Annotated in this window: 37 protein-coding genes, 3 tRNA genes and 1 CRISPR repeat array (1 of these 41 running past the window's edge); of the genes, 8 read left to right on the top strand and 32 right to left on the bottom strand. The window is 47.0% G+C overall.

Features of this window, described 5'->3' with window-relative positions:
* Positions 1-131: 131 nt before the first annotated feature.
* Positions 132-207 (bottom strand) — tRNA-Thr (locus H6A28_RS10010).
* A 614-nt stretch (positions 208-821) separates the two neighbouring features.
* Between H6A28_RS10010 and carA the strand changes: the two genes are divergently transcribed.
* From carA to H6A28_RS10025, 3 genes are all read left to right on the top strand, one after another.
* Entirely contained in the window at positions 822-1,898 is a 1,077-nt protein-coding gene (gene carA, locus H6A28_RS10015) for a glutamine-hydrolyzing carbamoyl-phosphate synthase small subunit (RefSeq protein ID WP_204477350.1), read from the top strand.
* A gap of 22 nt (positions 1,899-1,920) precedes the next feature.
* The gene (gene carB / locus H6A28_RS10020; protein ID WP_204480079.1) at positions 1,921-5,148 is read left to right on the top strand and encodes a carbamoyl-phosphate synthase (glutamine-hydrolyzing) large subunit; all 3,228 of its coding nucleotides are present in this window, start codon (positions 1,921-1,923) and stop codon (positions 5,146-5,148) included.
* 236 nt (positions 5,149-5,384) lie between these two features.
* Positions 5,385-5,600, top strand: a complete 216-nt coding sequence (locus tag H6A28_RS10025; protein WP_204480081.1) for a hypothetical protein — start codon at positions 5,385-5,387, stop codon at positions 5,598-5,600.
* A gap of 228 nt (positions 5,601-5,828) precedes the next feature.
* Positions 5,829-9,194: a CRISPR direct-repeat array (repeat unit 29 nt; unit sequence ATTTCAATTCCATAAGGTACGATTAAAAG).
* A 213-nt stretch (positions 9,195-9,407) separates the two neighbouring features.
* Here the strand turns inward: H6A28_RS10025 and cas2 are convergent.
* The 15 genes from cas2 to H6A28_RS10100 form a co-directional block, all read right to left on the bottom strand.
* Positions 9,408-9,671 (bottom strand): CRISPR-associated endonuclease Cas2, encoded by a 264-nt coding sequence (gene cas2, locus H6A28_RS10030; RefSeq protein WP_204480088.1) that lies wholly within the window; start codon positions 9,669-9,671, stop codon positions 9,408-9,410.
* Between the two features lies 1 nt (position 9,672).
* On the bottom strand, positions 9,673-10,689 hold the full coding sequence (cas1b, locus tag H6A28_RS10035) for a type I-B CRISPR-associated endonuclease Cas1b (protein ID WP_204480095.1): 1,017 nt from the start codon (positions 10,687-10,689) through the stop codon (positions 9,673-9,675).
* Positions 10,686-11,198, bottom strand: coding sequence for a CRISPR-associated protein Cas4 (gene cas4, locus H6A28_RS10040; protein WP_204480097.1), 513 nt, complete (start codon positions 11,196-11,198; stop codon positions 10,686-10,688). Before cas4 ends, cas1b begins: the two co-directional genes overlap by 4 nt.
* A gap of 9 nt (positions 11,199-11,207) precedes the next feature.
* Positions 11,208-13,481, bottom strand: coding sequence for a CRISPR-associated helicase Cas3' (gene cas3, locus H6A28_RS10045; protein WP_204480098.1), 2,274 nt, complete (start codon positions 13,479-13,481; stop codon positions 11,208-11,210).
* Positions 13,478-14,152 carry a CRISPR-associated protein Cas5 gene (cas5, locus tag H6A28_RS10050; protein WP_204480100.1) on the bottom strand — a complete coding sequence of 225 codons (675 nt, stop codon included), beginning with the start codon at positions 14,150-14,152 and terminating at the stop codon, positions 13,478-13,480. The genes cas3 and cas5 overlap by 4 nt, the downstream gene beginning before the upstream one ends.
* Positions 14,152-15,174 (bottom strand): type I-B CRISPR-associated protein Cas7/Cst2/DevR, encoded by a 1,023-nt coding sequence (gene cas7i / locus H6A28_RS10055; RefSeq protein ID WP_204480102.1) that lies wholly within the window; start codon positions 15,172-15,174, stop codon positions 14,152-14,154. The genes cas5 and cas7i overlap by 1 nt, the downstream gene beginning before the upstream one ends.
* A 21-nt stretch (positions 15,175-15,195) precedes the next feature.
* Positions 15,196-17,163, bottom strand: coding sequence for a hypothetical protein (locus H6A28_RS10060; RefSeq protein WP_204480104.1), 1,968 nt, complete (start codon positions 17,161-17,163; stop codon positions 15,196-15,198).
* A gap of 60 nt (positions 17,164-17,223) precedes the next feature.
* Positions 17,224-18,006: a CRISPR-associated endoribonuclease Cas6 gene (gene cas6, locus H6A28_RS10065; protein ID WP_204480106.1), complete on the bottom strand. Its 783-nt coding sequence runs from the start codon at positions 18,004-18,006 to the stop codon at positions 17,224-17,226.
* A 10-nt stretch (positions 18,007-18,016) separates the two neighbouring features.
* Positions 18,017-19,060, bottom strand: a complete 1,044-nt coding sequence (locus H6A28_RS10070) for an XRE family transcriptional regulator (protein ID WP_204480108.1) — start codon at positions 19,058-19,060, stop codon at positions 18,017-18,019.
* A gap of 359 nt (positions 19,061-19,419) precedes the next feature.
* Positions 19,420-20,598 carry a BT_3987 domain-containing protein gene (locus H6A28_RS10075; protein WP_204480109.1) on the bottom strand — a complete coding sequence of 393 codons (1,179 nt, stop codon included), beginning with the start codon at positions 20,596-20,598 and terminating at the stop codon, positions 19,420-19,422.
* A gap of 10 nt (positions 20,599-20,608) precedes the next feature.
* Complete coding sequence (locus H6A28_RS10080) at positions 20,609-21,712, bottom strand: endo-beta-N-acetylglucosaminidase family protein (RefSeq protein WP_204480111.1); 1,104 nt, start codon at positions 21,710-21,712, stop codon at positions 20,609-20,611.
* Positions 21,713-21,748: 36 nt separating this feature from the next.
* Positions 21,749-23,359 carry a SusD/RagB family nutrient-binding outer membrane lipoprotein gene (locus H6A28_RS10085; protein ID WP_204480113.1) on the bottom strand — a complete coding sequence of 537 codons (1,611 nt, stop codon included), beginning with the start codon at positions 23,357-23,359 and terminating at the stop codon, positions 21,749-21,751.
* 24 nt (positions 23,360-23,383) lie between these two features.
* The gene (locus H6A28_RS10090; protein WP_204480119.1) at positions 23,384-26,470 is read right to left on the bottom strand and encodes a SusC/RagA family TonB-linked outer membrane protein; all 3,087 of its coding nucleotides are present in this window, start codon (positions 26,468-26,470) and stop codon (positions 23,384-23,386) included.
* A 510-nt stretch (positions 26,471-26,980) separates the two neighbouring features.
* Positions 26,981-27,054 (bottom strand) — tRNA-Arg (locus H6A28_RS10095).
* Positions 27,055-27,081: 27 nt separating this feature from the next.
* Positions 27,082-27,155 (bottom strand) — tRNA-Arg (locus tag H6A28_RS10100).
* 61 nt (positions 27,156-27,216) lie between these two features.
* On the opposite strand from H6A28_RS10100, the gene H6A28_RS10105 reads away from it, so the two are divergent.
* Together H6A28_RS10105 and H6A28_RS10110 are read left to right on the top strand one after the other, a co-directional pair.
* Positions 27,217-30,477: a UvrD-helicase domain-containing protein gene (locus H6A28_RS10105; RefSeq protein WP_345944564.1), complete on the top strand. Its 3,261-nt coding sequence runs from the start codon at positions 27,217-27,219 to the stop codon at positions 30,475-30,477.
* A gap of 40 nt (positions 30,478-30,517) precedes the next feature.
* The gene (locus H6A28_RS10110) at positions 30,518-33,391 is read left to right on the top strand and encodes a PD-(D/E)XK nuclease family protein (protein ID WP_204480123.1); all 2,874 of its coding nucleotides are present in this window, start codon (positions 30,518-30,520) and stop codon (positions 33,389-33,391) included.
* A gap of 217 nt (positions 33,392-33,608) precedes the next feature.
* On the opposite strand, the gene H6A28_RS10115 is transcribed toward H6A28_RS10110, so the two are convergent.
* The 8 genes from H6A28_RS10115 to kdsB all read right to left on the bottom strand — a co-directional run bounded on the left by H6A28_RS10115 (position 33,609) and on the right by kdsB (position 42,036).
* Positions 33,609-34,760, bottom strand: a complete 1,152-nt coding sequence (locus tag H6A28_RS10115; protein WP_204475406.1) for a DUF6057 family protein — start codon at positions 34,758-34,760, stop codon at positions 33,609-33,611.
* A gap of 6 nt (positions 34,761-34,766) precedes the next feature.
* Positions 34,767-36,779, bottom strand: a complete 2,013-nt coding sequence (locus H6A28_RS10120) for an alpha amylase C-terminal domain-containing protein (RefSeq protein ID WP_204480125.1) — start codon at positions 36,777-36,779, stop codon at positions 34,767-34,769.
* Between the two features lie 18 nt (positions 36,780-36,797).
* Entirely contained in the window at positions 36,798-37,241 is a 444-nt protein-coding gene (locus H6A28_RS10125; protein ID WP_204475404.1) for a YhcH/YjgK/YiaL family protein, read from the bottom strand.
* Positions 37,242-37,272: 31 nt separating this feature from the next.
* Positions 37,273-37,938 carry a DUF2461 domain-containing protein gene (locus H6A28_RS10130; RefSeq protein WP_204475403.1) on the bottom strand — a complete coding sequence of 222 codons (666 nt, stop codon included), beginning with the start codon at positions 37,936-37,938 and terminating at the stop codon, positions 37,273-37,275.
* A gap of 74 nt (positions 37,939-38,012) precedes the next feature.
* A complete protein-coding gene (locus tag H6A28_RS10135) occupies positions 38,013-38,798 on the bottom strand; it encodes an inositol monophosphatase family protein (RefSeq protein WP_204475402.1) in 786 nt (261 codons plus the stop codon).
* Complete coding sequence (locus tag H6A28_RS10140; protein WP_204480127.1) at positions 38,795-39,916, bottom strand: phosphatidylinositol-4-phosphate 5-kinase; 1,122 nt, start codon at positions 39,914-39,916, stop codon at positions 38,795-38,797. The genes H6A28_RS10135 and H6A28_RS10140 overlap by 4 nt, the downstream gene beginning before the upstream one ends.
* Before the next feature lie 69 nt (positions 39,917-39,985).
* On the bottom strand, positions 39,986-41,278 hold the full coding sequence (locus tag H6A28_RS10145; protein WP_204475400.1) for a M16 family metallopeptidase: 1,293 nt from the start codon (positions 41,276-41,278) through the stop codon (positions 39,986-39,988).
* A complete protein-coding gene (gene kdsB, locus H6A28_RS10150) occupies positions 41,275-42,036 on the bottom strand; it encodes a 3-deoxy-manno-octulosonate cytidylyltransferase (RefSeq protein ID WP_204475399.1) in 762 nt (253 codons plus the stop codon). The genes H6A28_RS10145 and kdsB overlap by 4 nt, the downstream gene beginning before the upstream one ends.
* Before the next feature lie 415 nt (positions 42,037-42,451).
* Here kdsB and H6A28_RS10155 point away from each other — a divergent pair, with 415 nt between their 5' ends.
* Entirely contained in the window at positions 42,452-42,913 is a 462-nt protein-coding gene (locus H6A28_RS10155; RefSeq protein WP_204480129.1) for a hypothetical protein, read from the top strand.
* Positions 42,914-42,925: 12 nt separating this feature from the next.
* Positions 42,926-43,849 carry a DNA/RNA non-specific endonuclease gene (locus H6A28_RS10160; RefSeq protein WP_204480131.1) on the top strand — a complete coding sequence of 308 codons (924 nt, stop codon included), beginning with the start codon at positions 42,926-42,928 and terminating at the stop codon, positions 43,847-43,849.
* Between the two features lie 27 nt (positions 43,850-43,876).
* On the opposite strand, the gene H6A28_RS10165 is transcribed toward H6A28_RS10160, so the two are convergent.
* The 4 genes from H6A28_RS10165 to H6A28_RS10180 are packed head-to-tail and all read right to left on the bottom strand — an operon-like array spanning position 43,877 to position 50,086.
* Positions 43,877-44,377, bottom strand: a complete 501-nt coding sequence (locus H6A28_RS10165; protein ID WP_204475396.1) for a hypothetical protein — start codon at positions 44,375-44,377, stop codon at positions 43,877-43,879.
* A 15-nt stretch (positions 44,378-44,392) separates the two neighbouring features.
* Positions 44,393-45,772 (bottom strand): TolC family protein, encoded by a 1,380-nt coding sequence (locus H6A28_RS10170; RefSeq protein ID WP_204480133.1) that lies wholly within the window; start codon positions 45,770-45,772, stop codon positions 44,393-44,395.
* A gap of 42 nt (positions 45,773-45,814) precedes the next feature.
* On the bottom strand, positions 45,815-48,958 hold the full coding sequence (locus tag H6A28_RS10175) for an efflux RND transporter permease subunit (RefSeq protein ID WP_204480135.1): 3,144 nt from the start codon (positions 48,956-48,958) through the stop codon (positions 45,815-45,817).
* Positions 48,959-48,967: 9 nt separating this feature from the next.
* The gene (locus tag H6A28_RS10180) at positions 48,968-50,086 is read right to left on the bottom strand and encodes an efflux RND transporter periplasmic adaptor subunit (protein ID WP_204480136.1); all 1,119 of its coding nucleotides are present in this window, start codon (positions 50,084-50,086) and stop codon (positions 48,968-48,970) included.
* A 223-nt stretch (positions 50,087-50,309) separates the two neighbouring features.
* On the opposite strand from H6A28_RS10180, the gene H6A28_RS10185 reads away from it, so the two are divergent.
* Positions 50,310-51,206, top strand: coding sequence for a helix-turn-helix domain-containing protein (locus H6A28_RS10185; protein ID WP_204480138.1), 897 nt, complete (start codon positions 50,310-50,312; stop codon positions 51,204-51,206).
* A gap of 18 nt (positions 51,207-51,224) precedes the next feature.
* Here the strand turns inward: H6A28_RS10185 and H6A28_RS10190 are convergent, their stop codons facing one another.
* The 4 genes in view from H6A28_RS10190 to H6A28_RS10205 are tightly spaced (at most 47 nt apart) and all read right to left on the bottom strand, a layout consistent with a single transcriptional unit that may run on beyond the window.
* Complete coding sequence (locus tag H6A28_RS10190; protein WP_148328041.1) at positions 51,225-51,899, bottom strand: ABC transporter ATP-binding protein; 675 nt, start codon at positions 51,897-51,899, stop codon at positions 51,225-51,227.
* Between the two features lie 47 nt (positions 51,900-51,946).
* Positions 51,947-54,319 carry an ABC transporter permease gene (locus tag H6A28_RS10195; RefSeq protein ID WP_204480140.1) on the bottom strand — a complete coding sequence of 791 codons (2,373 nt, stop codon included), beginning with the start codon at positions 54,317-54,319 and terminating at the stop codon, positions 51,947-51,949.
* A gap of 22 nt (positions 54,320-54,341) precedes the next feature.
* Entirely contained in the window at positions 54,342-55,889 is a 1,548-nt protein-coding gene (locus H6A28_RS10200; protein WP_204480142.1) for a TlpA disulfide reductase family protein, read from the bottom strand.
* A gap of 36 nt (positions 55,890-55,925) precedes the next feature.
* A protein-coding gene (locus H6A28_RS10205) for an ABC transporter permease (RefSeq protein WP_204475389.1) crosses the window boundary here: on the bottom strand, positions 55,926-57,671 show its 3' portion. The gene runs 663 nt beyond the window's last position; only the last 1,746 of its 2,409 coding nucleotides appear in the window; its start codon lies off the right edge, out of view — the gene reads right to left on this strand; its stop codon occupies positions 55,926-55,928.

The raw sequence follows: 57,671 nt of genomic DNA on the forward strand, positions 1-57,671 counted from the left end.
CCCTAAGATACGAAAAATTAGGGAGACGGGCAAGTCCTGACTGAGCGAAGTTTGGGCTTGCCCGATTTTTTTTGCAGACACAAAAAAGGCCATCTCAAATTATATTTCAATTTGAGACAGCCTCTTTCAATTGGAGCCGAAAGCGGGACTCGAACCCGCGACTTACTCATTACGAATGAGTTACTCTACCAACTGAGTTATTTCGGCAACGCGTTTCGTTGAAAACGGTTGCAAAATTACAGTTTTCCTGAAACCTGCCAAACAAAAACGTGTTTTTTTTCAAGTGAACTGCATTTTTTCTATCCACATACCCCCTCCTCATACCCTATAGAGAAGATTTGACACCTCAATGCTGCGTCGTATATCCCCCCCCCTCACGGTTCCACACTTTTACCCGCAAAAAGAACAACGGCAGAATGAATTGCTTCCCTATCCTATAAATAAGGAAAGCAGAAAATGACAAAAAAATAAATAAAGAAAAGAAAAAGAAAGATTTTTGGAAAAACTTTCGGCAATCCCCCTTTTCATTTGAACAGAAATGTGTATATTTGCACTCCGAATTATGACGTGACAAAAGAGTTTGATGGATTACTGGTTAAGACATAGAAAGAATAATACACACATATTCGGAATTCCGGCGGGCTGGATGAGTGCCGGAAGCCATTCTCTTTTTCCCTCATGTCATTTGTTTCCTGAATATTTGAGTTTCCCTTTATATTTTACACCCGGAATTGCTTTTCGGCAAATTCGGGCGTTTTTTCGTATATGCGGAGATAAAAGAATAGACACAAGATATAAAAGATTATTTGAATAATAAGGTGATGAGAAATGTAACATTAATCCTCGACGACGGGAGCCGCTTTCACGGCAAGTCGTTCGGCTATGAGAAACCGGTAGCCGGTGAAGTGGTATTCAACACTGCAATGACCGGATACCCCGAGAGCTTGACCGACCCTTCGTATGCCGGTCAGTTAATGACACTGACCTACCCGCTGGTTGGTAACTACGGCGTGCCTCCGTTCACGTTCGAAGCAAACGGACTGCCCACTTTCATGGAAAGCGAAAAAATCCATGCCGAAGCGATTATCGTGAGCGACTATAGCGAAAAGTATTCACACTGGAATGCGGTAGAAAGCCTGGCCGACTGGTTGAAGCGTGAACAGATTCCGGGCATCACAGGTATCGACACACGTGAACTGACCAAGGTGCTGCGTGAACATGGTGTGATGATGGGAAAAATCGTGTTCGATGACGAACCTAACAACATCCCTGAAGCTACCTATGCCGGCGTAAATTATGTAGATAAGGTTTCCTGCAAAGAAATCATCCGTTACAACGAAGGCGAAGGCAAGAAGAAGGTTGTACTCGTAGACTGCGGTGTGAAATCCAACATCATCCGTTGCCTGCTCAAGCGCGACGTGGAAGTGATTCGCGTGCCTTGGGACTACGACTTCAACTCCCTGCAATTCGACGGTCTGTTCATTTCCAACGGCCCGGGCGACCCTGACACTTGCGACGCTGCCGTACAGAATATCCGCAAGGCCATGCAGAACGAAAAACTTCCTATCTTCGGAATCTGTATGGGTAACCAACTGCTTTCAAAGGCAGGCGGCGCTAAAATCTACAAGCTAAAGTACGGTCACCGCAGCCACAACCAGCCGGTACGTCTGGTAGGTACAGACAAATGCTTCATCACCTCACAGAATCACGGTTATGCAGTGGACAACAACACCCTGGGAGCTGACTGGGAACCGCTCTTCATCAACATGAACGACGGCTCCAACGAAGGAATCCGCCACAAGAAGAACCCTTGGTTCTCTGCACAGTTCCACCCCGAAGCTGCCAGCGGTCCGACAGATACCGAATTCCTGTTCGACGAGTTTGTAAAGTTGCTGTAATCCATTAAAAACGAAGAAAACAATGAAAGATAACATAAAGAAAGTATTGCTGTTAGGTTCAGGAGCCCTGAAAATCGGTGAAGCAGGCGAATTCGACTACTCCGGCTCACAGGCCCTGAAAGCCTTGAAGGAAGAAGGTATCGAAACCATCCTGATCAACCCGAACATCGCCACTGTGCAGACCTCAGAAGGTGTGGCCGACAAAATCTACTTCTTGCCCGTCACTCCTTATTTCGTAGAGAAAGTCATCGCCAAGGAACGTCCCGACGGTGTATTGCTGTCATTCGGCGGACAGACAGCCCTGAACTGCGGTGTGGCTCTCTACAAGGCAGGTGTATTCGAAAAATACAATGCCCGCGTACTCGGTACTCCGGTACAGGCCATCATGGATACAGAAGACCGTGAGCTGTTCGTAGAGAAACTGGATGAAATCAATGTAAAGACCATCAAGAGTGAAGCGGTAGAAAACATCGAAGATGCCCGCCGTGCTGCCAAAGACTTGGGTTATCCGGTCATCATCCGTGCAGCATACGCACTGGGAGGTCTGGGTTCCGGCTTCTGCGACAACGAAGAAGAACTGAACGTACTGGCCGAAAAAGCTTTCTCTTTCTCTCCGCAGGTATTGGTAGAAAAGAGCTTGAAAGGCTGGAAGGAAGTAGAATACGAAGTAGTGCGCGACCGCTTCGACAACTGTATCACGGTCTGCAACATGGAAAACTTCGACCCGCTGGGTATCCACACCGGGGAAAGTATCGTTATCGCACCTTCACAAACACTGACCAACAGCGAATACCATAAACTTCGTGAACTGGCCATCCGCATCATCCGCCACATTGGCATCGTGGGTGAATGTAACGTACAGTACGCTTTCGACCCGGAATCAGAAGATTACCGTGTCATCGAAGTAAATGCCCGTCTGAGCCGTTCTTCTGCTTTGGCCTCTAAAGCAACCGGTTATCCGTTGGCTTTCGTCGCTGCCAAACTGGGTCTGGGTTACGGATTGTTCGACCTGAAGAACTCTGTCACAAAGACCACTTCAGCCTTCTTCGAACCGGCATTGGACTACGTGGTATGTAAGATTCCTCGCTGGGATTTGGGTAAGTTCCACGGCGTAGACCGCGAACTGGGTTCCAGCATGAAGTCAGTAGGTGAAGTCATGGCCATCGGACGTACTTTTGAAGAAGCCATCCAGAAAGGTCTGCGTATGATTGGTCAGGGCATGCACGGTTTCGTGGAAAACAAAGAACTCCAGATTGCCGATGTAGACAAGGCCCTGCGCGAACCGACCGACAAGCGTATCTTCGTCATTTCAAAGGCCATGCGCGCCGGCTACACCGTAGACCAGATTCACGACCTTACCAAGATTGACAAATGGTTCCTCGACAAGCTGATGAACATCATGCAGACTTCCAAAGAACTGCACGAATGGGGCAACAACCACAAACTGCTGTCACAGCTTCCGAACGAACTCCTTTATAAAGCCAAACGTCAGGGATTCTCCGACTTCCAGGTGGCACGCGCCATCGGTTACGAAGGCGATATGGAAGATGCCATCCTCGACATCCGCAAGCACCGTAAGAGCGTAGGTATCGTTCCGGTAGTAAAACAAATCGATACACTGGCCGCTGAATATCCGGCACAGACCAACTACCTGTATCTGACCTATAGCGGTGTGTCTAATGATGTACACTACTTGGGCGACCACAAGAGTATCGTCGTACTCGGTTCAGGTGCTTACCGTATCGGTTCATCCGTAGAATTCGACTGGTGCGGCGTACAGGCACTGAACACCATCCGCAAGGAAGGCTACCGTTCCGTGATGATTAACTACAACCCGGAAACCGTATCTACCGACTACGATATGTGCGACCGTCTGTACTTCGACGAACTGACCTTCGAGCGTGTGATGGATATCCTCGACCTGGAGAACCCGCATGGTGTGATTGTATCTACCGGCGGACAGATTCCGAATAACTTGGCTCTCCGTCTGGATGCACAGCACATCCACATTTTAGGAACTTCTGCCAAGAGCATCGACAACGCAGAAGACCGCGACAAGTTCTCGGCTATGCTCGACCGCATCGGTGTAGACCAGCCGGAATGGAGCGCTCTGACTTCCATGGAAGATATCAACGCCTTCATTCAGAAAGTCGGCTTCCCGGTTCTGGTTCGTCCGTCATACGTACTTTCCGGAGCTGCCATGAACGTATGCTCCAACCAGGAAGAACTGGAACGCTTCCTGCAGCTGGCTGCCAACGTATCCAAGAAACATCCGGTAGTAGTCAGCCAGTTCATCGAACACGCCAAGGAAGTAGAAATGGATGCCGTGGCACAGAACGGCGAAATCGTAGCCTACGCCATCAGTGAACACATCGAGTTTGCCGGAGTTCACTCAGGTGATGCCACTATCCAGTTCCCTCCGCAGAAACTGTACGTAGAAACCGTACGCCGCATCAAGCGCATCAGCCGTCAGATTGCAAAAGAACTGAACATCTCCGGTCCGTTCAACATCCAGTTCCTTGCCCGCGAAAACGACATCAAGGTAATTGAATGTAACCTGCGTGCCAGCCGTTCGTTCCCGTTTGTCAGCAAGGTATTGAAGATCAACTTTATCGAACTGGCTACGAAAGTCATGTTAGGTCTGCCGGTAGAAAAACCGGAAAAGAACCTCTTCGAGCTCGACTATGTAGGTATCAAGGCCAGCCAGTTCTCTTTCAACCGTTTGCAGAAAGCCGACCCGGTACTGGGTGTCGACATGGCTTCTACCGGTGAAGTAGGCTGTATCGGTGAAGACACTTCTTGCGCCGTACTGAAATCCATGCTTTCCGTAGGCTACCGCATTCCGGAAAAGAACATCCTGATGTCTACCGGTACGCCGAAACAGAAAGTGGAAATGCTGAAAGCTGCCCATGAATTGAAGGACAAAGGCTACAACATCTTCGCTACAGGTGGCACGTCCAAGTTCCTCACTGAAAACGGTATTGAGAATACCCGTGTATTCTGGCCAAGCGAAGAAGGCAAACCGCAGGCACTGGAAATGTTACACAAGAAGGAAATCGACATGGTAGTCAACATTCCGCGTGATTTGAGTGCTGGCGAACTGGACAACGGTTACAAGATCCGCCGTGCTGCCATCGACTTGAACATTCCGTTGATTACGAATGCCCGTCTGGCAAGCGCCTTCATCCATGCCTTCTGCACGATGAGCATCGACGACATCGCAATCAAGAGCTGGGACGAATATAAATAATCCGTACAGCCGAAGATATAGATAAAATTATCCCCTCCCGAACTCTCCGTTATGAATGAGTTTGGGAGGGGATTTTTCATCTATCAGCCGACGCAAATTAACTTGCTATGAAAAAATATATGATTACATTTGCGCAGAAATATTCTTTATGCCGGAACACCCTGAATAACCTTTGAGTTTACGGCTTCACAAGAATCTAGGTAATATCGTAATCTAATTCAGTAAACTTAAACAATATGAAGAATAATATAATTGGATTTGTGACCTACCTTTTGGCGACCATTTTATTTTCCCCGTCGGTAGGTATCATCTTACTCGCAATGAAAGAAAATTCAGACAGATGCCATTATTATGGAGGAAAATGGAATATAACCGATATAGTCCTCGGACTGGTGGCAATCATTATTGGAGTGGCGATAAGATACTTTTTTGATTTTAAAATCAGTTTATAGGCATAACCGAGTACACATCAAAACTGGATACGCCTTTTCTAAAAGTCAACAACGATACCAACAATCTCCAAACCGGTAATTGATTTGAATAGATAATTTATTTTGCGGATGAATTAATCAATTCTTGATTGTACAGATTTCCATGTAATAAGCCTTCTAATTTACGATATGGTCATAGCCCCTCTAACGATAATAAATCATTACAGAATATTCCACATGGAGGGCTTTATTTCAATTCCATAAGGTACAATTAAAAGGTCAGGATGCGGACGGTCAGTCGGTAGTTACTCTGTTTCAATTCCATAAGGTACGATTAAAAGAACGGAACCGGAACCTTCTCTTACTGGCTTATCAAGTTTCAATTCCATAAGGTACGATTAAAAGATGATAATCCGTTTTTTTGCGCGTCGGCAGATTTGTTTCAATTCCATAAAGTACGATTGAAAGGACTGGCCAGCCTGTTGGCCTTGAAGCCGAACGAGGTTTCAAGGCCATAAGGTACGATTAAAAGGGCCGTGACGCTACCCACCTCCCTAAACGCTGCTAGTTTCAATTCCATAAGGTACGATTAAAAGCTTCCACGCTCTTAGATTTTTGTTCAACAGCATCAATTTCAATTCCATAAGGTACGATTAAAAGTAGAATTGCAGATGCTACTTGTAACTCTGATTGTTAATTTCAATTCCATAAGGTACGATTAAAAGTTTCGTCAATTTCAGATATCTTCCGTTACATTCATTATTTCAATTCCATAAGGTACGATTAAAAGAAAAAAAGTAATTAGCCTAAAGGTGAAATATCCTTTATTTCAATTCCATAAGGTACGATTAAAAGCACCTAAGAGTTCTCTTCTAGGTCATATTTTCTTATTTCAATTCCATAAGGTACGATTAAAAGATGGCCGTAAACTACAAGATTGAGGGTGAAGCACATTTCAATTCCATAAGGTACGATTAAAAGCAGGTTCACAACGAAGGTTTTACCGGAAGCGTAGATTTCAATTCCATAAGGTACGATTAAAAGTTCGATGCGCATCCGGCCAACTCCGCGGAAATCTCATTTCAATTCCATAAGGTACGATTAAAAGGATGTACCAGTTACTGGTTGGCACAACGAATCCTTAATTTCAATTCCATAAGGTACGATTAAAAGAAAGAGAAAAACAGGTTGCAGACTTATTAGCTCGATTTCAATTCCATAAGGTACGATTAAAAGATGTCTTGCAGTCTGTACGGCATAAATATAAGCTGATTTCAATTCCATAAGGTACGATTAAAAGTTAATGTCCCTGAGTATGCCTATAAAAATGCAAACTAATTTCAATTCCATAAGGTACGATTAAAAGGCTCAGCTTGTCGAAAGAATCTTTCTCTTGCAGAAATTTCAATTCCATAAGGTACGATTAAAAGTTGGATGTGCTACGAATGATGAGTAATAGGATTCATTTCAATTCCATAAGGTACGATTAAAAGCCTCAAAGTAATTATCGCAGTCGCTTCCGCTATTGCATTTCAATTCCATAAGGTACGATTAAAAGGAGTGTAGAAGATGTAAAGGGAGCGTTTAAGTCTTTATTTCAATTCCATAAGGTACGATTAAAAGTGAAAATGAAAATCCCCGGCATCCGGTTTTGGGTGTATTTCAATTCCATAAGGTACGATTAAAAGTAAAGAATTCTATAGATTCTTTAGGTGTTTATTCTATATTTCAATTCCATAAGGTACGATTAAAAGGAGGCATTGAGAAAGGCTTTCTTATTTTCAAATCCATTTCAATTCCATAAGGTACGATTAAAAGCATGTGGAACGGATGAAGAAGATTTATCCGGATGCACATTTCAATTCCATAAGGTACGATTAAAAGTCTTGAACGCATCTATGCCGGACTGATTAAGTTCGATTTCAATTCCATAAGGTACGATTAAAAGCTTACCGCTTCCATTGCATCATCCAGCGTGACGTAATTTCAATTCCATAAGGTACGATTAAAAGCGCTGGAAGAAATGCGGAGTAAAAATGATGTGAATATTTCAATTCCATAAGGTACGATTAAAAGATATGATTAAAGAAATAGTAGGAATTGATTCTGGATTTCAATTCCATAAGGTACGATTAAAAGAATAAAGAATTAGTAGTTCCTAAAATTAGTTGTTCTATTTCAATTCCATAAGGTACGATTAAAAGGCCGAGGCGTCAGCCGAGACTGAGGCGTCAGCCGATTTCAATTCCATAAGGTACGATTAAAAGCCACCGCCGCCCCCACCCAGTGCACTCCGGAGGGCATTTCAATTCCATAAGGTACGATTAAAAGGCCATTGGCAGCCTGAACGAGGTCTTTCAGCTTTATTTCAATTCCATAAGGTACGATTAAAAGTGAGGGTCGCTGAAAAGGAATTAAGCTTAAACCCCATTTCAATTCCATAAGGTACGATTAAAAGAATCGCTCGAACTCAAGGAAGTGAAAGACAAGCCTATTTCAATTCCATAAGGTACGATTAAAAGTTCAATAAAATCAGACGGAGTAGACCTGATTAATAATTTCAATTCCATAAGGTACGATTAAAAGTAAGTCAGGCTCCCAGCGCGTGGAGTATGTCAAGATTTCAATTCCATAAGGTACGATTAAAAGACATAGAAATCTTGCATTACACCCTCATTACGTGATTTCAATTCCATAAGGTACGATTAAAAGTAAGTCAGGCTCCCAGCGCGTGGAGTATGTCAAGATTTCAATTCCATAAGGTACGATTAAAAGATCAAAGGAGATTTGACTGTTATTGGTAATATGAAAGATTTCAATTCCATAAGGTACGATTAAAAGCCCCCGCGGCCTTGCCGCGACATCGGTCCCATTGTTATTTCAATTCCATAAGGTACGATTAAAAGTCTTTCAATGATAGATTCAGTTCTTCGATTATTGTTTATTTCAATTCCATAAGGTACGATTAAAAGATTGTTTATGATAATACACAGCAAGAGAATGTGCAAAATTTCAATTCCATAAGGTACGATTAAAAGAGGGTTGAGGTATTCACGTACAAGACCGTTTGTTTATTTCAATTCCATAAGGTACGATTAAAAGGTTTTGACAATCTATTGGAAGAAATGCGTAAATTGATTTCAATTCCATAAGGTACGATTAAAAGTACACAGGACTTAAAGTTAATATAAGGGATTGCACAATTTCAATTCCATAAGGTACGATTAAAAGCACTTGTTATTCAACCTATAAAATGGTTGTTTACATTTCAATTCCATAAGGTACGATTAAAAGGAAACTCCATGCCTGATACATATCGCGCAGATGCAATTTCAATTCCATAAGGTACGATTAAAAGCGAATGCTGCCTTAACATCATCAACACTCCATCCGATTTCAATTCCATAAGGTACGATTAAAAGTAATGATTCTAATACGCCTACCCTGAATCTTGACAATTTCAATTCCATAAGGTACGATTAAAAGTTGATACAATCTAGCTTTTTCTGTATAATTTCTTTGATTTCAATTCCATAAGGTACGATTAAAAGTCTGCCTGTTTCTGAATCAGGTGTATAGTCTCCAGATTTCAATTCCATAAGGTACGATTAAAAGCCTTCATTTTCATTTCTATTATACATTGAAAATGAAATCATTACTAAATGCAAATATACACAAAATTACAAGAAAAAATGTCGATGCCTAATTCTAAAAATGCCCTTAGGCATCGACATTTCTATAAATACCTGTGTTTCAACAAGTCAAAGAACTATTAGATTACAAAGATTGCTCAAGGACAAGAATAGATGTCACATCGACAATCTCGATTCAGAGAAAGACATCTATATTAGATCGTTCTTTCCCCACAATCCGCTTATCCATTGTATATTGAGAAGAACCACTAAATATGATTATACTATCTTCCTCTTTTTTCATAAATGTATCACATAACATCAACAATTCCTTTAAACGAGCCTCTGATATTTCACCTTCAAAAACAGAATTTTGAATCCAGTTCAGATACCTTCGGCACAATTTCAACATTTTTCCTACCCTTCGTTCTCCAAAATCATATACTAAAATAACATACATATCACCAATACATCTTAAAAGGTTTATATTCTTCCATACCCAATAAATGTTTGGCTAATTTATAGCATTCCAATTTCACAAGATGCTTGTAACTGACAGAACGCTTTAAAGAACGATGTTGAATGGTTTCCTGCAACCGATCCTCCAAAGCCTTTACAAATATCTTCTTTCCTGTAGAATTAAGCAAACATTTATTCAACTTCCAATCAAAATGTTTTTCCTGAATCTCCTTCCGATTTAAGACCTTAAAAATCACCCTATCCACAATAATGGGCTTAAAAATCTCTGCAATATCCAATGCCAAAGAGTAACGACGTTCACCCGGTGTATGCAAATAACTGATAGTGGGGTTTAACTGAGTTTGATGAATGGCACGCAAGCAAAGCGTATAGCACACCATATTACCAAAGGAAATCAGTGCATTTACTTCATTCAGTGGAGGGCGTTTGGTACGAGCACCCATCTCAAAATCATTCAAGATCAAATTAAATGCCGTATAATAATATTGTCTTATCTGACCTTCTACTCCCATCAGTTCTTCCGTGCTACTGGTTTGAGGTATCTGAGAAGAAAGTTTTTTCATTAGGGCTATTAGTTCTTCCATATCCTTCCCTCTCCGATTATAATACTGAAGATTTTTAATCATATTATAAGCCGCTCCTTCAATGAACTTCTGAGCAATACACATTCTTTTCTTAAGGTTCTGATAATGGGCTGTCTGTGCCAACAGCATCCTACCGGAAAGCAAACTATCTCTCGGCATAAAAGACCCTGTATAGTTCTCATAATAATCGAAAAAGTGAACAGCAATGTCTTTCTGGCCAAGGAAATTAAACAACGCACTATTCGCACGCAAGGAGCCAAACACATAAAACTCACTGATATCTTCCACTGGCAAATAACGAGGCTGCGAAAGAACCGGAGCCTCTCCTTCATCTTCCGTGCAAGGAGTAAACTTTAATGTGTTATCTTTTCTCTCTAAAATACCCGGATTAAACAAATAAAAGGTTTTCTTCATTCTTCCACCTCCTTACAATAACAAAATTCATAATAACTGCAATTACGACACAATGACTTTTGCACCAAAGGCGGACATTGTGCATCTGAAATAATATTCTTGATATCCGCCTTCATCTCTTCTATTTTTTCTCGGTCGGAATCTGTTAGATTAACCGGTTGAGTTTTTCTTAAAACAGGATATTCAAGCAAGCCAGTCACTCCTTCAATCCCATTCTTCTCAAACACATACAAGTAATACTTTACCTGCCATTCATGGGCCTTTTCTATCTTATTCGATTTTTTGATTTCATGAATCACCTTATTCTTGGTGTCATAATAATCAACCTTTATTCCATCCAGCTCTATTTCTTCATATTTCTCAGAACGCTGAGGATAAGAATCCTCATGAATCAGCTTACCCTCAAACACAAGGTCGGAGGTATGTTCAAAATTAATGCCATTTGCAAACAGCCAAAGCTTACGTTTGCATACCTGATAATAATTAAAGTGTGTACCAGTAATTTGCATGTTTATTCATTATATTATCTCATAACAATCAGGCTCCCTTTCTATACAACCTTGTTTCTCATCATAGAATAATTCCTCTGCAACCCATACATCTATATCCTTTGAACGATTTTTTCTATTCAAATGATAAGGATATACAGAAACCAACAGCTCATTTGCTTCGATATAACGTTTCTGTTCCACCAGACTACAATATTCTTCTTTCAAATTATAGCACAGCACATCTACTTTCTGATTATTCTGATCCAATATTTCATCAGCCCAGTCTTCACATATCCCGGCAATCCACTTCTTTTCAAAACTAGAAACAGAGTTCAATCCCTGTTCGAAATTCTTTCTTTGCTGTTCGGAATATCCATCTTTGTACACATCGTTACAAGCCCTAATCAAATCATCCTCTGACAAGTCTTTATCATCCAATTTTGACATTGCAGCCCAAGTATCTCGCAATAACTGCTCATCATAAAAAGGAGTTTTACCTATTATCTCCTCAAAGAGATGTACATCGGCCATTTTCTTATGACCAGAAACATCAACGAGTTTCCCAGCACGGTTTACACGGCCTAAACGTTGAATCAGGGAATCTATAGGAGCATTTTCGATATAAGCAGTATCGTAGTCTATATCCAGACTTACTTCCACTGCTTGTGTGGCTACCAGTAGTTGAGGGCGCTTGCTTCTATCCGCATGCGTCACAAAATATTCTATTTTTCTCCTTGATTTTTGGTTGAATCCGCCATGCAGCATCATCTTCTTTGATTCATCAAAATTTATCTCCTGATAAATTTGCTGACAGGTTTTTACATTATTGACCACAACTAACACAGACAAGCCACTTTCCAAATCAGCCTCAATCTGCCCAACATACTGACCTATATTTTCTTGTGCATGACAAATCAAATGATGGCGTTTCCTACCCATCACACAAGCATCTGATGAAAAGGCTGGATCCGGACGAACGATCCGGGAATAATCTCCTTCATAAATCTGCTCTACAATTTCCTTCAACAAGAAATTTGGGATAGTAGCAGACATAAACAGAAACTTAGCCCCAAAAAGATTCTTGAAAATCTTAACCGTTTCCAGCATTTTCCCTGTCAAAAAAGCATTATACGCATGAAATTCATCAATGATAAACAAGGCATTTTGACATTCCAACATGGAAAACTCCCATCCTTTTCCATGACAAGGTACCCGTAATAACTGGTGTAAAGTCATAATTTTTACCGGATAATAGACCTCACGCGACAGGGAATTCAAACTCCGGGCTTTTTGCTCAAGTTCTATATAATCGGGAATTATATTCGAAGATTCCTCACACAATTCGTTATAGATAAAATTCAAAGATTTAGAATGTTGTATCATTACTTTTGAACGATTATATACATCGCACAGACGTTTCATCATCGCATTTATGGAGGCTGTATAAGGCAACAGATAAAACAAACGATTGCCTTCCAACTGATTAGCATATACCCAGCTTAAAGCAGCTTCCGTTTTGCCAGATCCTGTAGGTGCATGCAGAACTGCATCCCCTTTCCATTGTTGTAACTTCTCTTGGAAATGGCGAAATGGGAATTTAGTGGATTTATCGTGTGGTTGAAAATCATCCAAAGATATCAACTGGTAATCGGGAACTTCTGCCCGACCTCCAGAAGCCAAATGATCTGCTGCTTGCAAGAAAGCTCTCAACAGAGAGAAATGCTGCCGGTCATCCAGACAAGGCACTGCCTTTACTTGCTTACTTTTTCTGAACATATAACAGAAAGTCGACGGAATTTTTTCTAATACCTCTTGTCTGTAAACAAATTCTTCTGCAAATAAAGAGAGCCATGACTGTAAGGTTTCCAAGCACATGGTTCCTTCAGAGAATGGTAAATAAGCTCCCTCATCCACTGAAATACTGATGTCATTCAGATCTTGCATATCCAAAGACCTTTCGCAAGAGTCTGACTCTACGCTTTTATGATGCGTTCCAACAGCGAACAGCACTGCATCGTTTACCTCCAAAAAAGTTTTTGCAAACCAAACAGAGACTAATTCGTGACGGATGCTGGCATACTTATCGCCATTCAGCCTTTTCTGAAAGGTCGGATGCACCTTTCCCAAGTCATGCAGAATCGCAGCTGGCACGAAATTTTGTGTTAAAAAAACTCTTTCAGCATCCGATAAAGACAGTGACTGAAACAACTTCAGTCCTGTCTCTATTACCATGCAAGTATGCTCATACAAAGTGGTTCCATCACTTTTAGCTCTTACTTTCCTTATATCTTCTATATTCATATCGCAAACGTATGCATATAAAAATCTGTAGACTGCGCATCCAAGGTTCGATACAAATTAGCGCATTTCACATGTACTCCCTCACCATGCACAGCTACAAACATCATCGGATTTACAGGGATTCTTCCGCTCCCAATTTTCTCTCCTTCGGCATAAGACTCTGCAATCTGCACAAGCTGTCCGGGTATAATCTGATTCGCATCAAAAGGAATCATACAACCTTTCAAAATTCCTTCTGATATAGGTACCACCTCTTTGACACATACTTTTTTTATTTGGAGCAAGTCTTGTGAACGTCCTAATGCCGGTGTCCCTACAGGAGACTCAAAATACTCCTTCCAATCTATACGGTCAATCCAGATGGTTAAATCAGGATTCGTATGAAATTCACGTGTATATGCATCACTCCCTTTATCGTGATTCTTTATTTTCTTCCCATCAAACTGCAACCTCCTTCGGGTTTCTATATCCAAAGAAACCGTATCATAAAGATATCGGAAACCGACCTTCACTTCATTACAAGACACAAAACGCCCCAGACAGCAACCTAGTATTCCTAAAATAGTAGAATAAGGAGGTACTGGCATACATAAGGCATTCCCGGAAAGAACAAACGGAAGACGAGGAGTAGCAGTCCAGCCTGAAAACTGTATTTCCAGTACTTTATCCATTATTTCAAATATTTATCTACAAACATTTCGACTATTTTAACAGGGCTATCCACTATAAATGTATCCCCGCTCAACGCTTTCACTTCTGCTTCATTCTCCAAATATCCTGTTCGGATTCCAATACAAACGGGAGTCTGAAGTTTGTCTTTATAATCTCCAGCTAATTCCTTCAACAAGTCCACATTTAGCTTCGGACGTTCGCCGTCTCCTATATATAAGTTGTTGAAGCAGGGATTTGCAGACGACATTCCTGCAAATACAATCACTTTAGGAGAAACATCGGCTCCAAATGCTGCCATCTTTGCGCCTCCACGGAGATGTACCAACCCTTTCAGCAAACCTGCAGCACGTTCGTTTCTCAGTTTTTCCGCATTCTGAAGCGTGTAGACTTGTACATTTTTCTGTGAATGATCCTCCACAAGAACTTCTTTATACTTTTCTACCAGATCTTTTGACAACTCCACACGAGATGGCGTATTCACAAAACAACCCAAGCGGTAACATTCCAAATTAAAGAATCCTTCCAAATGGGTAGCATAGAAACGAGTTGAATAAGGTAAAGGAGTCCCATCTTTCGGAAAAACAAAAGCATTATCCACCGTCAAAGCACGCATTTTGGGGATTCCTTTCAAAATGGAAGTTTTGAAGGGAGACATACGCTGAATACTCTCCTCACCTTTAGAACCACTTTTCATATATCCAAACAAGTCATCCTCCGGATAAATAACAGGGTCCAATTCTGTGGCAATTTTTGAGGTAGCACCCTTCGTATTCGTATCAATGGCATGCAGTTCACTGGGTTGCCAACCATTTTCTTCATTCGCTGTATTTCTAAGCCAACGACGCCATGCTTGTGCCGACACATAAGGAACTTCTTCCTTGCGTCCATTCACAGTTTCCTTAAAAGTCTTTGGAATTACTGTATTCTGATCTTCTCCAGTTGCCAATCCGGCACCATTCAAAAAAGTAGCGGTTGCATCACACAACACATTTCCTGTAATGTTTTTAATTTGTTCTGACATAACTTTCTATTTTTAAGGTTACTAATTATTTACAATATCATTTGAAGAAATTTCATTCAGTTTGAGTCTGAAAGCAAACAAGAATGTCTTGAACGCATAATTACCCCAAGGATCATAAATCAAATCATATTCATTCCATTCTTTACCACTTTCATTCAGACGTTGCAAGATAGAATAAAACCATATCATCTGTAATCGTAAATCGTTACGAGGTATCGAACGTTTAATCTTGTTACATAGCGTTACATATTTTGATCTGTCCACCGCATCCTGGAATCGATATGCTACATATTGACAAGTAAATTCATTCATACAGTCTAACCATTTCTTTATATCTGCATCCAACGGCTGAACAGGGAATTCTATGTTGTCTTCCTCTAAAGCTAAATCTTCCCTATTTCCATAATACAATCTCAACAAAGCACAGATTCCGTATATGTTTTTCTTGCCATTTGTGGTATAAAATAATGGGTACAGACGGTAAAATCCGTCCTTCCAGGCGTTCTCTATCAATAGTTTATCAAATACAGAAGGATCTACATCATTAGTTTGCTCCCCATATCGAAATTCCGGGATACGAACTTTTTCCCGCAGATAATCAGAAGAACTTTCCATCAGATGAATCATCTTCGCACAAAACCGGAATGCCATCGTGTTCTTGACATTCAGTGGAGGACAATCAGAAATGAATACCCCCTTTTGATAGTAAAAATGCACCAATTTATAAATCTGAAAACAACGATATGAAATGGGCAAGGACTCAGGATCATCCAAGATAGCTATCTGACAACTCATTGACCAGTCTCCTTTTCCTGTTGCCCGCCATAGTATTCTGTTCAGCAATGACGTATAATCATTTTTTGCATCATAAGCATCAGTTTTACTCAACACAGCGTCATCTTTTGCATCTTTATATTTCATTATCAGACCAGATATATACTGGGCCATTGCAGTCTTTTTCTCTTGATGAATAGCATTCCAATAAGACTCGAAAAACTCCACACTAACCCCTTCATATTTTTTAGCCGGATAAAGGCCTGACCATTCTCTGTTATCAGACAAACATTCCAAAAAACTTGAACTTAACGCAGGAGTATTCAATATATGTGTCAGTTCTCCCTTATGACGTTTACGCAATAAAGCCAAACGTCTAAGTAATTCATTAGGTACCCTGTCTATAGAACAACTGGCACCCGCACCTGAATTCGAAAAGCTCCACAAGTTCACATCTGCATATTCACAGTCGGCCTTGCACCTTTCCATGACTTCCAGTGCTTCCAAAATATAGTTTCCTTTTGTAGCCCCCTTCATGTTTTCAATCGGGTCATTCGTAGTAACTACTTCTTTTACTTTTTCAATCAAATTTTCCACTTTCTCTTTTACGAATTCTTCACAAAACTCTAAAGCAGTAGAATCAACAAGCAGAATACCTTTTTTATATATGTAAGCACAGAAAGGCAGGAACTGTAACAATACCACGCAAATAGGATGTACGTTATACGTCTCTCTCGCCATAGGAAGTGACTGTGCATCAGAGCCTAATCCACCCAATAAAGGAAACCAGCACCTGTTTAAAGTCAAATCCTTTTTCTTCGCTTCTTTCTCCGGCACTCCTAAACTAACCAACGTTTCCAGCATAAAATCAGAGAAAGTTTTAGTATAATGTAATCCTGTCAAGTTACATTGTTTGTCGCCTTCTGCTTCAAAACCGTCCACAATCTTGCGCAACAATGTTTCGTATATCTTCTGACCGAGTTTCTTGTCATTATACAATGGCCCATTTCTCGTAAAAAGCATCGTATAACTTTTGAAACGCAAATTCAAACTCATCAGAGAATAAGGGAGTTCATCGCACACCCTCCTCATCATGGTACGCAAAACATCTGTAGTAATGTCCCGCACATCATCCAATCCAGCCAATGCTTTTATCGTCATCAAAGCATTATTGACCATTGGATTTCCGGTATAATGACTAATTATATTCATCATAGACCTAATAAAATTCTTAATATCAATATCAATTTATCACATAACAGATAGATTGGGGAGTTATTTTTCCACCTCTAAAAATCCAAATCCCATTGAGGAAAGACTCCCAGCACCAGCTTCATACATCAACTTCATCAATTCTAAGGGAGCAGAAATCCTGATTCTACACATAAAGCCTCGCACGCAGGTTTCTTGAGAAGTGTCAGCCTTTATCTTTACTAAAACAGACTTTGGCTGATTCAAAACCTCTAAACAACAATCTTCCGCATAAAAAGGACATTCAGTTTCAAAAAACAAAGAGTACTTTTCTATAAGGCCTTTAAATAATATATACGGAGCAGACACATCTGTAGGAGACAAATAGTCAACTTTTCTTCCACCCTGACGAAGCTTCAAACACATTGGCGACAAAGTCCGAAACGTCATCTCTTCCGCAAATTCGGGAGGAGGCATTACCTCTACATTACGCACGATAAATTGTACAACCGATTTCCGGTCACCAATCTCAAACACCTGATCCATGAACACCCCTTGGATAAAACTTTGAGTGCTTTTCTCCGGCAAAAAACTAATCTGCCACTCTACCGTATCCGACAAAATAAGCATCCGTCCTTCTTCACGCAATATTTTATATCTTTCTACATCAAAGCGAGAAAAAGAAAAAAATTTGAATGTCTTTCCACTCTCCATACGATAACCATTCTCATGGAGCCAAGTAGCATAATCTTTATCTGCACGTGCCAAGATTCTATATATTGCAGCCGACTGTTCATATTGATAATTAATAGGTAATCGGTTACCAAATGCTCTTTTATTGACTTCTAATTGTAATTTAAACCGCATATGTCCTTATTTATAATAAATGTATCTCTTTTATTATATTTTCCATTGAATCACTACACAATGCCTGCAACTCGCCCTCAGTCATAATCGACTCGGATAAGGCACGACGCACCATTCTATGATAGCGCTCCGCTTTATCTGTTAAAAGGTATCCCCCCCATCCTTCTTCCAATTTATTTTTCTTGATGCATTCATCAAAAATATGATTATAATAGACCTCTGTTATCACATGCAAATCTTTTGCCCGATGTACAAGGGCGGCTACAGACATACCATAAGCATTCTTCAACTCCACAAGTTCTTCAAGTGAAAGGGTTGAACGTTTTTTTCCAAAAGCTTCGTAAGCCATCTCCATTGGAAATAGTAGTGCCGAGGCAAAACGATGACAATATTTCTCTTTTGTACGTACATCCAGATTTTCCAGAAAACGAAACAAGACATGACCTAATTCATGCAAAGCAGTAAAACGTTTTCGTTCCACTGTCACATTGCGTTGATTCAATACGACAAAAGGAATCTTCCGATTTGCCCATCCACTAAGCCCGTCTACACTTTCATCTAAATCCAATTCTATCACTTTTACACCGGCACTTTCCATCATACGACAAACCGACGGAATGGCATCTCTCCCTAAATTCCATTTTTTCCGTAGAACTCCGGCTGCGGTTTCCATATCATCAATAGAAGTATATCGCGTAGAAGAGAAAGGAGGCTGAAAGGAAGTAAGCATACCCATTTTATCTTCCAAACATAAATATTGCTGCAAATAACGATTGACCTCGGTTTTAATAGCCATCTCTTCTTTTGCAGACAACAACTCTCCACGACGAAAATTCCATCCATCAATCTTTACTGGTAAATGTGATTGGAAGTTGAAAGATGACACACGATAAACTTTCAATAATGCATCTAACACTTGAGATGAAGGACGCATCTTTCCTGTTTCATATTTAGACAATGCCTGTTTGGAAACCAAGCGATTCAGTTTCTGACAAACCTCATCCAATGTCAAGCCACGCATTCTACGCATGTTTTTCAAGTCCTCAGGTTTCATTTCAATTATCAGTTCTTAGTATATAGCCCTATCGGTTTACAAATATATAAAATTTTGAAAATCTTATCAACCAAAATCATTTTTATTGACTAAATTCGGTCACAATTTCCCCCTTCAAAAAAACGCAAGTACATTCCAACCCAAACACAAGTGCGTTTGAAGTAAAACACAAGTGCGTTTCAACCAAAACGCAAGGACGTTTGAGTCCAAACGCAAGTGCGTTTTGAAGTGGTCGACAAAGGTCTTCAAAAATCTACATAAGTCTACATAAGTCTACATAGTTCTACATTCCGCAAGCCGCACAAAAAAGGCTGCCACACCCGAAGGTAATGACAGCCTTTCGCAATCAAAATCTAAAACTAATCAACAAGAGGGAATACAAAACCCTTGCCATCGTTATCGTCAAACTCGGCTCCGGAAGGAAGAGACAAATGCTTGGCATTGTTGCTCCAGTCCCAAAGCTTGGTTTCATCGTCTGTAATTTCACCCGTGTCCTTGTCGCGCTTCTTGCCGTTCAACGGATAATACAACACCAGATTTTCGTCAGCTCCGTCTACCATCTTCCACATGAACTGCTTCAGCTGCTGCGGGGTACGGGCCGTTTTCCAGAAACGTATCTCACGCACCAGCTCATTGGCACCGCCAATCCAGAAACCCACCAGCCCGTAAGGACCCGTACGGATTTCACGGTCGGCCACCAGCTCGCCGTTCACATACACATAGTTCTTCTTCCCGTCGTACACAAACGAAAGCATGTACCACGTATCGGGCTGAGCTGAGAACACATCGGCAGGCACGTCAATCTGGGAGTTACCGGTCTTTATCTGCAACTGGTTCGGACGGATGGTCACGTCGCCGAAACGGGGATAAATCTCATCGAGAGCTCCCGATCCGGATACCAGCTTGGTTCCACAGATGGAACGGTTGTTCTGATAGTAGGAGCTGCGGTTCACCATCACTTCCATAGTCCACTGGTCTACTTTGAAGTCATCCGGGAACATCTTGCTGTCTTCACTGCCGGAACCGTTTATGCGCAGACATTTGGTGTTGATGCGCTGCTCCAGTACAATCAGTGATTCGGATTCTCCGGAAATGACCGGCACCGTACCCCCGTTCAGCTTCACGGGCAACGCATAGCTTCCCTGCAAGGAGAACTTCACGTTTTTCAGCTTTACGGGCAGAAACTGGGAGGTCTGTTTGGAGTCGAACACGACTTCCCGGCTCACTTCGTACATCTCTGAAGGGAGCATCAGGTAGTTGGTGCCGTGCTTCTTGTTATACGCCTCCAGCTGCGACGCGTTGCCCGCCTCCACCGTCACCGTTCTGGATTCTTGTTCCTGCTGCACCAAGCCTACAGTGATGGATTTTACTTCTACTTCCTTTCCTTCTTCCACGAAAACCTGCGACGATTCTCCACCTTTTATATAGGCTCCCTGTGATGCCTGATACTCGCTGGCCGCGTCTTTATATAATTCATTCTGGCAGGAGCTGACCAGCAGACTGCCGGCCAGAACTCCCAAATACACTATTTTCTTCATAATTCAATTTTTATTCAAACTTACCCGGATAAACTACATTTCCCAAATTCAAGGCTTCTTTCAGCCACTTATAAGGAGGATCATTGGCAAAATCATATTCCATGTGATAGGTACCGATTCCTCCGATACGCTTACCGCTGGGGAGGTCGAGGGTGGCATAATCGAAAATCTGACGGCCTTCCGGATAGGCATTGATTTCTTCACGTACACTCGTATAGTCTGGCACTCCTCCAGTCCGCCAGCCTTGCTCGAATTCCACGGTAATGATGGTCTTACGCTCCCAGTCTTCCAGGTGCGGCTGGGTAATTTTACGAATCACGCTTCGTGTAGACCGCTCCCAATAAGCTTGGTAGATGTAATGATCAATATACTTGGAAGCTTCCGCAGAAAGTTTCTCCGGCTGTCCGTCCATCACCAACAGTCGTCCTGCCGGACGCAGACGGTCGGAAAGAGCCTTAATGAATACAAACATCTGGGTATTTCCGCTATTTTCCGAAATCTGGTCGGAATTGGCCATCGTACCGGAGTGACCGTAGTTAGGTTCATAATCAATGTCGAAACCGTCCAAGTTGTATTTCTCGATGGTGTCGCAAATGGCATTGGCGTAGGCCTTCACTCCTTCCACGAAATCACCTTTGCCTTTTTCACCCACCCAATAGTTGGTAGGATCTTGCCCCGGAGGAGTCATCTGGTCGCCCAGGCTTTGCACAATCCAACACAGAAGGGCTTTTCCGCCTTTCACTTCCTGGAAGAACTTCAGGTCTTTCTTCTGTTCTTCTGAAAGATTGCCACGGGTTCCCCACAGGGATACGAAATCCACACTGTCGGGCAGCATCTTCAGGTAGTTCTGTGCATTGCTTCCTCTTCCGGTCCAGTTGCCGAACCATCCGAAACCTTTCACGTGAGGGGTCTTGCGGTATTCCCGGAGTTTGGCAAAATATTCCCGCATGGTAGGGGTCAGGTCGGCTTCCGATTCCGCTTCCAGCAACGGGATGTATTTCTCCAGTCCCTGCTGGTTTTCGAATACTTCTCTTTCGGGTATGTTCCAGTCGGAGCAACCCACGAAGCCTGCCACTACCAGCAAGGCCCCGATATATTTCATGATGTTTTTCATCTCTTGGTGCATTTAAACATTTTAGCAGATTAATCTTTATTTCGGTTGTTTAGGTCGATTGTCGCGTACCCACCACAATTTGGTCGCTCCCTGGTCGTCTCCACCTAACAGAGTAGGCACATCCGACATGTTGGGGTTCGTACCATATTCCGCCGGAGCAAAACGGAAACGTTCAGGAGTCAGAGCATCTTCCGACGCACCGATACTTGCATAGGCTTTGTCATAAGCCGGCTTGAGCAGATAAGGATAACCCGTGCGACGGTATTCGGTCCAGGCTTCTACGGCATTGGGATAAAGTGCCAAATATTTCTGCGTGATGATTTTCTGCAATTTCATCTCCTCCGTATCCGCGTCGTTCCATTTTGGAGAAACATTTCCCGTAGAGAGCACACAAGCGTACTGATAATTATAAGGTAAAGTATAGGCTTTGACGTCCGACGGCAGCTGAGTGCCTTGCAAGTAAGAAGCGACTCCGCTCACCCCGTTTTCTTCGAACGACTTGGTCACGCCTTCTTCGTACAAAGCTTTCGGATCGCCTGCCGTAAGTTGATATAGCGCCGCTTCTGCTTTCAGGAAAGAGACTTCCGACGCACGCAACCAGAACAAAGGAGAGGCTGCACTGACCTTAGGCTTGGAAGCTCCATCCTTGGCACGGTCATTCAGCGGATTGTTGTTCGTGGGAGGAAGGGCCACAAAACGGCTACCCGAAACCGTGGTGAAATAGCTGGCCAGACGCGGGTCCTTATACCCTTGCATATAGGCCCAGATGGTAGCTCCCATACGGCATTCTCCGTAATCTTCCACTGTAGGCAGCATGGAGTTCATCAGCGGCAGTTTATCTGTACTTTGGATTTTGGCTTCCTGCGCCATGTTCTCAATCACACCGCCATGCGACGGATCGAGCGCATACGTCACATATTCCTTGGCCAGCTCCATGTCCTTGAAATGGACACGTACCGCCATACGCAGCATCAATGAGTTGACCAGACGGGTCCAGTTCTGCGGATTACCGTCATAAATCACGTCATAAGAGGAAAGAACCTTTGTAGCCGTACCGCCCAGCACCTGCGAAGCTTCTTTCAGGTCGGCCAGCATGGCCTTGTATACTTTGTCCTGAGCGTCCAGCTTGGGGGCAATGTCTCCGTTGCCGGCATTGGTGTACACAATGGGGCCGAACACGTCGGTGGCACGGAGCCAGCCCATCACCTTGACGATGTTTGCCACGGCCTGTACTTCCTTGTCGGCCGGATCTTCAGACTCCTTCGTGTGCTTGTAAATGTCGTTCCACGCACGGAACAGCTTTGAATAGAAATTCTGGTAGGCGTAACTCATACGGCCGTCCGTAAAGTTCCAGGTGGCCTCCGTGTTGAAGTTCCAGTTGTTATTCATGCCCCAGTAGCCGATATAGTTTCCGGCCGACATGATATCTGTGTTGGCCAGGTCGTTACCCGGTCCGGTCGATTCCGTGGGAGAACCGATGGGAATCACCAGCTTCTGCATATCCAGAAAGGGAGCTCCATACAGCAGTCCACCCTGTTTCATTTCTTCTTCTGTCACCCCGTAGATATTCGTATTGATCTTCTCATAGTTGCAAGAAGCCAGTGCCAATACAGATAATGCGGGTATCAAATATTTTCTTATCTTCATATTGTTTCGGTTTTTCATAAGTTGTTAGAATCCAAATTTAAGGCTCACTCCATAAGTCCGCTGACTGGGCAGCATGAAATAGTCATATCCCTGTCCGAACGTACCGGTAGAGGCTGTCAGTTCCGGGTCGAATGGAGCCTTGTTGTAAATCATCCAAAGGTTCGTACCATAGACGGAAAGGCTGACATTGTGGAACGAAGTGCCCTTGAACCAGGAGTTGGGGAACGTATAGCCCAGACTGGCTTCCTGAAGGCGGACATTCGTAGCCGAATAGACATTGTAGGCATCCAGGTTGACCACAGATTCGTAATAGTCTTTCGGACGTACGGGCACGTTGCCCACCATCACCTTTCCGGCATCACGGGCGTCTGCCGAAGCCTGCGACACACCGAACTGGTCGAGCACGGCCTGTGTTTTTGAAATGACGATACCACCCAGACGGGCTGTCACCAGGAAGTTCAGGTTGAAGCCCTTGTAAGAGAAGCCGTTTCTCCAGCCCAGGTTCCACTTGGCGTTGACGCTTCCTAACTTATAAGGTTCGGTCGATTCCGTAGTAATGGTCTGTCCTTCATTGTACACGATATAGCCGTCCTGGTCGCGCTTCAGACGTTCTTCAGCATAGATGGTACCGATTTCTCCTCCTTCGCGCAGACGGAAACGTCCCACCTTGATGTCGCTCAGGTCAAGGGTTTCTCCAGTTACCGGATTCTTCACGTCTGATGCCAGTTCGATAATCTTGTTGCGGTTGGCCGTGGCCGTCAGCGAGGTGCTGTAAGAGAAGTTACCGAATGTCTGGTCGTAACCCAAAGTCAGCTCGATACCGCGGTTTTCCACGTTACCGGCCTGTACAAACATGTAGTCATAACCCGAAGTTTCCGACAGTTTGGCCTGCAACAGCTGGTCGTAGGTGTTCGACTTATACAAGGTCACTCCCAACGAAACAGTGTTGTTCAACCACTTGGAGTCGATACCGATTTCATACGAACGGGTTCTTTCGGGTTTCAGTTCCGGAAGCGGATAGTATTTGAACGGTTTGATGACTCCTCCTTCAATGGAGTGTGTAATCGTGCCGGGAGTCAGCCCAGTATACGGAATCGGTGAACCTACCTCGGTATAAGAAGCGCGTACCTTCAGGAAGCCCAGTACCGGAGAGATAGACTGGCGCAGGTTGTCCGACAACAAATCCGTCACAATGGCCGACAGACCTACTGACGGATAGAAAATCCACGGCGACTTGCTGTTGACCAGCTGCGAAGGCTTGTCGGCACGTCCGGTCAGGGTAAGGTACACCGCCGATTTCCAGGAGATTTCGGCCGAACCGAACACACCGATGTTCATCTTCCGGCTGTCTCCTCCCGTCTGTGAAGGCACTCCGGTAGAAGGGTCGATGTTGTCGTAGGCAAACTTGTTGGGGATGAGCAGCAGCTGTCCGCCGTAGCCTCTTCCCTTCGTATCGTATTCCTCATAAGAAGCACCCACGTTGACATTGGCAAAGAAATCGTTGGCAAAAGGTTTGGACAAGTTGGCCATCACGTCGGCATACTTCTGACGGAAGGTCTCACTGGAATAGATATAACGTCCCAAAGGCTTGGCAAACGTACCATGAGTAGAAGCGTAACGCTTGTCTTCTCTTTCGGAATAGGTGTTGTCCAGACGGCCGCGGGCAGTCACGTTCAGGTAATCTGTGATATCGTACTTCAACGAAGCATAAAGCATGTAGCGGTCTTTCACCTCCGGACGGATGTTGCGGTAGGCCACCCAGTAGGGATTCTGCACTGCCATACCGAAATCGCCCGGTGCCCACGACTGCACGTTGTAGCCCAGTTCGGCATCGTAGCGCTCAAAATATTTCTCCTTGCTGAAATCCTCTCCGCGCGGATACAGATACGCCCCCAGAATCGGGTTGAAATACGTACCGTAAGACAGCATGTTGTTGGCGTATTCACGTACATAGCTGGCAGACACGTCCATGGTCAGCTTGTCGTTGAAGAACTTAGTGGTGTTCCGCACCATGGCATTGTAACGATGGTATTTGTTGTTCGGCACAATACCCTTCGCATTGACCGCCGAGCCCGACACATAGGTCTGGTTCTTGTCATTGCCCACCGACAGGTTGAACGAGTTGGTAAAAGTCGTTCCGGTATTGAAAAAGTCGGCCGGATTGTAAGAAGAAGGCGTTGCCAGTTTATCACCCCACGAAGCGGCCTCCCCGCTCACATTGCCATACGTGTTCTGGAATCTCGGCAGCACAAAGGCTTTTGAAAACTCTGCCGAAGAAGACACATTGACATTCACTTTGCCGGCGGCTCCTTTCTTGGTGGTAATCAGAATGACTCCATTGGCCGCACTGGCTCCGTAAAGGGCAGCAGCCGAAGGACCGGTCAGCACCGACAGGCTTTCAATGTCTTCGGGATTGAAGTTGGCAATACCTTCACCCGAGGTACGTCCCGAGCCGAAACCTGTTCCGTCGCCCGAGCGGTCGGCCTGGTTACCCATCGGCACACCGTCTATCACATACAACACGTTGTTGTCTCCACTGATGGACTTGTTACCACGCATCACCACGCGCGTACCTCCACCTACACCCGAAGCGCTGCGCTGGATATTCACACCGGCCACCTTTCCGTTCAGGCTGTTTACGAAGTTGGCGTCCTTCACCTTTGTCAGTACATCGTTCTTCACTTCCTGCACGTTATAGCTCAAGGCTTTCTGGGAGCGCTTGATACCCAAAGCAGTCACCACGACCTCGTCCAGCAGTTCCGAGTCTTCCTTCATGACCAGCACACCCAGTGCCTCTTTCGACGAGACCGTCAGACTTTTATAACCTACATAGGAAATTTCCAACAGGGAACCCTCAGCGACCGACAACGTGAAGTTTCCGTCCATGTCGGTAATCGTACCGTTGCTGGTTGCTTTTTCCAGCACACTCACCCCTACCAGAGGTTCTCCATTCGCGTCTACGACGGTTCCACTGACTGTGATTTTGTTGGTTTGCGCCGATACTTGCACGGAAGGCTCACCGGCCCCTCTCGGCAAACTGGCATACGCTGCGTTTCCTCCCTGACTTATCAGTAACAGAAATAGCAGTTGAGTAGCTCTTTCTATTTTCATAGATGATTTAAGATTTAGTTGGACATTAAATAGTTATCACATTTTAAGGCTCACGACAACGGTCAAGGTGCAATCGTCCTTTGCGGGACAATGCAGACATTGGCCAGCCATCAAGAACCGGTTAAAATTCTAGTTTGTTTTTGTGGCAAAACGGGTGTAGAAAACCTGTACAGGTACTTACCTTTACTGCATCCTACAGCTCAGGCAGGCATCTGTCCTATTTGCCCGTTGCTTCTTTCCAGTAAAAGAAAGAGGCATTCTCTATCCTCTAAATAATTGACATAAAGGCTCACATCAGGTAGCCTGCGAAATGATTTTTCTCTATAGTTTAGCTTAAGCTTGCGTTGTTTGTGTCTGTATAAATAAAATTTTCAGTTTTATCGGGCTGCAAAGATATGCGTTTTTTATAAACTACAAATCTTTAGATAAGATTTTTTTCTTTTGACACGAGAGTTTTCAAAGAAAAAGAGGAAACCAACTGGCCAATGCTCGTTGATTTCCTCTTTTCTGTGATTCCGCTGCGATTCGAACGCAGGACCCACGCCTTAGAAGGGCGTTGCTCTATCCAGCTGAGCTACGGAACCATCCTTAATAGTTGTGCTGCATTCAAGTGATTCCGCTGCGATTCGAACGCAGGACCCACGCCTTAGAAGGGCGTTGCTCTATCCAGCTGAGCTACGGAACCATCCTTAATTGCGGCGCAAAGGTATGCTTTTATTTTGAATTATACAAATTATTCCGTAAGTTTGTCTGAAGAAACCAAGAAATTCACTTTACACATGGAACAGCATCCCCAGCTTTTAGTCTACAAGGCGTCTGCCGGTTCCGGCAAGACTTTCACGCTGGCCGTACACTATATCAGACAATTAATCGAAGACCCGTATGCGTACCGACGAATTTTGGCGGTGACATTCACCAACAAGGCTACGGCGGAAATGAAAGAGCGCATTCTGGAACAACTGTATGGAATTGCCACAGCCGACAAAGGCTCAGACGGTTACCTGAAGGAAATACAGAAAACCTCGACCAAGTCGGTCGAAGAAATCCGGGAGGCGGCACGCGAGGCCTTGCGGCACATGATTCATGACTACAGCCGTTTCCGCATCGAAACCATCGACTCGTTTTTCCAGTCGGTGATGCGCAACCTGGCGCGGGAGCTGGAGCTGGGGGCCAACCTGTCCATCGAGCTGAACAATACGGAGGTGCTGAGCGATGCCGTGGATGCCATGATTGAAAAGCTGGACCGCCGCTCGCCGGTGCTCTACTGGTTACTGGAATACATCGAAGAACGGATTGCGAACGACCGGCGCTGGGATGTGTCGAAGGATATCAAGAGTTTCGGACAAAACATCTTTGATGAGAATTATATTGAAAAAGGAGAAGGACTACGCAAAAAACTGGCCGACCCGAAGTTCATTCCGGCGTATCGGGAGGAACTGAAAAACATCCGCGAAGAGGTACTGGAATTTATGAAGGGATTCAGCGACCAGTTTACGGGACTGCTTGAAATGCACGGACTGACACCGGCGGACTTGAAAAACGGCTCGCGGGGCATCGGCAGTTATTTCAACAAACTGGCCAATGGAAAACTGAGCAGCGACATCCGCAATGCGACCGTGGAGAAGTGTCTGGAAAGTGAAGAGAACTGGACCACGAAGACTTCTTCCCACCGTGACGAAATCCGTTCGCTGGCGGCCTCGGAACTGATACCGTTACTGGAGGAAGCGGAAAACCGACGTCCGCAGAACAGCTTGCTGCTCAACTCGTGCGACCTCTCGCTGCGTTACCTAAATAACCTGCGACTGCTGGCGCACATTGACGAGGAAGTGCGGTTGCAGAATCAGGCGCACAACCGTTTCCTGTTGTCGGACACCAACGCCCTGCTCCACAGCCTGATTCGGGAAGGCGACGCTTCGTTTGTCTACGAAAAGATTGGTACCACCATCGACACGGTGATGATTGATGAGTTTCAGGACACCTCACGCATGCAATGGGAGAATTTCCACCTGCTCTTGCAGGAGAGTCTGGCGCAGAAGGAAGGCAGCCTGATTGTGGGCGACATCAAGCAGAGCATCTACCGCTGGCGAAGCGGAGACTGGAAAATCCTCGCGGGACTGGGGCACGACCGGAGTTTCCGCATCAAGGAATGTACACTCGATACGAACTGGCGAAGCGAGGCACGTATCATCCACTTCAACAACGAGTTTTTCACGGCGGCCTGCCAGACATTGAACCGACGGTATCAGGAGGAACAGGGTACGCCTTGCACGCAGCTGGAACAGGCGTACAGTGACGTACGACAACGTTGTGCCAAGAAAGACGAGAAAGGGTTCGTAAAGGTGACTTTCTTGCAGGATTCCAAGGAACGGCCTTATGCAGAGGCCACCTTGCAACTGTTGGCCGAGGAGGTGGAACGGCTCACAGCAGAAGGCATCCGCTTAAACGAGATGGCCATTCTGGTGCGCAAGAACCGGAGTATTCCCGATATTGCAGCTTATTTTGACGAGCATACCCCCTACCGTATCGTATCGGATGAGGCTTTCCAGCTGAATGCTTCTTTGGCCGTGAACATGCTCATCGACGGACTGCGTTACCTGTCTTCGCCCGAAGACCGCATTGCGCTGGCGCGTCTGGCGGTAGCTTATCAGCAGGAGGTGTTACAAAAGAATATCAGCCTCAACACGGTGCTGCTCAATGACCCTAAAAATTACTTACCGGCAGACTTCTTGCTACAGGCAGACTCGCTCCGTTTCATGCCGCTCTACGAGTTGCTCGAAAAACTCTTCGTGCTGTTCGACATGGAGCGCATCGAAAAACAGGATGCGTATCTCTATGCGTTCTATGATGCAGTGACGGAATACATGCAGAACAACTCGTCGGAGCTGACGGCTTTCATCCGGTTCTGGGACGAGAAGCTGAACACGAAAACCATTCCTTCGGGCGAAATCGACGGCATCCGCATCCTGTCCATCCACAAGTCGAAGGGCTTGGAATACCATACGGTGCTGTTGCCGTTCTGCGACTGGAAGATGGAGAACGAAACGAACAACCACCTGATATGGTGCAGCGTGGCGGGCACGGGAAAGGAAACGGACATTCCGCCATTCAACCGCTTGGACATCGTGCCGGTAAACTACTCAAGCGCCATGGCGGAATCAGTGTACCACGACGATTACCTGGAGGAAAAGTTGCAGCTGTGGGTGGACAACCTGAACCTGCTTTACGTGGCGTTTACACGTGCCTGCAAGAACCTGATTATTTTTGCCAAGGCAGGACAGAAAGGTACGGTATCGGAACTGTTGTACGACAGTCTGCCGCTGATGCAGGAGGTAGAACTGCCGCTTGCGCAGGAAAATCCGGAAGACGATGCGGTGGGCGAATACGGAGAACTCTGCACGGCTCACGACGAGAAGAAGGCGGGTAAATCCAACCAGCTATCCTCGCCTAAGGAGGGAGTTCCCGTGAAGATGGAAAGCATTGAAACGCACATCGAATTCAAACAATCGAACCGTTCGGCCGACTTTATCCAAGGGGATGAGGCAGAAGACAGCCGCGGACAGTACATCCGTCAGGGACAGCTGCTGCACCAGGTGTTTGCCCACATCGAAAAGGCGGACGACCTATCGCCTGCTTTGGAACGGTTGAACTTCGAGGGTATCTTCGAATCGGAAAAACAGATGAAGCAGGTGGAAGCGCTGGCCCAACGGGCTTTGCAGCATCCAGCTGCCAAGGACTGGTTCAGCGGCACGTGGGAACTCTACAACGAATGTGCCATTGTGTACACCGACGAGAAGGGACAGATGCAGACGCGCCGACCCGACCGCGTGATGCGGAAAGACGGGCAGGTGGTTGTGGTAGATTTTAAGTTCGGAAAGAAGAACGAAAGCTACCGCGCACAGGTACAGGAGTATATGGACCTGCTCACGCAAATGGGCTACACCCACATCCGGGGATTCCTCTGGTATGTGTTTGCCAACGAATTGGAAGAAGTGACGCTTCCGGCTTGAGTTTATTTTTATTTACTACGCTATTTCGACAATATAATATATGGAAACTTTTTTGAAGCAGGTGGCCGCTGATTTGTACCGGAAGTTGCACGGAGACTTTACCAAGGTAGCCGTGGTGTTCCCCAACAAACGTGCCAGCCTCTTTTTCAACGAATACCTGGCGCAGGAGTCCGACCGTCCGGTCTGGTCACCAGCCTATGTGAGCATCAGTGAACTGTTCCGCCAGTCGTCGCAATGGGTTACGGGCGACTCCATCAAACTGGTGTGCGACCTCTACAAGGTGTTCCGGGAAGTGACCGGAAGCAAGGAAAGTCTCGATGATTTCTATTTCTGGGGTGAGATGCTCATCAGTGATTTCGACGACGCCGACAAGAACCTGGTCGACACGAAGGCTCTCTTCAGCAACCTGAAAGACTTGAACAAGCTGACGGCTGAATATGATTTTCTGGAGGAAGGACAGAAGGAAGCATTGAGCCAGTTTTTTCGCAATTTCTCCCTCGAGCAGGTCACGGAACTGAAGCGACGTTTCATCTCACTGTGGGACGTACTGGGCGACATCTATACGCAATACAAGGAACGGCTCCGCGAACAAGGCATCGCCTACGAAGGAATGCTATACCGCGAGGTGACGGAAACGATGGACGTACAGAAGTTCCCCTACGATACCTACGTGTTCGTGGGATTCAACGTGCTGAACAAGGTGGAACAAACTCTGTTCAGCAAATTGCATGCGGCCGGGAAAGCCCTATTCTACTGGGATTACGACACCTTCTATTTGAACAAGCATCCGCACGAGGCGGGCGAGTTTATCCGCCGGAACCTGAAGAACTTCCCATCGGAATTACCGCCAGCTCTGTTCGACCACCTGAATCACCCGAAAGAGATTACCTTCATCGAATCGCCTACGGAGAACGGGCAGGCACGCTACCTGCCGCAGTGGATTCGGGAAAACCTGACGGAGAACGAAAAGGAAACGGCGGTGGTGCTCTGCAACGAGGCCATGCTGCAACCTGTATTACATTCGCTGCCGGAGAACGTGCACCACATCAACATCACTATGGGTTTCCCGCTTTCGCAAACCCCGGCCTACAGTTTCGTGAAGACGCTGTTGGAACTGCACATTTCAGGCTACAATCCCCGCAGTGGACGCTACCAGTTTGCCGAGGTCATCAGTGTGCTGAAGCATCCGTACACGCAACTGCTTTCGGAAGCGGCCACTCCGCTGGAAAAGGAGCTGACGGAGAAGAACCGCTTCTATCCACTGCCGTCGGAACTGGAACGGGATGAGGCCCTATCCCTGCTGTTCAAACCCTGTAGCCACAACGAGGAACTGTGCAAAAGGCTGGCCGACATCCTGAAGCAGGTGGCACAGCTGTACCGCAAGCAGGCGGCCTCCACCAGCGATGCCCTCGACCAGCTCTATCGGGAAGCCTTGTTCAAAAGCTTTACCATGGTCAACCGTTTCCATGCGTTGCTTGAAAGCAAGGATTTGGAAGTGCAACCTGCCACCTTCCACCGGCTGCTCGTACGGGTCATGTCGACTGCCAGCATTCCGTTCCATGGCGAACCGGCCATTGGTATGCAAGTGATGGGGGTATTGGAAACCCGCAACCTGGATTTCCGCCACATCATCCTGCTGTCGGTCAACGAAGGACAGTTGCCCAAGGCGGGAGGCGATTCCTCGTTCATCCCCTACAACTTGCGCAAGGCATTCGGCATGACTACCATCGACCATAAGATTGCTGTCTATGCCTACTACTTCTACCGTCTGTTGCAACGGGCGGAAAAAGCAACTTTGGTGTATAATACGGTGAGCGACGGTATGAACCGGGGTGAGATGTCACGCTTCATGCTCCAGCTGCTGATTGAATGGGGTTATCCCGTACAGAGGAAACAACTGGAAGCCGAACAGTCGCCGGTCGCATCCTCCCCTATCTGCATCCCCAAATCAGCCGACATTTTGAAACGGATGCAGCAGGTATTCGATGTGCGGGTGAATCCGAAAGCTTTCTTCTCTCCCTCGGCCCTGAACTGCTACCTCGACTGTCCGCTGAAGTTCTATTACAAGTATGTGGCCGGACTTTCGGCACCTGATGAAGTGAGTGCGGAAATTGACTCGGCCAAATTTGGAAGTATCTTCCACTACGCAGCCGAACACATCTACAAAGATTTGACGGCACATGGAAAGCTTATCAATAAAGAAACTTTGGAAGCCCTGCTCAAAGAGGAAGTAAAACTACAGAACTACGTGGACAACGGATTCAAGGAACTGTTCTTTCACCTCCCTGCCGACGAACGTCCGGAATACAACGGCATCCAGCTCATCAACTCGGCCGTCATCCTGCGCTACGTCCAACAATTGCTGCGCAATGACCTGCGTCATGCTCCTTTCACCTTCGTGGGCTCTGAACAGCGCATCATGGAAGACATTGAGATACAAACGTCCAAAGGCGCGATTCATTCGCGAATGGGCGGTATCATCGACCGAATGGACAGCAAAGACAATGTGCTCCGCATCGTCGATTACAAGACAGGCGGAAAAGCAGACACTCCGCCTAGCGTGAAATCTTTGTTCACACCGGGTTCCAAGCGTTCCAACTATGTATTCCAGACCTTCTTGTATGCCGCCATCGTATGCAAGAAGCTACGGGAACGGAACGACGACCGGAAAGTAGCTCCTTCCCTGCTCTACATTCATCGGGCCGCCTCCGAAGATTATTCACCGGTCATCCAACTCAAGGAATCGTACAACAAAACGACTCCAGTAGAAGATTTCGCTCTGTTGGAAGAAGAATTCCGCAGCCGGCTGAAAGCGCTTCTAGAAGAAGTGTTCAATCCAGAAGTGGATTTCCATCAAACCGAGGAGGAAGACCCATGTATGTATTGTGATTTCAAAGGAATGTGTAAAAGATAGAATCAAAAACCAAACAATTGTTAAATATACAATTTGCTTTGAACAATCCATGAAAACCAATTGTTATAAAGATGTTTTTCATAGTAATAGATAAGAACAGTATTGGTATTTGTGAAAATATCAGCTGTAAGGACAAAAGCGTTTGTTCTTGAATATAAGAGAGACTGCATTTCCCCGGCAGTCTCTCTTAATTTTTTATCCCAATCACAAATGTCTCTTATTTCTGATAGTCGTAATACCACCAGTAGGTATCTCCGAATTCCCGTCGCATGCGATTTTGTTCTTCCAACGCAGAACCTCCTTTTTGCTGCAATTCACGATAAGCCTTGAAGCGCCTGATCATCAAACTGTCGGCCACGGGAAAAAGAGTATCGTTCCGCTCCGCATGATACAATACGGCTGCTTCCCGATAATATCGTGGCAAGGTATCTTCCGGAAGATAAAAGTCGGGCACAGCCTCCATAAAGCGATCCAACTGTTTCTCCAGCAACAAAGCCGAAAGATAATAATCCAAAGAAGTATATTTACCTGACCCCTTGTAACAAATGTTCCGCAGGAACACCATCCGGTCTTCTCCAGCATACGGACGGGCTCCTAACAGATAATAAATGGAATCGTTCGTATAACGAAGCGTATGCAGGGAATCTGAATCAAAAAACAATCCATCGGAACGATAATACTGCGGATAGGCAAACAGCTTGTCTCCCATCTGTCCCAAGTGAGACAATGCCACCGCCCGAAAGACAGTCAAAGTACGACTTGCCTCTAACGAACGTTCCCCTACCTCCAGCACCTTGTCATATTCCTGAGTACGCAAATAATATTCCGCTTCCAGTTCATGGTGATAAGTACGGTTGGAATCACCTACACACACCGTCAGCACGCACAAGCCCAACAGAATGGCCAGGTTACTGTTCACCAACCCCCAGACATTCCCTTCCTGATTCAGCTGCACCCGGAAGACTCCACGTAACCAGTACCCCAGGCCGACAAACAGCAGCACCAGCAAGGGCAACAGCCACGTCCACGGCGTATGATAGTCGGACATATAGACCCCGCGTCCCACATCCGTCAGGGCACAGAGTACCAGAAAAGAAGGTAAATAGGCTAAGGCACGTACCTTTCCTTTCAGCCCCAGCAGACTGTTCACTCCCCACCGCAACAACAACAGAATGAGGGTAATGATAATGGCGCTGGCCAACGGAGCAAACACGGTCTTTCCGTGCGCCAGTGAGAAGTGGAGTGCCTCCAGCACATCCCGTTGGAACACATAGAGATAGACAAAACTAAATAGAGAAAAAAGAAGACCGCATACAGCAATCATGATGCGTGCAGTCTTCTTATAAAGTGCATTTGTGTAATCACTCATACAAAATTATTCTTTCACTCGTTTCAATACCACTGCAGAACGGGCCGGCACATACAGTTTCAGCCATTCTTTCTTATCTTTTGCATAAAGCGGATCGGCACAGGTAAAGTGGCGGAGACTGTCGTCTGAGAAGCCGAAACCACCAAACTGTTTGTTATCCGTATTCAACACCACATCATAAGCTCCTCTCGGAACAAGGAAGCCGTAATCGGTGAACGAACGGGTCGGGTTGAAATTAAACACGAATACCAAATCCTTCCGGCGGAAAGCCAGAATCTGGTCGCCGTCGTTGTGCCATACTTCAATGACCTCCGATTTCTGGATATTCTTCACACTACGCAACAGCTTGACCATGCTCTCATCAAAATCGCCCAGATAATGATAGCACAATGTCGGGTCGTCTACCAAATGCCACTGACGACGGGCATACTTATACGACCAGCCATTGCCTTCGCGCGGGAAGTCAATCCATTCCGGATGACCGAACTCATTACCCATGAAGTTCAGATAACCTCCATTGATAGTGGAAGCGGTAAGCAGACGAATCATCTTGTGCAAAGCGATACCTCGTTCTACCACGCCGTTCTCGTCACCAATCTTGAAATGCCAGTACATGTCGGCATCAATCAGGCGGAAGATGATGGTCTTGTCGCCTACCAGTGCCTGGTCGTGACTCTCACAATACGAAATAGTCTTTTCATCCTTGCGACGGTTGGTCACTTCCCAGAACAGACTTGAAGGTTTCCAGTCCTCGTCCTTGCGTTCCTTGATCATCTTAATCCAGTAGTCTGGAATGTTCATCGCCATACGGTAGTCGAAGCCATAGCCACCATCCTCAAAAGGTGCAGCCAGTCCCGGCATACCCGAAACTTCCTCAGCAATGGTGATGGCCTTCGGATTCACCTCATGAATCAGACGGTTGGCCAATGTCAGGTAACAGATGGCATTGTCATCCTCGTGCCCGTTGAAATAATCACCGTAATTGCAGAAAGCCTCTCCCAGTCCATGACTGTAATATAACATGGAGGTTACTCCATCGAAACGGAAACCGTCGAAATGGAATTCCTCCAGCCAGTATTTGCAATTGGACAACAGGAAGTGAATCACCTCGTTCTTACCGTAATCGAAGCAAAGCGAATCCCATGCCGGATGTTCCCGACGTGCGCCCGGATAGAAATACTGGCAAGGATCACCGGCAAAGTTACCCAATCCTTCCACCTCGTTCTTCACGGCATGTGAATGTACAATATCCATGATGACGGCAATGTTCATCTGATGTGCCGTATCAATGAGCTGTTTCAATTCCTCCGGTGTTCCGAAACGGGAAGACGGAGCAAAGAAGCTGGACACATGGTAACCGAAGCTGCCATAGTAGGGATGTTCCTGAATAGCCATAATCTGAATGCAATTATAGCCGTCTTTTGCGATACGGGGAAGCACGTTCTCACGGAACTCGTTGTATGTTCCCACCTTTTCCGCATCCTGTGCCATACCGATGTGGCACTCATAAATCATCAGTGGAGACACATTCGGCGTAAAACTCTTTTTCTTGAACTTATACGGTTTCTCCGGATTCCATACCTGCGCACTGAAAATCTTGGTCTGTTCATCCTGCACTACACGAGTAGCCCATGCTGGAATACGTTCGCCGCATCCACCTTCCCAATACACTTTCAGCTTGTACAAGTCGCCATGCTTCATGGCCTTTTCCGGCAGATTGATTTCCCAGTTGCCCGTCTTGCGGACCCGTTTCAAGCGGAAAGCCTGTTTCTCCTGCCATCCGTTGAAATCACCCACCAGATAGATTTCGGTGGCATTAGGAGCCCATTCCCGGAAAGTCCATCCTTTGTCGGTGCGATGCAATCCGAAATAAAGATGGCCTGTCGCAAAGTCCGACAATGTTTTCTTTCCTACCAGTTCTTTTTCTTTCTCTATTGCATGCTGGTGACGGCCATTAATAGCATTGGCATACGGTTCCAGCCACGGATCATTCTTTATGATATTCAATACCTTGTCCATAGTATTAGTTATTAGAAATTATTTGACATGTACTTTTACAATCACTTTTCTCACTTTTTCGGGAGTCACGCCCGGCGCATGTGCATCTTCCGGAAAGAAGATGACGAACATCCCCGGCTTCACGGTCAAATAGTCAGTGGCCGCTTCTTCATAGAAAGCAATATCCTTTTCGGTATCATAAGTGGCTTCGGGCAAGTCGGCACGCGGCATATAGCCCATCACTTCCACCCCCGACAACGGAAGCTGGATGTCAATGAATTCATTGTGCGTTTCAAGACGCGCCTCGGCCTTTGTCTTCGGACCGACCTCCGAAAAGTTCACTGTCAGTTCCCCTTCTTTCAGCACCACTTTCCCCGACTCATGTGCCTGCAGGTCGGTCGCTTTCAAGAAAGCCATCGCCTCTGAAAACAAAGGGTTCAGTGAAACATATCTTTCCAAGTTTTCCAATTTGTCAATTATCATATCACTCTACATTTAAGCAGTTAATATTCTTTTATTCAAACTCGTCTATCGTTTCATTCGTAAAATCGGCAAAACGCTTCAGCTGCCTGAACACGTCCATCATCCGGTCCAGGTAATCCGGACGGGAGAAAAACTCATCCTCCAACGGACAAGCGACCGTATAATCCTTGCAACGGATATACTGCGGATAAGGAAAATCTTTCGGAAATCCCTTGGGTACCGTCTTCAAATGCGTCTCCCCTATTACAGGGAAATATTGGTGAAAAGCCGGATCTTCCACAATGGCCCGAAACTCGTCGATACGGTCACACACCGACTGCCGCACGGCCCGCAGCATATCCGCAGGCATGCACCAGCTTCCCCCGGCCAGCATACAATTGCCCGGTTCCAAATGTAAATAATAACCACAATGATTGGATTTCTTTCCCCTCGCATTGATATATCCCCCGATGTGGGTCTTGTAAGGAGATTTGTCCGCAGAGAAACGGACATCCCGATAGATACGATACATACAATCGTGCGGAAGCACATGGGCCACACTCTCATCGAACAATGAGAGACGGGCGATGACGATGCCCAGCAGCTCCTCAAAATCAGCCTGCACACTCAAATACTCCGCTTTATGTTCCTGAAACCACTCCCGGTTGTTGTTTACCGCCAGCACTTTCAGGAAATCCAATATGCCCGGTATATCCATATCTTTTCCTTTTGAGTTACACAAACTTACGAAATTAATTCCTATCCGTCGAATAAAACAGGCGTTTTTTTACCTCATTTCAACAGATTCAGCAGGAAATCGTGTACTTTTCCATTCGAAGCTACCACTTCCCGACCTGAATAATACGAATCACCACCTGAAAAGTCCGTCACCCGACCTCCTGCATTCTGTACCAGCAGGATACCGGCCGCCACATCCCACGGACAGGTAAAAGCTTCGGCACGAGCCTCAAAACGTCCGTCGGCCACGTAACACATTTCCGCAGCTGCCGCACCTACCACCCGAATGCCTGCCACATTGCCGTAACATCCTTCAATCAGACGGTTAAATACCGGTTTATAGGCTTCCGCATCATACGGCAACCCGAAAGCCATAAACGCATCATCGGGTGAAGTTACCCCCGAGACCCGTATCTGTCGGTCGTTACAGAAAGAAGGGGCTCCTTTGTAGGTCCAGAAACATTCATCACGACAGATTTCATACACCACGCCCAACAGAATTTCTTCACGGTTGCGAAGAGCAATGCTGATGCAATAAGGTGCATGATTATGAATAAAATTGGTAGTTCCATCCAACGGATCCACTACCCAACAGTATTCCTCGTCGGTATGACTTCCACTCCCCTCTTCTGCAATAAAGCCTGCCTCAGGGAGCAACTCCCGCAGACAGGCCACTATTCTTCGTTCCGATTCTTTGTCTACATACGACACATAGTCGTGTGCGTGTTTCTTTTCAATCCGTTCCCGGCTGAATTTTGTCCGTTCTTCACGGATAAAAGCTCCCGTGTTCACGGCAAGCTCACGCACTTTCAAAGTCAGTTCGGATAAATCTCTGTTCATTTTTTCTCCTCCAACAAACGTCCGTACTTGAAAGTTCCTTTCCGGATGACATTTCCATTGGTATCCGTTTCGATAAAGGGGCCGTCTTTCTTGCCTTGCTTAAAGAAACCCTCAAAACGTACACCTTCCTTATCAATCAGCACACCTTTTCCATCTTCCTTACCCCGCACGAATCCACCTGTATAGACCGATCCGTCGGCCATACGCAAGGTACCTTCTCCTTCCGCCATGTTATTCTTCCACTGGCCTTCGTATTCATCGCCATTGGCCCACTTGTACTTGCCAAAACCTGAACGCTGGTTCTTCACCCATTGTCCGTCGTACACAGCTCCATTGGCCCAAGTGAACGTACCCTGACCTTCCTGCCAGCCATTCAAAAACTGTCCCACGTACTTATCGCCATTCGGGTAAGTATAAATACCGCGCCCCGTACGTTCGCCATTGGCATAATCACCTTCGTAGCGTTCGCCGTTCTGGAAATAATAAATGCCTTTTCCATCTTGTACATCCTCTTTCCAGTCGCCCACATACTTGTCACCGTTGGTATAATAGAAGGTACCTTTTCCGTGACGCATACCGTCCTTCCATTCACCTTCGTACTTCGACTTGTCTTCCCATACCATGGTACCCTTTCCGTTTTTCAGGTCGTTTTTCCATTCGCCTGTATAGACCGCGCCCCCTTTCCAGGTATAGGTGCCTTGTCCGTTACGCTTGTCATGATGCCATGTACCGGAATATAAATCCCCGTTGTAATAAGTCATGGTACCTTCTCCTTCCTGGAAATCAGCATACCACATTCCTTCATAACGGTTGTTGTTCATGAAATAATAGGTTCCCTTTCCGTGTTGCTGGTCTTCATACCACTGTCCCACGTATTTTTCGCCGTCGCTGAAGGTATACGTACCTTCTCCCTGGCGTTTCCCTTTCACATACTCTCCCTCGTACACGTCACCGTTACGAAAGACAGTCCGTCCCTTTCCGTTCGGCTTGCGTCCCTTCAGTTCCCCCGAATATTCTGCTCCATCTTTAAACTGATAGTATCCCAAAGACAACTGGGCCGAAGCTGAAACTGAACCCAAAGTCAGCAAAGTAAATAGTAATAATGTATGTTTGTTCATCCTTATTATTGGTCTGTTTTTTAAATCCGTTCAAAAATAGTCTTTTTACTTTTGCCCGCACCGACAGGTTTATACTTTTTTACCTGCCACCACTTCTATTAAGTTTTCTTTGCAGAAATAGCGCTGAGCCAGTGAGAGTAATTCCTCCGAAGTGACTTCCCGGATGGCTGCCAGCGAAGCATCGAAGAAATCCGGTTTCAGTCCGGCCGTCTCGATAAAAATCCACGCATCCGACAGGGAGAAAGCTCCTTCGTAAGAACGGCACATATCACCCAGCATGTAGTTGCGCACCATCTCCAGTTCCTCTGCCGGTACCTTTTCCTGTTGCAGACGATCCATTTCGTGATACACCTCCTTCACCACCGACTCGATGTACTCGTTGGCCGCTTCCGTACTGACAACCAGCAGGCTCGTGCCCGGATAAGACACCAGCCCAGCCCCAATACCGTAGGTATATCCCTTCTCTTCACGGATGTTCGACATCAGCCGACTGCCGAAATAGCCACCGAACAAGGTGACCAGCACCCGCAATTTCAGATAATCCGGATGCTTCCGGTCGAGTGAGAAACCTCCCATACGAAGAGAACTCTGTAAGGCATCTTCCTTTTCCACAAAAATCCGTTTGCTCCTATCCTTTATGATAGGCCATGTACGCTCCACCTTTTTCGATGTACAGTTGCCCCAAGAGGCTTCTCCCAAATGGTGCTCTATGCACTTGATCACCTCAGGGGTAACCTTGCCCGACACATACATTGAGCAATTTTCCGAATGGTAATACCGATAATAGAAATCCTTCAAATTTTCCACCTGAATACGTTCGTAATCCTCCAGCTCCGCATAGCGGCCCAAAGGATGCAAGGTTCCGAACAACGAACGGTTCAGCTGCTTGCGGGCCAAGACATCCACCCGTTGGTTGTTCACCAAAAACTGCTGGCGGTTGATGTCGCAGATAATCCGAAACTGTTCTTCCGGAAATACGGCTTCCTTCACCATTTCGGCAACAATCGCCAAGGTCTGGTCGAGGTATTTGGTCAGTGTGTATAACGTGACAAACCCACAATTGACCGAAGAAGAAAGGTCCAGCCACGCCCCGTAATAATCCAGTCGTTCAGCTATCTCACCCGAAGTCATCCGGACGGTTCCTTCACGCAACATACGGTTGGTAAACACCGCCTGTAAGGGCTGAAACTGGTCGAGCTGCCCGCTCCGCACCAGCAAATCAAACCGAATCACTTCTTCATTGCCCGCCGAAAGCACATACAGCGGCATACCGTTGGGCATGCGGTAGAGCTCCGGCTGCAAGATGGAGAAATGCTCCAGCTGACGAATGGCAGGAGCTACACTACGGTCAAGCTGCGTCATAGAGCCTCCTGATGATTGCGCAGGAATTCCTCGGCACGGGCCAAATCCTGCGGAGTGTCAATACCAATGGTCTCTACCTCACTGATGCCCACCTTGATGGAATAGCCGTTCTCCAGCCAACGAAGCTGTTCCAGCGATTCAGCCAGTTCCAGCGATGACTGTGGCAGAGCAGTAATCTCTTTCAGCACCGAAGCCCGATAGGCATACAGCCCGATGTGCTTGTAATATGTATGTCCGGCCAGCCACTCCTGTTTGTCGCGGTTACGCTGATAAGGAATAATGGAACGGCTGAAATAAAGCGCGTGCATATACTTGTCGACTACCACCTTCGGAGAATTGACATTCTCCAGCGCATCGAATCCGTCGGCTGGAGTAAAGGGCTTTACCAAAGTGGCAATCTGAGTGGCTTCGTCCTCGAAGCACGCCTTTACGGCTTCCAGCTGTGAACGCTGGATGAAAGGCTCGTCACCCTGAATGTTCACCACCACATCGTATCCGTTGCCCACCTTATAATAGGCCTCGTAACAACGGTCCGTACCACTCTTATGGTCTACTGAGGTCATTACTACTTTTCCCCCGAAAGCCTTGACGGCCGCTTCGATGCGTTCGTCGTCCGTAGCCACGTAAGCCTCATCCAGCACGCCAGCCACTTGTTCATAGACTCTCTGTATGACGGGTTTGCCTCCCAACAGCGCCAAGGGTTTGGCCGGGAAGCGAGTTGATGCATATCTTGCAGGAATAATTCCAATAAATTTCATGATTATTCTATTTGGGGTTTATCACGCAAAAATAATAAGATTTTTCTGAAACCCGAAAAGATAATTGCCTTTCCCAGTTTCAAAAGCCCTAAACCTGTCCAATCGACCAGACAAAAATCGTTATCTTCCAGAAATCCTGCCCTACAGGTCATAAACTTCTATCCTCCAGTGCTTACCCATTGCCTTTCAAGAAGGAAAAAACATGTTGAAAAACAGCTGAAAACGAGGGTAAAAAAACACAAGTGCGTTTCAACCAAAACGCAAGTACGTTTGAGTCCAAACGCAAGTGCGTTTCAAGTAAAACACAAGGACGTTTTGTCTTAAACGCAAGTGCGTTTTTTCAGACCTCAAAAACGGCCAAAAAGTGACATATTTCGGCTTATTTTCTATCTTTGCCCCAAAATTCAGAATGATTATGGAACAAACTACTCAACTTAACGAACATCACAAGCAGGAATACCCTCCCATGCATACCTGCGAACACATTATCAACCGCACGATGGTCAATCTTTTCGGATGCGGACGGGCGGTATCGGCCCACATTGAACGGAAGAAGAGCAAACTTGATTTCGCCCTTCCACAAGCTCCTACTGAAGAAGACATCGCCCGCATTGAAACTACCGTCAACGAGGTCATCGCCCGTCATCTGCCGGTCACCACGGAATTCACTACCCAAGAAGGCGCTGCCGGACGCTTTGACCTGAAACGCCTGCCTGAAGGGGCTTCCGACACAGTACGTGTGGTACACGTGGGTGACTATGACGAATGCCTGTGCATCGGACTGCACGTGGAAAACACCTCGGAAATCGGGACCTTCAAAATCATCAGCCACGACTACAAGGACGGCATCTTCCGGATGCGTTTCAAACTGGTTTAAACCGCACGTACTATGGCAAAGAAAAAAAGAGGCTCTTCCACCGGCTCGTTAAAAGGCTTCATCCTCTTACTGCTGATTCTCGGCGGAGGGACATACTTCTACCAAAACCAGCAGAACCTGCCCGAAGCAAAAGGACTGGAAAAAGGAATTTCGGAGACACTGGAAAAGGCCCGGAAAGAGGTATCACAACAAGTAACTCAGGATGAGGCTGAAGAAGCCGTTTCATCCTCATCCGCCAACCGTATCAGCAGCAAACTGGAGATTCCGGTCGTGCTAAAAAAACGGGAGGAAATCCAGTTGCAACGCACGGGCTACACGGTGTCGTACAACAATTTCTACAAGACACCCAACTGGGTGGCCTGGGAACTGACCCGCCAGGAAACGAAAGGAGACGAGGAACGGAAAAACCGCTTCGTGCCCGACCCGGACCTGCCCGAACCGCGCGTGGAGCACGCAGACTATACGCACTCCAGTTACGACCGGGGGCACATGGCACCGGCTGCCGATATGAAGTGGAGCAAAAAGGCCATGGAAGAATCGTTTTACATGAGCAACATCTGTCCGCAGAACCAAAAACTGAACCGTGACGACTGGGGTGACTTGGAAGAACTGTGCCGCAGCTGGGCACGGAAATACGGTACGGTGTACATTGCCTGCGGTCCGATTTACGACCAGAAACAGCCGAAGCGTATCGGAGAGCATCGGGTGGCCGTGCCCGACCGTTTCTTCAAGGTAGTACTGATTAACAACCGGAAAAATCCCATCGCCATGGGCTTTCTGTTCGACAACAAGGCCCATCATCAGGCCCTGCAAAAATATCTGGTACCGGTCGATTCAGTAGAGAAAGTGACAGGTATGGATTTCTTCTCCAAACTACCTGACAACGTGGAAAACCGTATAGAGGCCGAACTGCCGGCACTGCCTTCAGGAAGATGAAGGCAGACCGGCAACCGGTCACTCTGTTTATTCTTCCGCCTTGTATTCTTCAATACAAAAACGATTGACGGTGCAATGTATGGAATCCTGACTGGCACGGTAGACCACCATCTTCACGGCCATCCCGTCGTTAGCCTCCAACACATATTCATGGGTACCGTTCGTATTCATCCGATACCACATCCCGTTCTGCCCATAAAATATCCGCAAAAGATTTTCTGATGTATAATCCCAGCTGATACGGTACAGTCCGGTTTCTCCTTTATGAAAGGAAAAAGTACAGGAGTTCTCGTCATAATCCACGTAATCCAATGAGGTGACTTCGTCTTTATAAAAGTTCAATACGGCCGCCTGCCCCAAGGTATCATATTCAAGCCGGGTATAATTTTCATCTCCGCACTGATACCGGAAAGTTTCTCCCAAATGAATCTTCGGAAGGGGCGTATAGCCGTTCACATCTTCCTTGTCACAAGAAAACAAAAAGAGTAGTGCACACAAGCACAATCCTACATATAGCAGTTTTTTCATCGCGTGTTATTTTTATTACTCATCACATCCTCCCCCCAATGCATGGTAGAGGGTAATCACACTTTTAATCTCTGAGTTCCGGTCGGCCACCAGCGACAACCGTGCCATCAGCAACGACTGGCGGGCTGTCAGTACCTCCAGGTAATTTATTGTCCCGTGCTCCATCAGCAGTTCCGTATCGTGCAGGGCATCCGACAAATGACTCACCTGTTGCTGGTCGAGTTCGGTTTTCCGGCGAGCCGTCTGCCACTGGTTCAAGGCGTTATTCACCTCCGTTCCGGCATCCAACAACGTCTGCTGGAACTGAAGCAAGGCCTCTTCCTGCTGTGCCTTACTGATTTTCAGGTTGGCAATCAGTTGTCCGCGCTGAAAGAGGGGCTGTACCAAAGAACCTACAGCCTGCAGCAGCCAAGCACCCGGGTTGGTCACCAACGCTCCTCCGCTGTTGGTCCATCCGGCCGCACCGCTCAACGTCACACTGGGATAGAAGCTGGAACGTGCCTGATTGGTGGTATAGAAAGCCTGCTTGAGCGTAGCTTCCGCCTGCCTTACGTCGGGACGACCGGCCAGTAAATCCAACGGCACTCCTACCGACAGGATCTGCGGGAAATTCACCTCGCTGAGTGTGCCGCGTGCAATGTGCTGCGGAGTCCAGAAAAGCAGACTGCACAGACTGTTCTCCATCTCGGTCACCTGTTGCCGCAAGTCGAGCAAAGACGCTTCCGTATTCAAATGGGAAGCCTCCGCCTGATTCACCGTCGCACGGTCGGCCTGTCCGGCCCGCATCAGGGCATTCAGGCTACGGATGTATTCTTTCCAACTTTCCACCGTTTCTTCCGTCACAGCCACCTGCTCGTCGAGCATCAGCAAGGTGTAATAACTTTCCGCCACCGTGGCAATCAGCTGAGTCTGTACCGCCTGCCGATATGCCTCGCTCTGTTCCAATGCCGCTCGTTCTTTCCGTTTGGCATTAGTCAGCTTCCCAAAGAAATCCAGTTCCCAACTGGCAGAAGCCCCCAACGTATACGTTTTAGTGGGTTTGCTCCCGTCGTAACTGCTCAACGCCCCTTCCGGGTCCAGCTGTGCCGATGGCAGGTAAGCCTGCTTGGCCGAAACCAGCGAAGCCCGTGCTTCCTCCACCTTCAGACGAGCCACGTTCAAATCCGTATTGGCCTCCAGAGCCCGTTCAATAAGCTGTTGCAAAGAAGCGTCGGTAAACAATTCCTGCCATTTCAAGTCTCCCAGTGAGGAGGTGGTATCCACCTCCTCCGGGAGCGTTCCAAACAGTCCGTCGGTTTGCACTTCCGGCTGCTGATATTTGGTATAAATGCCACACCCGGTCAGCATACTGCCCAGGCAAACGAGCATTCCTAAATGACTTATATTTTTCTGCATATCAAAATCGTCTTTAGTAGATTAACTATTTCCGCCCAAAGCTCAGGCATCCGTATCCTCTTCTCTATGTCGGCGCGGCATCACCTTTTCCTCAATCACCTGGAACACGGTAAACAATACCGGCACCACAAACAACAGGGCTACCGTACCGACCAGCATTCCTCCTACCGTACCGACACCCAACGAACGGTTTCCATTGGCTCCGGCTCCCGTAGCGACAATCAGCGGGAACAAGCCGATAATCATGGTCAGCGCCGTCATCAGAATCGGACGCAGACGGACTCCGGCAGCCGCCACGGCAGCCTGCACAATACTCATTCCCTGCCGGCGACGGGCAGAAGCGTATTCGGTCAGCAAGATGGCTGTCTTCGCCAGCAAACCAATCAACATAATCAATCCGGTCTGCATGTAGATATTATTCTCCAACCCAAAGCACTTGGCAAACAGGAAGCTTCCCATCAGTCCGAAAGGTACGGCCAGAATCACCACCATCGGAATGAAGAGACTCTCATACAGTGAACACAAAATCAGGTAAATGAACACGATACAGATAATGAAGATAATCACGGTATTTCCCGTACTGCTGGATTCCTCACGCGTAATACCACTGAACTCATATCCATAGCCGGTAGGCAAGGTCTGCGCTGCCACTTCCTCAATGGCTGCAATGGCATCTCCCGAACTATATCCGTCGGCTGGCATTCCATTCACCGGAATGGAAGTGTACATGTTGAACCGTGTCAGCGTTTCTGCCCCGTACACCTTGGTCAAGGTGATGAACTGTCCCACAGGCGCCATAGCCCCGCTTTCGGTCCGTACGAACATGTTGTTGAGCGACTCCTTGTCCAAACGGTAATCCTTGCGTGCCTGAATCATGACACGATACAGCTTGGAAAAACGGTTCAAGTTGGAGCTGTAATTACCACCGATGTATCCGGAAAGCACACTCAACACATCGGATGTAGTGACACCTGCCCGCTGACACTTCGCGGCATCCACCTCTACCATATACTGCGGGAACTTTGTATCAAAAGTGGTATAGGCCATGGAAATTTCAGGCCGCTTGTTGAGGGCTGCAATGAAATTCTGGGTGTATTTCTGCAAATCGTCCACACTGCCTCCGGCACGGTCCTGCACATACATCTCGAAACCGCTACCCATACCATATCCCATGATGGTAGGCTGGGCGAAGGCAAAAATCTTGGCCGACTTGATGTCTGCCGTATGCTGATAGATGGCGGAAATCACTGCATTGATATTGTCCTCCGCTTTCTCCCGTTCATCCCAATGTTTCAGCTTGATAATCAACATACCTCCTGAAGCGGCCTGTCCGCCCATCATGCTGTAACCCGTCACATTGGAATACGTCTTTATCTGCGGAATCTCACGGATACGCTTGTCAATCATTTCCATCGTCTTGCGGGTCTGTGCCAAACTGCTTCCGGGAGGGGTAGTCACATTGACAAAGACTGTACCCATATCCTCATCCGGCACCAGTCCGGTCTTCGTGGTCCGCATGAAGAAAACCAACAAGGCACAAACGGCCACCAAGGAAACCCAGGCAATCCATTTCCGCCGCAGGAAGAACGACACGCCGTTTTTGTATTTCAGCACCAAGCGGTTGAACGAAGCCTCAAAGGCATGGTGGAAACGGGAAGAGAAGCTCAATTTCTCGCCCGTCGTCTTGTCCATGTGAGGCGTCATAATCAGGGCACACAACGCCGGACTGAGGGTCAAAGCATTGATGGCCGAGATACCCACTGCCACCGCCATGGTCAGACCGAACTGCGTATAGAATACCCCACTGGTTCCTCCCATGAACGAGGTAGGAATAAATACCGCCATGAACACCAGTGAGGTAGTAACAATGGCCGCAGAGATACCGTCCATGGCAGCCACCGTCGCCTTATAAGGAGAGCGGTAACCTTCATCAAACTTGGCCTGCACGGCCTCTACCACCACGATGGCATCGTCCACCACCGTACCAATCACCAATACCAGGGCAAAGAGGGTCAGCAGGTTCAGACTGAATCCAGCCACATAGAGGAAGGCGAACGTACCTACCAACGATACGATAATAGATACCGACGGAATGATGGTGGACCGTACACTCTGCAAGAAAAAATAAACCACCAGTACCACCAAAATGATGGCTTCAATCAAGGTCTTCACCACCTCATGCACCGACGCATCCAGGAAGTCCTTCGTACTCATCAGGTCGGTCAGCACCAATCCTTTGGGCAAGTCTTTCGAGATTTCTGCCATCAAAGCATCCACCTCCTTCACAATCTCGTTGGCATTTGAGCCGGCGGTCTGCGAAATCATACACGTAGCACCGGGGTGGCCCGCAATCTGGCTGTTATAGGCATAAGTCTGGGCACCTAATTCCACCTCGGCCACATCCTTCAGGCGGAGCACTTCACCTGAAGGCAAGGCCTTGAGCACCATGTTACCAAACTCTTCTGCCGTTTCATACCGACCCCGGTACTTGAGCGTGTATTGAAATGTATTTTCGGAATCCTCGCCCAACGTACCTGTAGCCGCTTCCACATTCTGGTCGTCGAGCAAAGCAATGACATCGGCCGGCACCAGCTGATGCTGGGCCATCTTCTGGGGATTCATCCAGATACGCATGGCATAATCCCCTCCCATCACGTTTACATTTCCGACGCCCGTGATACGGGAAAGACGAGGTTCTACGTTAATCTTGAAATAGTTGTTGATAAAATTCTGGTCGTAACTGTCGTCGGGACTGTACAATGCCAGAATCTTCACCATACTGTTCTGGCGTTTCTCCACAGTAACTCCCACTTTGGTCACCTCCGCCGGCAACAGTCCTTCCGCTTCCGACACACGGTTCTTCGTGTTGACGGTCGCCATGTCCGGATCGGTCCCTTGTGCAAAATACACCGTGATGGAAGCCGACCCCGTATTGGTTGCCGTGGAAGTCATATACGTCATGTTCTCTACCCCGTTGATGGCTTCTTCCAGCGGAGCGATGACACTCTTCAACACCGTTTCCGCATTGGCACCGGTATAAGTGGTCGACACCATGATGGTGGGCGGTGCGATGTCGGGATACTGCTCCATGGGAAGATTGCTCAGACCGATGATTCCCAATATCAGAATCAGCACGGAAATGGCACACGACAAGATAGGCCGGTCGATAAAAGTCTTCAGTTTCATGGCACCCTCCTATTCTTCAGTATGTGCGGAAAGAATCTGCGTATTTTCCTGAATCAGTCCTGCCCCTTCGGCCACAATCACGTCACCTTCCTGCAAGCCACTCTCTACAATGTATTCCTGTCCGTTGTTCAGCGGGAAGACCGTCACCTGAGCCGATTCGGCTTTACCTTCCTTGTTCACCTTATACACGTACACCTTGTCCTGGATTTCAAAAGTGGCTTCCTGCGGAACCACCAGCACATCGTTCTTGGTATAAGGCAATACCAGCGTGGCCGTACTTCCATTGCGTAACATACCTTCCGGATTGGGGAACACAGCCCGCAGACTGATGGCTCCGGTCTCCGTATCGATGGTACCGCTGATAGCATCCACCGTACCCTCATGGGCATACGTCGTACCGTCGCTCAGCAGCAACGACACTTTAGGCATGCCCGCCAGCGCCTTTTCCACGCTTCCATACTGGCGGACCAGCGACAATATCTGGTTTTCCGTAAGAGAAAAATACACATAAATTTCCTCGTCGTCGGAAACCGTCAGTAGCGGAGTGGTGATGGACGAATTAACCAAGGCCCCTACTCGATAAGAAGACATGCCTGCCACTCCGTTCACCGGGCTGCGTACTACGGTATAAGAAAGGTCGTTGCGGGCATTGGTCTCGGCTGCCTTGGCCTGTGCCAGACTGGCCTCTGCTTCCAGCAAGGAATTCCGTGCCGTCTGGCGGTCAAAATCAGAAACCACCTTTTCCTTGAAGAGTTCCTCCTTGCTGTCCGAGGTCAGACGGGCCGTAGCTACCGCCGCTTCCGCACTCTTCACATTGGCCACTGCCGTCTGCAAGGCTGCCTGATAGGGTACCTGATCAATCACAAAGAGCACCTGACCTTTCTGCACCTTGGCCCCTTCCTTCACGCAAATGTCGGTAATCGTACCGCTCACCTGCGGACGGATTTCCACACTCTGCCTTCCTTTCACCACCGCCGAGTAGCTGTTGGTGAGAAGACGATTCTCTTTTTTTACGGTCATGGTCTTGTATCCGCCCTCCTGCGAAGTACCGCCCGACTGTGTACAAGCCGTCAGCAGTCCCAGCAAAGTCACAAGACACGTTCCGACAAAAACAAATGCTTTTTTCATCTTGTTCTCTTTTTAGTTGATTTGACTCATTCTGTTGTTATAGCAAATGCAAATTTAGAAGCCTGCTCTACCAAGGTGTTTGTCCCAATCCTAAGAACATTTGTCCGAATCCATTCTTTAGCATTTATTCTGTTTACGATTTCTAAAACATATAAAAAGACTTTCAGGCATAGATTTATGTACGTACTTTAGACGCGCAAATACAATACAACCATACAATAAGATGAGAGAATATGCTTTTACCAAATGGCTGAAGCCATTGTCTTCCGAAGGGGAAAAAGAGGAAGGAATGATTTACAACGAGCTGATGGGCCTTTTTCATGTACAAGGCGACGAGGTTTTCCGGAAGGGTACCATCGATACCCAGCACACGGTTTCCCTGCTCATGCTAAAAGGAGAACTCAGTCTGCAAATGCCCGAGGGACGCATGGCTATCCAGGCTCCCGCCTACATTGAATTTATCGAACCTCACCAATGGACCGACCTGAAAACCGATGCCCAATTTGAAGGTTGCCTGCTCATTACCCGCCGGGAACTCTTCCTGCAAGCGGCAGAATGTATCCGACCGAGGGTTACACCTTACATTTACCGGTATGTACAAGCGCCCTTCCTTACGCTAAAGGAAGACGACATCACCCGTATCCGTGTCCTGTTCGATATCCTGCGGCACACCCTTGCACAGACAGAAAACAATTTTCAGCATGAAATTCTGGAGAACACGCTCCGTTCCCTGGTACTGGAAATCTGGAACATCATTTTCCGTACCTATAAACAGGAAAGCGAAGAAGAGCCCGTCCTCCCATGGGACGATACGCTTCCTCGCTTTCTTTACCTGATGCATACCCACTGCCGCTTTCATCACACAGTGAGATGGTATGCCGACCAGCTCTGTGTGTCGCCCGACGCCCTGTCGGCCAAACTGAGAAAGGCCTACCACAAATCGGCCAATCAGCTCATCAATGAAAGTCTGATGGAAGAGGCCAAAATCTGCCTCCTCAATCCGGCCTATACCGTACAGGACGTGGCCGAGAAACTCTGTTTCGCCGACCAGGCCGCATTCAGCAAGTTCTTCAAGCGTCACAGCGGCATATCGCCCGGTCGGTTCAAGAAACAATTATAGAAAGGCGCAACCTGCTCCTTACAGGTTGACTTCCGTCACCACCTGTCCGTCGAAGAGGTTGATCACACGGTCGGCAAAACCGGCATCGTGCTGCGAGTGCGTCACCATCACGATGGTAGTGCCTTCCTTGTGCAACTCAGTCAGCAGCTCCATCACTTCCCGTCCGTTCTTGGAATCCAGGTTACCGGTAGGTTCGTCGGCCAGAATCAGTTTCGGGCCCGACACTACCGCACGGGCAATGGCCACACGCTGTTGCTGACCGCCCGACAACTGCTGCGGGAAGTGCTTGGCCCGATGCGTAATCCCCATCCGTTCCATAGCTGCCTCCACCTTCCGCTTACGTTCTGCCGAAGGCACTCCCAGATACAGCAAGGGCAGTTCGATGTTCTCATATACGTTCAGTTCGTCAATCAGGTTGAAGCTTTGAAATACGAAACCAATCACACCCTTACGCAAGGAGGTACGCTGCGATTCGGTATAGCTGCCCACTTCCACCCCGTTCAAGTAATACTTTCCTCCAGTGGGGTTGTCCAGCAATCCCAAAATGTTCAACAAGGTAGATTTTCCGCAACCGGAAGGGCCCATAATGGCCACGAACTCCCCTTCTTTTACTTCGATACTTACATTATTCAATGCCCAAGTTTCCACCTCATCCGTGCGGAACACTTTCTGTAAATTTTCTGTCTTAATCATACACTTAAAATTTTATTGAATCACATTATCATCTCCATTATTGACTATTAATTATCTTGTTTCATACACTCTACCGGATTTACCCGACTCAAGATCCAACCTTGCAGACAGACGATGAGTGCCGAGACACCCCATACCACCACCAACGGCCATACTAAAAGTCCGGCCGAAAGCGGGACACGGTAGGCAAACTGCTCCAGCCAATGCAGCATGAACCACACGCTAACGGGCATGGCCACCACATAGGCTACGAGAGCATAGAGGCAGAACGGCTTGTTAAGCAGCCAAATGATTTGCCCCCGAGTGGCCCCATGTACCTTGCGGATGCTGATTTCACGTATCCGCTGACGGGTAGCATACCAAGCAATGCCAAACAGTCCGAAACCTGTCAGCAACAGACCGATGACGGCATAGAACGTCAGGATATGCGACAAGGAAAGCACTTTCTGATTGCGTGCCATAAACTCCTGATGCATGTCCGTGTATCTGAAAGGCTGGTTGGGATTCATCTCATTCCATACCGTCTCTATCTGACGCAAGGTCGCCTCACGGCTTTCCGGGCGAAGACGAAGTTGCAGATAGGCTCCCTTCTGCAAGTCACTTGCCGACAGCAGTGTGATGACAAGGGGCGTTACGGCTTCTTCCAATGAATTGATGGAAAAATCACGCACCACACCACCTATCACAGCCAAGCTGTCTTGTGTTTCCGTATCGAACTCACGCAAGGCATGTCCCACGACCTCCGTACCCGCAGGCACCAACAGCCGGACAAAGCTTTCGTTCACCAGTACCGGAGAGGCCTGACGCTCCAACAGACGGGAAGGAGATTCTCCACTCAACTGTTCAATGCGTAAGGTGCGCAACAATGTGGAGTCGCCTTCCAAGGTCAGCAGATTGGTACGCACTTCCTTCCCACCGGGACGCTGCACGTTCAACTGACGTATCCAGGCACTGAGTACCGAAGATTTGGAAAGTGTCATGGATTCAATGCCTTTCACCCGTTTCTCCAGTTCCGCCTTGAAAGGAGCCAACGGGGCCCCAAAGGCATCTCCTATCTCAATGCAGCCTTCGTAACGCGAAGCCCGTTGGCGGGTCAGTTCCATCTGGTTGCGGGCTGTCAGCGTAGCCAGCAACAAACCGATGGAAATCACAAACTGCACCGTTACCAGTACCGCCACAAAGCGCTGCTTGCGCCGGCCACTGTAAAGCGTACGGTATTCCGTGAACGACAAGCGTGACAGGCGATAGCTGATGTACCATGCCGGTATTACCGACATCAACAGAATAAACAACAGCAACCACGGCAGCATCTGACTACTGAAGAAGAACGTCATGGTCAACCGCGAACCCAACAAGTCATTAAACAGTGACAAGCAATCGTTCACCAGCAAAATGGACAGCCCGAACGCCAGCACCACCGTCAGGAAAGCATCCCCGAAAAGTTGCAGACGAATATTGCGCAAGGTAGCCCCCATCAATTTCTCCACATGAATCATACGCAGCTGTTGCAGCAAGCGGATCAAACTCATGTTGGTATAGTTGCAGCAGGCAATGACCAGTATCAGCACGGCTGCCAGCAGACTGATGTAGAGAGTCTGCACGGGTGTCTGACTGACAAAGTCGAGTGTCTGCTGAGAAGCATCGTCAGGAGTCGTGAAACAAATGGCATCCAGCGGGTCCAGGTAATATTTCGTCTGACCGGGCATAAATGTAGGCACCTTGTCCGCGTTCAGCTTATCGGCCAAACGAGCGGCATCCGTACCCGGAGTCAACTTCAGCAACGTAGGGCCTCCCCAAAACAAATCCGGATCATTCGCAGTCAGCATGTCAAATTGCAGAAGCGACTGTTCGCGTTCCTTCAGCACCGCCGTCACTTCGTATGTACAGGTACCCCCGTAGGCTAAATGTACCTCCACCTGCTTTCCGATGGCTTGCCTTTCTCCAAAAAGGCTACGGGCACATGCCGTACTCAAGGCCATCTTCCCCGGCTGACGAAGTACCTGCTCCAAGCTGCCTTCCGCCGTACGATAGTCAAAAAAGTGAGTCAAAGTCGTATCCGCCGAAAGTAGCATGAAATCCCTCTCCACCTTCTGTCCATCCACCTTACAATATAGCATATCCAGTTTTCCAAGGCGCAAAAAATCTTCCACCTCCGCATAACTTTCCTTCAATCTCGGAGGAATCTCAGCCGCCGCATACGCCACCCGTTTCCCATCCGTCATCGGGTCATCCTGCTGCAGGAAAAACAGACGGTCACGGTCCGGATTATGCCCTTCCAACCCATGCTCATGCACAAAGTACGTCATCAGCAAGTTGGTACAGGCTAATCCCAATGCCAGACTGGCTACCGAAACAAGGAAAAACACCTTGTTCCGCCACCAGCTTCGCAGAATCATTTTCAGTGTGACATTCAGTATCATTTATTGTCAATTTAATACGTTATTATTCTGTCAGACGGATGCCTTCGATATGGTATCCCCCTTCCACGTGCTCGCCTTCCGAAAAGTCAAACCAACGGGTATCTTTGGGCAGCGGAGCAAAATAGAGCGTGAAATCCATTTCTCCGCTATCGGGCATAAACACTTGCTCATCTATCGTGAAACCTTCACTGCGCAGGAGCGGATAGTTTACACCCTTATCCGACATCAAAAAAGTCGCTTTGTCCAGCCGAATCCAATAGTTTGGAATATACCTTGCATGCACGCGAAGCACCGTAGCCGAGTCAGTCAGTTCCACCTGACGGATGGTCAGCACATCCACTTTCTCTGTTTTCTTCCGCGGATGATGCACCAGTTTGTGACCGTCTTTCCATTCGATACGCATCGGCTGTTTGGGAGCCAACATGCCTTCGACTTTCAACTTCAACAGGCCCTTCCCATATCCACTCCAGCTGTCAATTACCTTTCCTTCCGGAGAAATCAACACAAAATGAGGAATTCCTATGACGCCATAACGGGCATACAATCCGTTGGTTTCCTCCAAATCGTTCCAGTTATTCCAAGTCATGGCATGCGATTTAGAAGCCTCTTCCCATCCCTTCCGGTTCTCAATGCTCAAGCTGACCACCTCCAAGCTGTCCTTGTACCTCTCGCTGATTTCTTTCAGCTCCGGCTGTGACATGATGCAAGGGCCGCATCCCCGGCTCCAGAAATCCAGCAGGACGTATTTTCCGCGAAACTCAGCCAGGCGATGAACCTTGCCTTCCAAATCATACATATCCGCATCGGCCGCTTCCTCGCCCGCCTTGACCACAGTCGGCGGATTCAAGGCCAGATACACACTCTTCCCAATGGACGTTTCTTTCTGTGCGTCATCCAGCAGGTTGTACAACTGCTGCACTTCTTTTTTATACGGATAATCTTTACGGAACTTAACCGACATCCCCATCCGATGCAATTCACCCATCCAGGCTGCATTAATCGGCGATTGTTTCATAATCGCAATATTATGCTGGGCAATCTGATCACTCAACTTCTCTGTCAGCTGTTGCAGACTGTCTGCTTGCGCACGGGCCTGTTCTTTGTTTCCTCCCTGCGCAGCCGACCTCATCAGTGCAAACTCTTGCATGGTCAACCGCTGAAATTCCTCCCATTCCTTATGGGAAGCCTGTATCAGCTGCTGCTGGAATTGCTGCTCCTTGACATCGCTCTCTACTTTCCAGGAGTAAATATAAGGATTCTCTCCTTGTATGAGCAGATGACTGCCAGGATTTACCCATAGTTCAAGCAACATGGGTGGGAATTTCGTATCATCACGTGCCATCAAGCCATAACCTTCCAGCTCGTTTCCGGCGGTAGTCAGTTCAAAACGGAATGTCCCGTTCTGCAGCGTATCGGTAGCTGCCATACTCCCCACGTTACCCTCTTGCTTCATCAAATAGAACACGGTTCCGTCGGGAATATTCTTCAACTGACCTTCCACCACAAATTTCTCTTGTGCCTGTGCCCCCAATGCACCTAAGAGCAGACAGGCTAATACTTGTTTTCTCATGGTTATTTATTCATTTTAGGTTATTATACTATTGTATTACTCCCGCTTAATTTCTTCTGCCGGATTCACCCGGGACACCTGCCAAATACGGAAAGCTACCGTGAGGGCAACCAACAAGGAGACACACAGGAAGAGGCAAAAATAGAAAGCCACCCCATGCCGGAAGAACACCGTGTACAAGGTACTAAACTGCCTCAACAAGAATTCAACCAACACAAATCCCCACACAGCCGTCACCGTCAGTAAAGTCACATAAAGCCGAGCAAACAGCCAAATTATCTGACGCATTCCGGCACCGTTAATCTTTCGGATAGCCATCTCCTTCCGCCGATATTCCGTGTCGATGGTCACGGCTGAATACACGCCCAACAACGAAATCACCAGCACTACTACCGAAAAGAACAATACAATTCCGCGGAGCTTGAACTCAAGCGCCTGTGACTCACGGATGTCGTCCATGAACGTGCTGACCTTCACTTCCACACTTTCCGGCAACGTCTTTTTCAGTATCTTCCTGACCTCCTGAGATACGGTTTCCACCTGCCCCTCCTTACATTTCACATAACAATGCCCACAATAATCGTCGAACCCGCTCAGGAGAAATATAAATCCTTCACTATCATAATACACACTGGACACAAATGTCTGGCACACTCCTTGAATCGTGTAGGCTTCTCCGTCATAATTATAAAGCGGTTTCCCCATGATGTCCTTCCCGAGACGACGAGACAGAGCCTCGTCTATCACCAAATCGGACAACTCACGCGGCGTATATCCCGACCGTATCGGAATGTGCATGAAACGAAAGAAACCGGGAGTTATACGCATCACATTTACATCCACATGACTGTCTCTATTGTCTTTCTCCGTATACATGCCCGTACCAGAAACGCCTCTCAAATAATTGATGTCGGCCAGAAGTACCTCTTCGACTCCCGACAAGTTTTTAAACTGATGTATCAGATCCAGCTTCTGCACAGTGTTCATAAAAGAAAAATCCATCGGAATGCTCAATATCTGCTCTTTCTCCTCCAAACTCAATGTCCCGAACAAGGTACGTCCTGTTTTATCCGACTGTAGATAAAGCGCCGCTGCCAGTGAGATAAAAACCCAACAGATGAACAACTGCACTCCCAACCACAGATTCCGCAGCCGTCTCTTTCCTCCCCGGTGTACACCGCCCGATACCCCCGCATGCACCTGCGTGCGACGTACCTTCCACACGACTATTCCACACACCCAAGCACATACTCCCAACAGGCCAGCCAGATACTCAAAGCTCTGTACCATCAGTAGAGAAGTATCAAACTGCAAAGACAAACCGGCCATTTCCAGCCTCAACCAAGGAGCCATCACCTCGATGCAGACACCGGTCAACAGACCGGCCAGCAAAACCAACAAGGCAGACTGTGTGAACAGTTGGACAAAAAGACTGCCTCCAGACGCTCCCGCCATTCGCCGGATACTGAATTCACGCATACGAGTAAGAAAAGACCCCACGAGCAAATGAAAGAAATTAAGCAAGGCCACCAGCAAAATCAATACCCCGGCTACCATCGTAGTCCATACCATCGTACGAAGCAGTCCCCCATTCCAGCCCCTATCTCCCATCGGATGAGCTTCCACCGCAAAGCTTGTATCATGCATCCGATGCGTCTGTTTGCTGCGATAAAACCACTCATTGAGTTGCTCCGGAGTAAAACCTTTACGCAGCAACGCATACGTAAAGGAACTGATAATGGCATAACGGGCATCATTCTGGATGATTCCTTCCGAATCGTT

Origin of the sequence: Bacteroides mediterraneensis (assembly GCF_016900355.1) — a bacterium.
Taxonomy (GTDB): domain Bacteria; phylum Bacteroidota; class Bacteroidia; order Bacteroidales; family Bacteroidaceae; genus Phocaeicola.

Excerpts from the sequence above, each read along its gene's own strand:
- H6A28_RS10140 (WP_204480127.1), bottom strand. The coding sequence starts at position 39,916 with ATGAACAAACATACATTATTACTATTTACTTTGCTGACTTTGGGTTCA.
- cas5 (WP_204480100.1), bottom strand. The coding sequence starts at position 14,152 with ATGGATAAAGTACTGGAAATACAGTTTTCAGGCTGGACTGCTACTCCT.
- H6A28_RS10060 (WP_204480104.1), bottom strand. The coding sequence starts at position 17,163 with ATGATGAATATAATTAGTCATTATACCGGAAATCCAATGGTCAATAAT.
- H6A28_RS10175 (WP_204480135.1), bottom strand. The coding sequence starts at position 48,958 with ATGAAACTGAAGACTTTTATCGACCGGCCTATCTTGTCGTGTGCCATT.
- H6A28_RS10200 (WP_204480142.1), bottom strand. The coding sequence starts at position 55,889 with ATGAGAAAACAAGTATTAGCCTGTCTGCTCTTAGGTGCATTGGGGGCA.
- cas3 (WP_204480098.1), bottom strand. The coding sequence starts at position 13,481 with ATGAATATAGAAGATATAAGGAAAGTAAGAGCTAAAAGTGATGGAACC.
- H6A28_RS10090 (WP_204480119.1), bottom strand. The coding sequence starts at position 26,470 with ATGAAAATAGAAAGAGCTACTCAACTGCTATTTCTGTTACTGATAAGT.
- H6A28_RS10185 (WP_204480138.1), top strand. The coding sequence starts at position 50,310 with ATGAGAGAATATGCTTTTACCAAATGGCTGAAGCCATTGTCTTCCGAA.
- H6A28_RS10070 (WP_204480108.1), bottom strand. The coding sequence starts at position 19,060 with ATGAAACCTGAGGACTTGAAAAACATGCGTAGAATGCGTGGCTTGACA.
- H6A28_RS10165 (WP_204475396.1), bottom strand. The coding sequence starts at position 44,377 with ATGAAAAAACTGCTATATGTAGGATTGTGCTTGTGTGCACTACTCTTT.
- cas7i (WP_204480102.1), bottom strand. The coding sequence starts at position 15,174 with ATGTCAGAACAAATTAAAAACATTACAGGAAATGTGTTGTGTGATGCA.
- H6A28_RS10125 (WP_204475404.1), bottom strand. The coding sequence starts at position 37,241 with ATGATAATTGACAAATTGGAAAACTTGGAAAGATATGTTTCACTGAAC.
- H6A28_RS10195 (WP_204480140.1), bottom strand. The coding sequence starts at position 54,319 with ATGATACTGAATGTCACACTGAAAATGATTCTGCGAAGCTGGTGGCGG.
- H6A28_RS10110 (WP_204480123.1), top strand. The coding sequence starts at position 30,518 with ATGGAAACTTTTTTGAAGCAGGTGGCCGCTGATTTGTACCGGAAGTTG.
- cas1b (WP_204480095.1), bottom strand. The coding sequence starts at position 10,689 with ATGAAGAAAACCTTTTATTTGTTTAATCCGGGTATTTTAGAGAGAAAA.
- H6A28_RS10160 (WP_204480131.1), top strand. The coding sequence starts at position 42,926 with ATGGCAAAGAAAAAAAGAGGCTCTTCCACCGGCTCGTTAAAAGGCTTC.
- carA (WP_204477350.1), top strand. The coding sequence starts at position 822 with ATGAGAAATGTAACATTAATCCTCGACGACGGGAGCCGCTTTCACGGC.
- kdsB (WP_204475399.1), bottom strand. The coding sequence starts at position 42,036 with ATGAAATTTATTGGAATTATTCCTGCAAGATATGCATCAACTCGCTTC.
- cas4 (WP_204480097.1), bottom strand. The coding sequence starts at position 11,198 with ATGCAAATTACTGGTACACACTTTAATTATTATCAGGTATGCAAACGT.
- H6A28_RS10120 (WP_204480125.1), bottom strand. The coding sequence starts at position 36,779 with ATGGACAAGGTATTGAATATCATAAAGAATGATCCGTGGCTGGAACCG.
- H6A28_RS10145 (WP_204475400.1), bottom strand. The coding sequence starts at position 41,278 with ATGACGCAGCTTGACCGTAGTGTAGCTCCTGCCATTCGTCAGCTGGAG.
- cas6 (WP_204480106.1), bottom strand. The coding sequence starts at position 18,006 with ATGCGGTTTAAATTACAATTAGAAGTCAATAAAAGAGCATTTGGTAAC.
- carB (WP_204480079.1), top strand. The coding sequence starts at position 1,921 with ATGAAAGATAACATAAAGAAAGTATTGCTGTTAGGTTCAGGAGCCCTG.
- H6A28_RS10115 (WP_204475406.1), bottom strand. The coding sequence starts at position 34,760 with ATGAGTGATTACACAAATGCACTTTATAAGAAGACTGCACGCATCATG.
- H6A28_RS10155 (WP_204480129.1), top strand. The coding sequence starts at position 42,452 with ATGGAACAAACTACTCAACTTAACGAACATCACAAGCAGGAATACCCT.
- cas2 (WP_204480088.1), bottom strand. The coding sequence starts at position 9,671 with ATGTATGTTATTTTAGTATATGATTTTGGAGAACGAAGGGTAGGAAAA.
- H6A28_RS10085 (WP_204480113.1), bottom strand. The coding sequence starts at position 23,359 with ATGAAGATAAGAAAATATTTGATACCCGCATTATCTGTATTGGCACTG.
- H6A28_RS10190 (WP_148328041.1), bottom strand. The coding sequence starts at position 51,899 with ATGATTAAGACAGAAAATTTACAGAAAGTGTTCCGCACGGATGAGGTG.
- H6A28_RS10180 (WP_204480136.1), bottom strand. The coding sequence starts at position 50,086 with ATGAAAAAAGCATTTGTTTTTGTCGGAACGTGTCTTGTGACTTTGCTG.
- H6A28_RS10135 (WP_204475402.1), bottom strand. The coding sequence starts at position 38,798 with ATGAACAGAGATTTATCCGAACTGACTTTGAAAGTGCGTGAGCTTGCC.
- H6A28_RS10170 (WP_204480133.1), bottom strand. The coding sequence starts at position 45,772 with ATGCAGAAAAATATAAGTCATTTAGGAATGCTCGTTTGCCTGGGCAGT.
- H6A28_RS10025 (WP_204480081.1), top strand. The coding sequence starts at position 5,385 with ATGAAGAATAATATAATTGGATTTGTGACCTACCTTTTGGCGACCATT.
- H6A28_RS10080 (WP_204480111.1), bottom strand. The coding sequence starts at position 21,712 with ATGAAAAACATCATGAAATATATCGGGGCCTTGCTGGTAGTGGCAGGC.
- H6A28_RS10130 (WP_204475403.1), bottom strand. The coding sequence starts at position 37,938 with ATGGATATACCGGGCATATTGGATTTCCTGAAAGTGCTGGCGGTAAAC.
- H6A28_RS10075 (WP_204480109.1), bottom strand. The coding sequence starts at position 20,598 with ATGAAGAAAATAGTGTATTTGGGAGTTCTGGCCGGCAGTCTGCTGGTC.